Raw genomic sequence first — 54,932 nt, 5'->3', positions numbered from 1 at the left:
TCAAAGGCAAGTCCCGCATCCAGCAGCACCAAATGGTGTATGCTGCCCTGAAAGGCCGCATGGGCGGCGAGCTGCACGCCATGGCGTTGCAGACCGCGTTGCCCGCGAGCACCTAACCCATTTCCTCCTCCCCCGGAGCATCCGCCATGGACCCCGTCAAGGAACGCATCGAAGCCGATCTCAAGGCCAACGACATCGTGCTCTACATGAAGGGCACGCCGGTGTTCCCGCAATGCGGCTTCTCCGCCGCCGTGGTCCAGGTGCTGACCCATATGGGCGTGAAGTTCAAGGGCATCAACGTGCTCGAGGACCCGGAGCTGCGCCAGGGCATCAAGGAGTTCACCAACTGGCCGACGATCCCCCAGCTTTACGTGAAGGGCGAATTCGTCGGCGGTTGCGACATCGTGCGCGAGATGTATCAGACCGGCGAACTCGCCGATCTGCTGACGACCAAGGGCATCGCCACCAAGGCGGCCTGACGTCGCGCGACGCGCCGAACGCAAAAGGCCCCGCCCGAAAAGCGGGGCCTTTTCGATTCAGGCGAACGAATACGCCGCCATCGACAGGCTGCCATGGGTGAAGGAATGGTGCAGGCGTTCGCCCTGCCCGCCCGCCCCCATCGCCACATAGATCGGCAACAGATGCTCGTCGGTCGGATGCGCCATCGCGGCGTTGGGTGCCCGCGCCCGATAATCGAGCAGCGCGTCGATATCGTTGGCCGCGATCTTGTCGGCGAACCAATCGTCGAACGCCTTCGCCCAATCGGCGATGCCGTTATGCCGGTTCCACGCCAACGCGCGCAGATTATGCGTGGCCGAACCCGAGCCGACGATCGCAATACCGTCTTCGCGCAGTTTCGCCAGCGCTTGGCCGATCTTGTGATGATGGGCCGGATCGCGCTCGGGCTGAATCGAGAGCTGGAACACCGGCACGTCCGCGTCGTCGTAGATCATCGACAGCGGCACCCACGCGCCATGGTCGAGCCCGCGGCCGGGATCCGTGCCCGCCGCCGCGAATCCCGCTGCGCGCAGCGCTTCGGCCGCGCGCGCGGCGATCTCAGGGGCACCCGGGGCCGGATAGGCGAGCTTATAAAGCTCCGGCGGGAAGCCGTAGAAATCGTGGATCGTCTCGGGCTGTTTGGCGGTCGACGCCAAAGGTTCGTCGGTTTCCCAATGCGCCGACGCGATCAGAATCGCTTTGGGCTTTTCGAAACGCGAAGCGAGCCCGCGCAGAAAATCGCGCGCGGCGACGTTCTCGAACGGCAGCGTGGGCGAGCCGTGGCTCACGAAAAACGCGGGCGCTTTGGCCATGATCCGATCCTCCACGAAACCGGGGCGGACGGAAATCCGCCCGCCCCGCCTTGCGTCAGCCTTTGAACTTCTTCGTCACTTCCGCGACGCGCTGGCCCAGCGCCTCGCCCGTCGCGATATCGCCCTTGTTGGGATTGTCCGGGCCCGGCGCCTCGTTCTCCGAAATCGAGAACGCGCCGCCGTAACCCGCCAGACGGTTGAGGACGAGATCGCCCTTCTGCGTCTTCGGCATCACGCCCAAGCTCACCCAAATCATCGAGTGCTGCATGGCGAGCGTCCACATCGTTTGCAGCGTGTTCAGCTTGTCGCCCGACAGATTGCCCGAATTGGTGAAGCCGGCGGCGATCTTGTCCTTCCAGCCCTGGCCGAACCAAACTTTCGCGGTCGTGTCCGCCCAGGTTTTGAATTGGCCCGACACGTCGCCCATATAAGTGGGCGAGCCGAAGATGATCGCGTCGGCGGCGTTCAGCGTTTCGATCTTCGCGTCGGCCTCTTCGACCGTGACGAGATCGACCTTGGTGCCGGCGACCGACGCCGCACCCTTGGCGACCGCTTCGGCGAGCAGCTTCGTGTGGCCGTAGCCCGAGTGATAGACGATTGCGACCTTTGTCATTTTCGGAACTCCGCGATGCCCTTGTGGGGTGGTTACAAATAAATACCTATATGATATGATGTAAGTAGTTGGTTTGGTAAAGTAGGTACCTCCCGGTAACTGCTTTGCCTCACGAGACGGTAAAGGAGAGCGCGATGCCGCTACCCGAAAGCCCCAAAGCCTGCCCGATGGATTCGATCCTGCGCGTCCTGATGGGGCCGTGGACGACGTATATCCTGTGGGTGCTCAAATCCAACGGCCCGACGCGCTTCGGCGAGTTGAAGCGCAAAGTCGGCGGCGTATCGGCCAAAGTGCTGACCGAGCGTCTGCGCCTGCTGGAAAGCGCCGAAATCATCTCGCGCCATTACGAGCCGACGATCCCGCCGCAAGTGACCTACGCGTTCACGAAACGCGGGCACGAGCTTTCCGGCGTGTTCGAAAGCTTGAACGCGATCGCCACGCGCTGGCGCGCGGAAGACGAGCAGCGCGACAAGAGCACGCCGAAAGCCGCTTAAACGAAAAAGGCCGGACCCTTGGGTCCGGCCTTTCGATATCCCCGAGGGGACCGAGCGATCAGCGCGAGTAGAACTCGATGACCAGGTTCGGTTCCATCTTCACCGGATACGGCACGTCGGCGAGCTTAGGCACGCGCACGAACTTGCCCTTGAACGCCTTCTGGTCGACGACTTCGAGATAGTCGGGGACCTGACGTTCCTGCGACGACACGGCTTCGAGAACCTGAACGTTCTCGCGCATCTTCGACTTCAGCTCGATCACGTCGCCTTCCTTGATCTGCATCGAGGCGATGTTCGCCTTCTTGCCGTTGACCAGGACGTGGCAGTGGCTGACCAGCTGGCGCGCGGCGAACACGGTCGGCGCGAACTTCAAACGATAGACCACGGCGTCGAGGCGGCGCTCCAGGAGACCGATGAGGTTCTCCGAGTTGTCGCCCTTCTTGCGCGTCGCTTCCTCGTAGGTCTTGCGGAACTGACGCTCGGTGATGTTGCCGTAGTAGAATTTCAGCTTCTGCTTGGCGAGCAGCTGAATGCCGTAATCGGTCGGCTTCTTGCGGCGCTGGCCGTGCTGGCCGGGGCCGTATTCGCGCTTGTTGACCGGGCTCTTGGCGCGGCCCCAAAGATTCTCGCCGAGGCGGCGATTGATCTTGTATTTAGACTCGTGGCGTTTCGACATAACTCAGGTTCCCCTGGCATCGTCGCGGAGCCTGGCGAACCCCTTGACGCGACACCGGAAAGATTGGACCCGTTCTTTCCCGGTAATGGCCCGTCGAAACGGGGCAAAGCCTTGCCAGGCAGGAATGACGTGTCCGAAGGGCGCGGAATATACTAGAGTTACGCGTGCTGTCAAACACGGGTTTCCCCTTTTGAATCAATCCACTGAACGCCGCTTAATGGGCTTCGGCATCGGCCCCCTGCTGGCCGTCGCTTTGGCGGGGCTGGTGGGACTCGCCCTCGCCGTGGTCCTCGCCATCCAGGTTTTGATCGGCGGCGGCGGGGCGCGCGAGCTGTTCCGCGAAAAAGCCGACCTGATGGTGGAGCTTGTATCGCGCCAAGTGCGCGAGCATCTCGAACCCGCCTCGGCGCAGCTCGACTACATCGCGCGCGTGCTGCCCGTCGACGGGCCGCCCGACCAGGGGTCGGAGCGTATCTCCGATCTGCTGACCGGCGCGCTCGCCGGCGTGCCCGCGATCCAAGCGCTCGCCTATATCCCCGTCGGCGGCGTCGCGACGATCATTAACCGCACGGAAGCGGGTGCCGAAGTGCTGCATATCGACGTGAAGTACGATACCAGCCTGCAGCAGGGCATCGCCGACGCGCAGAACCGCGAAGGCGGCTGGTGGGGCGAGTTGTTCTTCGCGCGCCGTTACGACGGGCCGGTCGTCAATCGCCGTCATGCGGTGCGTCGCGACGGCAAGCTGGTCGGCGTCATCGGCGCCGTCGTCCTTCTGGGCGAGCTTTCGCGCGTGATCGACGAATCCACCGCCACCGAATATGGCGGCCATCCTTTCGTGCTGCGCGGGCGCGATCACGTGCTCGCCCATCGCCGCTTGGCCGATCACTTCCCCGGCCTGTCGCCCGCCAAGCCGCTGCCCGGCCTCGACGAGATCGACGATCCGGTTCTCGCGCAGATCTGGATCGCGAAGCGCTCGGCGCCGTTCCTCGGCCGCCTGACCGCCACATCGCATGCGGCCGACGTGAACGGCGTGCCCTATCTCTATCTCTATCGCGCGATGCCCGAATTCGGCGATCGACCCTGGTATGTCGGCGCCTATTTCCGCGTCGACGATATCGCGGGCGGCTTGCGCACCGCCGTGATGGCCGGTGTGGCGGGCCTGGCCGTGCTCGCGGTTTCGGTGATCGTCGCGATTTTTCTGGCGCGCAAACTCGCCGCCCCCACGCGTACCTTCGCGCGCGCGGCGGCCGAACTCGCGGAACTCGATTTCTCCAAGGCGCAGCCGCTGCCGCGCAGCCGCATCCGCGAACTCGACGAGCAAGCCCACGCCTTCAACCGCCTGCTGGGGGCTTTGCGCTGGTTCGAATCCTACGTGCCCAAGGGCCTCGTGCGCCGCCTCGCGCGCGAAGCGCCGCCGGAATCGGCGGAACGCGAATTGACGATCATGTTCACCGACATCGCCGGCTTCACGACGCTGACGCAGGATATGCCGCCCACGCGCGTCGCGGAGATGCTCAACGCCCATTTCGCGCAAGTGATCCGCGCGGTCGAGGCGACCGGCGGCACGGTCGACAAATTCCTGGGCGACGGGGCGATGGCGTTCTGGGGGGCGCCCGACAATCTGCCCGGTCATGCGCGCGCCGCGTTGGAATGCGCGGCCGATATCGCCCGGGCGATGGCGGGCACGGGCCTGCGCGTGCGCATCGGCGTGCACACGGGCCGCGTGGTCGTCGGCAATGTGGGCGCCACCGGCCGGCTCAACTACACGATCATCGGCGACGCGGTGAACGCGACCCAGCGCATCGAGCAATTGGGCAAGGAGATCATGCGGGCCGAAGAATCCTGCTGCGTGCTGGCGAGCGGCGACACGTTCGACGCCGCCGGCAAGCCCGAAGGCTGGATCGCGCAGGGCGAGTTCAGTCTTCGCGGCCGGGATTCCGGCGCTTCGATTTACCGGCTCGCGCCGGATCGTGCGGTCTGTCGATAAGCCCCGACAACATGCCGTGCGCGGTGCGGATCTCGTGCGACATCGGGCTCGCGCGCAGCAGGAACGCGCGGATATTGCGCACCATCACCGGGCGCATCTGTTCGTTGCGCAGGAAGCCACAATCGTCGAGGGCCGCCTCCAGGCGCTTCAGCAAGCCTTCGACCTCGCCCTTGTTCGCGGGCTCGGCCTTGCCCAAGCGCAGATGGCGCGCCGGCGCATCCGATTGACGGCTGATCCATTCGTAGCCGACGACCAGCACCGCTTGGGCGAGGTTCAACGAACTGAATTCCGGATTGACCGGGAACGGCACGATCGCGTCGGCCAGCGTGATCTCGTCGTTTTCCAGGCCGGTGCGCTCGGGCCCGAACAGGAAGCCCACACCCTGCCCCGCATCGATCGTTTCGGCCGCGACGCGGATCGCCTCGCGTGGTGCAAAATAGGGCTTCACCATGTCGCGATCGCGCGGACAAGTCGCGTAGACGCGCGTCAAGTCGGCGATCGCCGCACCCAGATCGTCGAACACCCGCGCTTTTTCCAGCACCGTATCGGCGCCCGAGCACGACCGGCGCGCGCGCTCGTCCGTCGGTTCGACGCGCGGGGACACGAGCCGCATATCGCCGAGCCCGCAATTCAGCATCGCGCGGGCGGCCATGCCGATATTCTCCGCCAATTGCGGGCGGACGAGAATGATGGCGGGGCCGCGCGCGGTCATCTTAAGGAGCGGCGACGCCGTCGCGATAGAGCTTCCAGGTGATCGAATCGTGCAGCGCGCCGTAGGACGCGTCGATCACGTTCTCCGACACGCCGACCGTGCCCCAGCTGCGCACGTCGCCATGCTCGTGACCGTCGGCACTTTCGATCATCACGCGCGTGACGGCGGCCGTGGCGCGTTCGGGGGCGAGGATTCGCACCTTGTAGTCGACGAGGCGCAGGTCTTTGAGCCCCGGATAGAATTCGAGCAACGCGGCGCGCAACGCGGCGTCGAGCGCGTTCACGGGGCCGTTGCCCTCGCCCACCGTCAGGCGGCGATGCGTGCCGACATCGAGCTTCACGCTGGCTTCCGACATCGTGACCAAATCGCCGCGCGCGTTGTAGCGCCGCTCGGTGATCACGCGGAAGCTGACCAGCTTGAAATAATCGGGCACGCCATGGATCAGACGCCGCGCCAGCAATTCGAACGAGCCGTCCGCACCGTCATAGGTGAAGCCGTCATGCTCGCGGGTTTTGATCTCGTCGAGCAGCTTGCCCAGCGCCGGGCTTTTCGGGTCGATCTCGACGCCGATATCGCGCAAGCGCGACACCACGTTCGACCGCCCCGCTTGATCGGACACGACGATATGCCGCTTGTTGCCGACTGTTTCGGGCGGCACGTGTTCGTAGGTGCGCGGGTCCTTCTCGACCGCCGAGACGTGCAAGCCGCCCTTATGCGCGAAGGCGCTGTCGCCGACATAGGCGGCGTTGCGTGCGGGCGAACGGTTGAGGCGCTCGTCCAACATGCGCGAAAGATGCGTCAGCTGCGTCAACTGCTCCGCCGACACGCCCGTGTCGTAGCCCATCTTGATCATCAGATTGGGGATGATCGGGATGAGATTCGCGTTGCCGCAACGCTCGCCCAAGCCGTTGATCGTGCCCTGGATCTGGCGCGCCCCCGCCCGCACCGCCGCCAGCGAATTGGCGACGGCGTTCTCGGTATCGTTGTGGCAATGGATGCCGAGCTTGTCGCCCGGCACATGCCGGGTCACTTCGCCGACGATGCGTTCGATCTCGTGCGGCAGCGTGCCGCCATTGGTGTCGCACAGCACGATCCAGCGCGCCCCCGCATCGCGCGCGGCCTTCACGCAATCCAGCGCGAAACCCGGATTGGCCTTGTAGCCGTCGAAGAAATGCTCGGCGTCGAGCATCGTCTCCTTGCCGCGCCGAATCGATTCCGCGAGGCTTTCGACGATCATGTCGATGTTCTCGGTCAGCGACACGCCCAGCGCCAGCTCGACATGGAAATCCCAGGTCTTGCCGACGAGGCAGGCGGCGGGGGCCGCCGAACCCAGCACGGCCTGAAGCCCGGGATCGTTGGCGGCCGAGCGGCCCGAGCGGCGCGTCATCCCGAAGGACGACATGCGCGCGAAACCCAGCTTCGGCAGATCGGCGAAGAACGCGTCGTCGGTCGGATTGGCGCCGGGCCAGCCGCCTTCGACGTAATCCACGCCGATCTTGTCGAGCGCCTTGGAAATCGCCGCCTTGTCCGCCGGGTTGAAATCCACGCCCTGCGTCTGCGCGCCGTCGCGCAGCGTCGAGTCATAGAGATAAACGCGATCGGCCATGGTCAGCCTCGTTTCCAGGTGGTGCCTTTGGGCCCGTCTTCCAATATCACGCCCTTGGCTTTGAGATCGTCGCGGATGCGATCCGCTTCGGCGAAGTTCTTGGCTTTGCGCGCATCGAGGCGCGCTTGGATCGCGGCGTCGATATCCGCCGCACTGGGGCCTTCCGCGTCGCTTTGAAACCAAGCGACGGGATCGCCTTGCGCCAGGCCCAGCAACGCGCCCGCATCCAGCAAAGCGGCCTTCGCGTCCGGCGAGCGCGTCGCGTTCAGCACGGAGGCGTATTCGTGCATCTCGGCGATCGCCTTGGCGGTGTTGAGATCGTCGAGCAACGCGTCGAAAACCTTGTCGGCCTTGGCGGCGGACGGCGTCACGTCGCTCGCGTTCTTCAGCGCCGTGTAGAAGCGATCGAGATCGCCCTTCGCCTGCTTCAAACCGTCGTCGGTGAAGTCGAGCGGCGCGCGATAATGCGTCTTGAGCAGCAGCAAGCGGATCGCCTCGCCGGGCGCTTTCCCACGCAGATCGCGCACGGTGTAGAAATTGCCGAGGCTCTTCGACATTTTCTCGCCGTTCACGATCACGAAACCGTTATGCATCCAGTATTTCACGAACTGGACGCCGTCATGCGCGCAGACCGATTGCGCGATCTCGTTTTCGTGATGCGGGAAAATCAGATCCTGCCCGCCGCCATGGATATCGAAGGTCGGGCCGAACAGCTTTTCGGACATCGCCGAGCATTCGATATGCCAGCCCGGCCGGCCGCGCCCCCAGGGCGACTCCCAGCCCGGCTGTTCCGGCGTCGAGGGCTTCCACAGCACGAAATCGGCGGCGTCTTTCTTGTAGGGGGCGACTTCGACGCGCGCCCCCGCGATCTGGTCGTCGCGCGAACGGCCCGACAAACGCCCGTAATCGGCGAAGGCGGGCACGTTGAACATCACATGCCCTTCGGCCGCGTAGGCATGGCCCGATGCGACGAGCTTGGCGATCATCGCCACCATTTCGGGCACGGTCTGGGTGCAGCGCGGCTCGTGATCGGGGCGGAAGGCGCCCAGCGCCCCCATATCCTCGTGATAGGCGCGCGTCGTCTCTTCGGTGATCGCCTCGATCGTGCGATTCGACTCAAGTGCGCGCGCGATGATTTTGTCGTCGATATCGGTGATGTTCCGCGCGTAGGTGACGGCCCCCGGATAAAGCCGCTTCAACACGCGATAGAGCGTGTCGAACACGACGACGGGGCGCGCGTTGCCGATATGCGCGAAGTCGTAGACCGTGGGCCCGCACACATACATGCGCACGCTCGCGGGATCGAGAGGAACGAATTCCTCCTTCCGTTTCGTGAGCGTGTTGTGAACGTGCAGTTTCACGCGGCCTTCCCTTCCAAACGGGCGAGCGCACGCGCGCGGCCCAGCATCGGCAACAAGGTCTTGAGTTCGGGGCCGTGCTCGCGCGCGGTCAACGCCAAGCGCAGCGGCATGAACAGATCCTTGCCTTTGCGGCCCGTGGCCGCACCCAGCGCCTTGGTCCATGCGCCCCAGGTCGTCGCGTCCCACGGTTCGGCCGGCAGCAGTTTCGCGGCTTCCGCCAAAAAGGCCGGATCGCCCAGCACCGGCGCCACCGGCTGATGGGTCAGCGCCCACCATTCGCGCGCGTCAAGCACCTTTGTCAGGTTCGGGCGCACGCCCACCCAGAATGCCGCGTCGGCGCCTTCGGGCAGGCGATCCTTGGCCGCGTCGAACGACAGCCCGTGAACGATCTTGGCGTTGAGGCGCAGCAAATCTTCGGGATCGAGCTTGGGCGACGCACGGCTGAATTTCTCGAACGCGAAGCCGGGGATCAGCGCGTCGAGCGACGCGACGGGCTCGACGGAATCGCTGGTGCCGAAACGCGCGAGGAGCGAGGCGATCGCTTCCGGCTCCAGCCCGTCGTCGCGCAGATTGGCGACCGACAAACCGCCTTCGCGCTTCGACAGGTTATGGCCGCCGATATCGCCGATCAGCGTGAAATGCGCGAAATGGAGCGTCGCCGGATCGCGGCCGAGCGCTTCGAAAATCTGGATCTGCACCGACGTGTTGGTGACGTGATCCTCGCCGCGCACGATATGCGTGACGTCGAGCTCGATATCGTCGACGACCGAGGCGAGCGTATAGGTCGGCGAGCCGTCCTCGCGGATCAGCACGGGGTCCGACACGCGCGAGCCGTGATAGCTGCATGCGCCCCGGATCAGATCGGTCCAGGTAACGTCCTTCGCTTCCAGCAGGAAGCGCCAATGCGGTTTGCGGCCTTCGGCCTCGTAGGCTTGCTTCTGCGCATCCGTCAGGCGCAACGCCGCGCGGTCATAGACCTGCACACCGCCTTCGGAGACCTGGCTGAAACGCTTGAGCTTCAATTCCTCGGGCGTTTCGTAGCAGGCATAGAGCCGCCCCATCGCCTTCAACTTCTCGGCCGCCGCGTCGTAGCGCGCGAGGCGATCCGATTGACGCGCGAACTCGTCCCAGTGCAGGCCGAGCCATTTCATATCCGCGACGATGCCGTCGGCATATTCCTGGCGCGACCGCTCCAGATCGGTGTCGTCCAGGCGCAGCAGGAATTTGCCGCCCGTCTTGCGCGCGTAAAGCCAGTTCAACAGCGCCGCGCGCACATTGCCGAGATGGAGCCGCCCCGTCGGGGACGGCGCGAAACGGGTCCGCACCGTCATGACTAACCTCTGAAACCGTTGACGATGGGATAGCGGCGCTCGCGCCCGAAGGCGCGGCGGGTGATTTTGACGCCGGGCGGCGCTTGGCGGCGCTTGTATTCGGCGAGGTCGAGCATGCGCCAGATGCGGCGCACCTCGTCCTCGGCGAAACCTTTGGCGACGACGGCGGCCACGCTGCCCTCGCCTTCGACCAGCGCCTGCAAAATCGCGTCGAGCCGCGAATAGGGCCCGAGCGAGGCTTCGTCCGTCTGGCCTTCGCGCAATTCGGCCGTCGGCGGCTTGACGATGACGCGCTCAGGCATCACGGCGCCTTTGGGGCCGAGCGCATCCGCCGGCTTGTGCGAATTGCGCCAGCGCGACAGATCGAACACCGTCGTCTTGTAGACGTCCTTCAGCACGGCGAAACCGCCGCACATATCACCGTAAAGCGTGGCGTAGCCCGCCGACATCTCGCTTTTGTTTCCCGTGGACACGACCATGTGGCCGAATTTGTTCGACAGCGCCATCAGCGTGAGGCCGCGCGAACGCGACTGGATGTTTTCTTCCGTCGTGTCGGGCTTCGTGCCCTCGAAGGCGGGGCCGAGCATTTCGGCGAAGGCGTTGACCGCCGGCACAATCGAGATCGTGTCGTATTTGATGCCGAGCAGCTTGGCGCAGGAAGCCGCGTCGTCGAGGCTTTCCTGGCTGGTGAAGCGCGACGGCATCATCACCGCGCGGACCTTGTCGGGGCCGAGCGCGTCGGCGGCGATGGCGGCGGTGAGGGCCGAATCGATACCGCCCGACAGGCCGAGGATCACGCCGGGAAAACGATTCTTGGTCACGTAATCGCGCAAGCCGAGCACGAGGGCCGCGTAGATCGCTTCGAGCTTTTCAGGCGGCTTGGCGCGCGGGGCTTCGACGCAGGCCCAGCCGCCGGCTTCGCGTCGCCATTTGGTGAGCGCCAAATCGCTGACGAAGGCCGGCATCTGCGCCGCCAATTGGCGGTCGGCATTGAGCACGAAGGACGCACCATCGAACACCAGCTCGTCCTGACCGCCGATCTGATTCACATAGATCAGCGGCAGACCGGTTTCGACCACGCGCTGCACGCCCAGCGCAATGCGTTCGTCTAGCTTGTCGATTTCGAATGGGCTGCCGTTCGGCACGACCAGGATTTCCGCCCCGCTTTCGACCAGGCATTCGGCCGCGTCGGGGAACCACATGTCTTCGCAGATCATGAGGCCGAGGCGCACGCCCCGGAACACGACCGGCCCCGGCAGCGGACCCGCGGCGAAAACGCGCTTCTCGTCGAACACGCCGTAATTCGGCAGTTCGTGTTTGTGACGCCACGCGGCGATCTTGCCGCCGTCGAGCAGCAGGGCCGTGTTGTGCAAGCGCCCGGCCTCGACCCAGGGTGCCCCGACGATCACGCCGGGGCCGCCGTCGGCCGTGTCGGCGGCGAGGCTTTCGACGGCCGCGCGGCAGGCTTCCTGGAACGCGGGCTTCAGCACCAGATCTTCGGGCGGATAGCCGGCGATGTTGAGTTCGGAGAACACGACCAGATCGGCGCCGAGCTTCGCCGCTTTCGCGCGCGCGTCGCGCGCCAGCGCCAGATTGCCCGCGACGTCGCCGACCTTCGGGTCGGTCTGCGCGAGCGCGATGGCGAGCTCGCCTGTCACGCCGCGTCCTTATCGGCGTGCTTATCGCCCAGTAGCTTGTCGAGATAGGCGAGCATCAGCGCCGACACGATGAAGGTCAGATGGATCACGACCAGCAGGATCAGCTTGTCGGTCGGAATCTCGTTGACGTCGAGGAACGCCTTCAACAGATGGATCGACGAGATCGCGACGATCGACGAGGCGAGCTTGATCTTGAGCGAGCCCGCATCGAGCTTGCCGAACCACGACAGGCGATCCTTGACGCCGTCGAGCTCCAAACGGCTGACGAAGTTTTCGTAGCCGGAGATCACGACCATGACGATCAAATTCGCGACCATCACCATATCGACGAGGCCGAGCACCGCGAGCACGAGACGGGACTCGTTCAGCGTCCACAGCGTCGCGGTCAGGTGGACGAGTTCCTGGAAGAACTTCGCCGCCAGCAGCGCCATGACGATGATCAGGCCGACGTAAAGCGGCGCCTGAAGCCAGCGGCTGGCGAAGATCAGCCGTTCGACGAGACGTTCGAGGGGCATGGGATCAACCCGGTTTGCGCAGAAGGAATTCGCGGCCGACCTTGACCGAGGCGACACCGTCGTACTCGACGATATCGGCCGTGGCGTAGGTCTCGGTCCAAATCTCCGGCAGGTAGGAACCGGTGCCGACCACGTCGATCGGCGCGTTGGACACCGCCATCGATTTGCATTTCGCCGGCGTGAAGCCCGACGAGGCGACGATCTTGACCTTGGGGAAGCCCGCGCGGTCGAGTTGCTCGCGCATATACCAGATCGCGGCGGCGGAAACGCCGGTCCCGGTCAGATGGCGCAATTCGGTTTCGGTGCGATAGCCGCGCAACGACAAGGGCGCGTTGCGTTCCAGCACCGCATAGGCGACCTGAAGGTCGAGCCCTTCCATATAGCGGCCGCCATGCGTGTCGAGCCGCACGGAGATGCCGCCCGCTGCGGCAAGATCGGGGAAGCGGCGGCAGACTTCCAGCGCGTCCGACACTTCCTTGCCGAAATAATCGACCAGCACGGTGATCGGATCGTCGGGATAGACCTCGCGATACATTTCGGCCGCGCGCACGGTCGAGCCCGCGTAGCCGATCAGCGCGTGCGGCATCGTGCCGTAGCCTTTGGGCTGGCCGAAATAATGCGCGGTCGCGTCGGTCGCGTTGCCGATGAAGCCCTTGGCGCCGACTTCCTTCTTCGCGGCGTTGGAACCGACGGAGGCGGCATAGGCCATCATCTCCGCCATTTCGCCGCCAGCACAGTGGCGCGCATCCATGGCGAGGAAGGCGGTGCGCGGCAGGTCGACGCACATCTGATAGGCGTTGTAGGCGGCGACGCACGCCGGCCCGAGCTTTTGCAGATAGAGCGTTTCGAGATCGACGAGGTGAAACAGCGAGCCGGAAAGATAAAGGATCGGCTCGCCCGCCCCCACCCAATCGCCTTCGGGATGGCGCAGATCGATGTCGATCGTCGTCCCCCGCGCGGCCGCGATGCCGCGGATCCATTCGATCGCCAGACGCGGCGCGCAAATGATCGGGCGGCGCATGAACACCGCGTAGGTGACGCGCTTGTCGCCGAAACGCTCGACCGTTCCCTTCGTCTTGACGAAGTAATGGTCTGTCAGCCCCTTGATCTCGCCGTTGGCGGGATGCGGGGGTGGCGGCGGTGCGGGTGCACGGCCATCGGCCATGGCGATCGGGTCCTTAGTCGTTGGCGGCGAGGGCGCGCATCGGCACCGCGCGATCGCGCAAGCGATCGGCGAGCAGGAACGCGAGCTCCAGCGCCTGCGCGCCGTTGAGGCGCGGATCGCAATGCGTGTGGTAGCGATCGCCCAGCGACGCGTCCTGAATGGCCTCGGCCCCGCCCGTGCACTCGGTCACGTTCTGGCCGGTCATTTCGAAATGCACGCCGCCGGCGTGAACGCCTTCGCCGCGCGCAACGTCGAAGAAGCCGCGCACTTCGCCCAGGATGCGGTCGAAAGGCCGCGTCTTGTAGCCCGAGGCCGACTTGATCGTGTTGCCGTGCATAGGATCGCTCGACCACACGACCTTGCGGCCTTCGCGCGCCACGCGGCGCATCAAGGGCGGCAATTTCTGCATGATCTTGTCGTCGCCCATGCGCGCGATCAGCGTCAAGCGCCCGGCTTCGTTTTCCGGGTTCAGCGCGTCGATCAGGCGGATCAGCTCGTCGGGGTCGGACGTCGGCCCGCATTTCAGGCCGATCGGGTTCTTCACGCCGCGGCAGAATTCGACATGCGCGCCGTCGAGCTGGCGCGTGCGATCGCCGATCCAGATCATATGGGCGGACGTGTCGTACCAATCGCCGGTCGTGGAATCGACGCGCGTCAGCGCTTCCTCGTAGGGCAGCAGCAGCGCTTCGTGGCTGGTGAAGAACGAGGCTTCGCGGATTTGCGGCGTGGAATCCGGCGTGATGCCGCACGCTTCCATGAAGCGCAGCGAATCGGAAATGCGATCCGCGAGTTCGCGGAAACGCTCGCCGGCCGGCGAACGGTCGACGAAGCCCAGCGTCCAGCCATGCACGCGATGAAGGTCGGCATAGCCGCCGCGCGAGAACGCGCGCAGCAGGTTGAGCGTCGCCGCCGACTGGCTGTAGACCTGCATCATGCGCTCGGGATCGGGGGCCCGGCGCGACGGCTCGAACTCGATGCCGTTGATGATGTCGCCGCGATAGACGGGCAAAGTCGTGCCGCCAATCGTTTCGTCGTCGGCCGAGCGCGGCTTGGCGAACTGGCCGGCCATCCGGCCGACCTTCACGACGGGCAGGCCGCCCGCATACATCAACACGACGGTCATCTGCAGGATGACCTTGAACGTGTCGCGAATATTGTTCGCGGAGAATTCGGCGAAGCTCTCGGCGCAATCGCCGCCCTGCAACAGAACGGCCTTGCCTTCCGCCACGGCGGCGAGCTGCTTCTTGAGGTCGCGCGCCTCGCCCGCAAAAACCAGCGGCGGATAGGACGCGAGTTTCTTCTCGACGCCCGCCAGCACGGCGGCATCGGGATAAGTCGGCATTTGGCGCGCGGGCCGCGCGCGCCAGCTATCAGGCGTCCATTTCGCAGGCATTGTTTGTCCCCAACTTGGCCGAGCACCCTACAAGGCGGCTTTCGCATCCGCAACGGCCCGCGAATTTCCGATATCGTTCAAAGGCTTGACGGATCGGACGGGTTCTGCGCACAAAGGTTTTTACGCATGCTGCAGGATATTTTGTTCGCCGCCTCGAAGGTGTTGGGCCCGCTGCTCGATCCGCGGATTGTCCTTTATTGGGTCCTGTTCGCCGGTATCGCGTTGCTGTGGACGCCCTGGAAACGCGCGGGCCGCGTGCTTGCCACGCTCGCTTTCCTCGTCAGTCTCGCGGTCAGCTCGTCGCCATTGGGATCGCTGGCGCTGAACGCGCTCGAGAACCGCATCCCCGCCCCCGCCGCCTTGCCGGACAAGATCGACGGCATCGTGGTGCTGGGCGGCGACGTCGATCCGCGCATGATGCGCTTGCGCAACGCCACACCGGGCAACGACGCGCAGCGCCAGATCGCCTTCGCCGATTTGGCGCGCCGCTATCCGGACGCCAAGCTCGTCTATTCCGGCGGATCGGGACGCTTGCTCGATCGCGACGATACGGATTCCGACGGTGCCGCGAAGTTGCTGCCGATGCTCGGCCTCGATCCGGCGCGCGTGATCTTCGAGGATCGGTCGCGCAATACGTGGGAGAACGCGACGCTGTCGCGCGAGCTTGGGCAACCGAAGCCGGGCGAGACTTGGCTGCTGGTGACGTCGGCCTTCCACATGCCGCGCGCGGTCGGCTGTTTCCGCGTGGCCGGATGGACGGGCTTCATCCCCTACCCGGTCGGCTATATGACGCCGCCGGATGTGGGGACGGATTGGTGGCCGGCCTTCACTTTCGACGGGCGCATGTTCGCGCTCTACGCCGCGATCCGCGAATTCATGGGGCTCGCCTACTACCGCCTCACCGGCCGCGTGGATGCGTGGTTTCCGGCACCCTAGCCGTCAGCGTTTCACCTTCTCGCGCATCAACACGAATTCCTCGGCCGCCGTGGGATGGATCGCCGCCGTGCGGTCGAAATCCTTCTTGGTAAGGCCCGCCTTCACGGCGATGGCCAAGCCCTGAATGATTTCGGGCGCGTCCGATCCCACCATATGAATGCCGCGCACGCGGCCCGTCCCCGCTTCGACGACCAGCTTCATCATCGTGCGCTCGTCGCGGCCCGACAGCGTGTGCTTCATCGGCCGGAATGTCGCGCGATAGATGTCGACGCCGTCCACGCCGAATTGCCGCTCGGCCGCTTCCTGGGTCATACCCACCGTGCCGCAAGGCGGCTGGCTGAACACGGCCGACGGGATCTCGCCGTGATCGGTCGGCGTCGGATTGGCGTTGAATAGCGTCTCGGCGATGCCGCGCGCTTCGGCGATGGCGACGGGCGTCAACTGCACGCGGTTGGTCACATCGCCGACGGCATAGATATCCGGCACCGTCGTGCGCTGCCATTCGTCGACCGCGATCCCGCCCGCCTTATCGACATGCACGCCGACGGTTTCGAGGCCCAGCCCGCCGGTATTCGGCGAACGGCCGGTGGCGTAGAGCACCGCGTCGACCTCGTGCGTGTCGCCCGCTTCGGTCGTCACGCGCAACACCGCGCCGTCGCGATCGATACGCGCGATCTTCTCACCTGGACGGATCGCGATGCCCTGCTTGGTCATCTCCGACGTCAGATGGTCGCGAATGTCGATATCGAAGCCGCGCAGGATTTTCTCGCCGCGAATGAAGATCGTCACGGCGGAACCCGCCGAACGGAAAATGCCGGCGAATTCCACCGCGATGAATCCGCCGCCGACGATGGCGACGCGTTTGGGCAACGCGGGCAGATCGAGCGCTTCGTTCGACGTGATCGCGTGTTCGATGCCCGGGATGGCGGGCAGTTCGGGCTTCGCCCCCGTCGCGATCATGATGTATTTCGCGGTGATCGTGCGGCCCGCGATCTCGACCGTGTTCGGCGCCACGATTTTGGCGTGGCCCAAAATCGGCTCGACCTTCGAACCCGACAGAAGGTTCTTGTAGATCCCTTCCAGGCGATCGGTCTCGCGGTTCTTGGCGGCGATCAGCTTGCCCCAATCGAGCGTACCGTCGACGGTCCAGCCATAGCCGCGCGCGTCTTCCATCTCGTGCGCGAAATGGGTGCCGTAGACCAGCAGCTTCTTGGGCACGCAGCCGCGCAGCACGCAGGTGCCGCCGATGCGCCAGGATTCGGCGATGGCCACACGCGCGCCATACGAAGCCGCGCGGCGCGATCCGGCGACACCGCCGGAGCCCGCGCCGATCGTGAACAGGTCGTAGTCGAAGCCGGTCATCAGATGCCGCCCATGCAGAGATATTTGATCTCCATGAATTCCTCGAGCCCGTATTTCGAGCCTTCGCGCCCGATGCCCGATTCCTTCATGCCGCCGAACGGCGCCTCGGCCGTGGCGATGACGCCGGCGTTGACGCCGACGAGGCCGTATTCCAGCGCGTCGGCCACACGCCACACCCGCCCGATATCGCGGCCGTAGAAATAGGCGGCGAGGCCGAACTCTGTATCGTTGGCGAGTTGGATCGCTTCCTCCTCCGTCTTGAAACGGAACAAGGGGGCGAGCGGCCCGAAGGTTTCCTCGCGCGCCACGGCCATCGCGGGCGTCACGTCGGCGACGACGGTCGGCTCGAAGAATCGCCCGCCGCGCGCATGGCGCTTGCCGCCGGTCAAAACCTTGGCACCCTTCGACAGCGCATCGGCGAGATGGCGCTCGACCTTCGCAACGGCCGAATCCTCGATCAGCGGGCCTTGCGTGGCGCCTGCCTCCGTGCCCGGGGCGGGGTTGAGCTTCGCGGCGGCGGCGGCGAGCTTCTTGGCGAATTCGTCGTAGACCTTGTCCTGCACATAGATGCGGTTGGCGCAAACGCATGTCTGTCCGGTGTTGCGGAATTTCGACGCGATGGCGCCTTCGACGGCCGCGTCGAGATCGGCGTCGTCGAACACGATGAACGGCGCGTTGCCGCCAAGCTCCAGCGAAACCTTCTTCACCGTGCCCGCACACTGCGCCATCAGCAGCTTGCCGATTTCGGTCGAGCCGGTGAAGCCGAGCTTGCGCACGATGGGGCTGGACGTCAGCTCCTTGCCGATCGCCGGCGCATCGCCCGTCACGATGTTGAGGACACCCTTGGGCAGGCCCGCGCGTTCCGCGAGTTCGGCGAGTGCAAAAGCCGAATAGGGCGTGAGCTCGGACGGCTTCAGCACCACGGTGCAACCGGCGGCGATCGCCGGGCCCGCCTTGCGCGTGATCATCGCGGCGGGGAAGTTCCACGGCGTGATGCAGGCGACGACACCGATCGGTTCCTTCGTCACGATGAAGCGGCGATCGTTCGACGTCGACGGGATCACGTCGCCATAGGCGCGCTTGGCTTCCTCGGCGAACCATTCGAGGAACGAGGCCGCGTAGCCGATCTCGCCCTTCGCTTCGGCCATGGGCTTGCCTTGCTCGGCGACCATCAGCAACGCGAGATCGTCCGCGTGCTGGTTCATCAGATCGAACCATTTGCGCATGATCGCCGAACGCGCCTTCGCGGGCGTGCGGCGCCACGAAGGATATGCGCGGTTTGCCGCGTCGATCGCGCGCTTGGTTTCGGCCCCGCCCATATCGGGCACATGGCCGATGAATTCGCCGGTCGCGGGATTGTCGACGTCGAAAGTCTTCTTCGAATCCGCGTCCACCCATTGGCCGTCGATATAGGCCTGTTGGCGGAACAGCTTGGGGTCCTTCAGCGCCACACCGGTGTAGCGGATGTTGCGGGCGGGCTCGGCCATGGATCGTTCTCCCCGGAAAGCGAATTCGAGGGGGAATATATAGGCAGCCCCCCGGGCTTATTCCACCGTCACGCTTTTGGCGAGATTGCGCGGCTTGTCGACATCCGTGCCTTTGCGAACGGCCACGTAATAAGCGAGCAATTGCACGGGGATCGAGTAGAGGATCGGCGTCACGAAAGGATGGCTTTCGGGGATTTCGATGGTCGCGGTCGCGAGCGACCCCGCCTTCGCGATCCCCTTGGCGTCGGCGATCAAAATCACCTGCCCGCCGCGGGCTTTCGTTTCCTGGATATTCGACGCCGTCTTCTCGAACCACTCGTCGCTGGGGGCCAGCACGATCACCGGCACGTCCGACGCGATCAACGCGATGGGCCCGTGCTTCATTTCGCCGGCGGGATAGCCTTCGGCGTGGATATAGGAAATCTCCTTGAGCTTCAGCGCCCCTTCCATCGCGATGGGATAGGACGTGCCGCGGCCGAGATAGAGCACGTCGCGCGCGGGCGCGACGATTTCGGCGGCCGCGCGGATCGCATCGTCCATCGCCAGCACGGCGGAGACTTTTTCCGGGATTTCGTAGATGGCACCGGCGAGTTCGTTCAGCGCGGCGGCCGACATCGTGCCGCGCGCCTTGGCGGCGGCGAAGGCGAAGGACGCGAGCACCGACAACTGCGTCGTGAACGCCTTAGTCGAGGCGACGCCGATCTCCGGCCCCGCATGGGTCGGCAGCACCACATCGGCTTCGCGCGCCATCGAGCTTTCGGGCACGTTGACGATCGCGGCGATCTTCTGGCCTTGCGCTTTGGCGTGGCGCAACGCCGACAGCGTGTCGATCGTCTCGCCCGATTGCGACACGAACATCGACAAGCCGCCCTTCTCGAGGATCGGATCGCGATAGCGGAATTCCGACGCGATATCGACATCGACCGGCAAGCGCGCGAGGCGCTCGATCCAATAACGCCCGACGAGGCCCGCGTAATACGACGTGCCGCAAGCGACGAGCTGGATGCGGTTCAGCGTTTTGAGATCGACGGGCAATTCGGGCAGAACCACCGCGCGCGTCGCCGGGTTGACGTAGACGCGCAGCGTGTCGCCGATCACGGCGGGCTGCTCGAAAATTTCCTTCTGCATGAAATGCTGGAAATTGCCCTTGCCGATCAGGGCGCCCGACAACGCCGTTTCCTTGATCGCGCGCGTCACGATCTTGTCATGGCTATCATGGATCGTGACGGTCGATCCGGTGACGACGACCCAATCGCCGTCGTCGAGATAGGAAATCTTGCGCGTGAGCGGTGCGAGCGCCAACGCGTCCGAGCCCACGAACATCTCGCCGTCGCCATAGCCGATGGCGAGCGGCGAACCGCGACGTGCGGCCAGCAGCAAATCCTCATGCCCCGCGACGATGGCGGCGACCGCGAAAGCGCCGTGCAGGCGCTTCAGCGCCGCGCCAAACGCGGCTTCGGGCGTCATGCCTTCGTCGATCATCACGGTCAGCAAATGCGCGATGACTTCGGAATCGGTTTCGCTGGCGAAGACGCGGCCCTTGGCGGCGAGTTCGGCCTTCAGCTCGGCGAAATTCTCGATAATGCCGTTATGCACGATCGCGACTTTGTCGGTCGCGTGGGGATGCGCGTTGTTCTCGACCGGGGCGCCATGCGTCGCCCAGCGCGTATGTGCGATGCCTGTGCGCCCGCCCAGCGGCTCGGCGTTGACGCGATCCTCCAACGCGGCGATGCGGCCCGATGCGCGGCGGCGTTCGATATGACCGTTCACCAGCGTGGCCACGCCGGCGGAATCGTAGCCGCGATATTCCAGGCGCTTGAGGCCATCCACCAACAGCGGCGTGGCCGCACCTTTGCCGACGATTCCGACGATGCCGCACATATCCGGATCTAGCCTTTCTTCTGCGCCGCTTTTTCGGCCGCCCGGCGGGTGCGGAACATTTTCGCCCAGCCTTCTTTGACCACCGGTGCGGGACGCACCACGACCATCGCATCGGCGGGCACGTCGCGCGTGACGACCGAGCCCGCCCCGACGATGGCGCCGTCGCCGATCGTCACTGGTGCGACGAGCGAAGCGTTCGAGCCGACGAACGCGCCCGCCCCGATATCGGTGTGCGATTTGAAGAAGCCGTCGTAATTGCAGGTGATGGCCCCCGCCCCGATATTCGCCTTCGCCCCCACGCGCGCATCGCCGATATAGGAGAGATGGTTGATCTTGGCGCCCGCTTCGACGCGTGCCGCTTTGATCTCGACGAAATTGCCGATATGCGCGCCCTCGCCGATCACCGCGCCGGGGCGCAATCGCGCATAGGGGCCCATGAGCACGCCGTCGGCGACCGTGGCGCCTTCGAGATGGCAGAAGCCTTTGATCTGCACGTCGCGACCCACTTTTACGCCGGGCCCGAAAATCGTGCCGGGATAGACGACCGTGTCGGCGCCGATCTCGGTGTCGTAGCTGAACCACACCGACGACGGATCGATCAGCGTGACGCCGCCGCGCATCGCCGCGTCGCGCTTCTTGGCCTGGAACCAGGATTCGAGATCGGCGAGTTGCACCTTGTCGTCGGCCGCCCGCCACTCGTCGCGCGAACCTTCGGCGGCGACGACTTTGCGCCCCGCCTTGCGCGCGATCTCGACTGCGTCGGTCAGATAATATTCGCCCTTGGCGTTGGCGTTGCCGATCTTGGCGATCAGATCGAACATGCCCTTGCCGTCGAAGGCCATGACGCCGGAATTGACGAAGTCGATGGCGAGTTCCGACGGTGTCGCTTCCTTCGCTTCGACGATGCGCACCAATTCCGCGTCGACATTGGTGACGATCAAGCGGCCGAAGGAATTGGGCACGGGTACCCGCACGCCCAGCACCGCCAAAGCGGGTTTGGGGTCGCTGCGCAATGCGCCCGCCAGGCGCGCGAAGGTTTCGGCCGACACGAAGGGCGCGTCGCCCAGCGCCACCAGCACGTCGCCGTCGAACCCGTCGAGGACCGCGCGCGCCTGCAAGGCGGCATGCGCCGTGCCCAAGCGATCGGCCTGCAGCACCGAAACGATATCGAGGCCGGGAGCGGCCGCGCGCGCGGCGTCGAGCACGTCGTCCATGCCGGCCCCCAGAATCAGCGCGACCTTGGCGACGCCGAGCTTGGCGAGCTCCGCCGCAATATGGCCGATCACCGGCCGCCCGCCCACTTCGAGCAGGGCTTTGGGCCGGGCCGATTTCATGCGCGTGCCCAGACCGGCGGCAAGCACGATGGCGGCGATTTTTCGGCTCATTTTGGCGAATCCAATTCGTGGCGGTCGGACCATTCCATATACCCCGGCCGCGACCCCAGTCACGAATTGTTGCGACCTGTGGCAAGGGCCGCTAAATCCAAGGGATGAAAGCCCCTTTCCGCGCGACCGCGATCCTCTTCGACCTCGACGGTACGCTCGTCGACACGGCCGGCGATATCGGCGCGGCCCTCGACGCCCTTCTGGTCGAAAACGGCCACAAGGCGCTGGGCGAGGCGACCGCGCGCGGCCTGGTCGGCGACGGGGCGCGCGCGCTGATCGAAAAGGGCTGGAAGGTTTCCGGCCTGCCCGCCCCCGACGCCGCGACGCTCGACAAGCTGACCAAGCGCTGGTTCGAAATCTACGAAGCGGATATCGCGCGCACGTCGAGACCCTATCCGGGCGTCGAGGCGACGCTGGAGGCGCTGCGCCACCGCGGCCTCAAACTCGGCATCGTCACCAACAAGGCCGACCGGCCGACGGCGAAATTGCTGAAGGCCCTCGGCTTCGGGAAGTATTTCGGCGCCGTCGTCGGCGGCGACGTGCCCTTCCGCAAACCCGATCCGCGCCATGTGCGCATCGGCTTGGCGGCACTGGGATCGACGCCGGGCGAAACCGCCTTCGTCGGGGATTCGCCCAACGACGCCCATTCGGCACGCGCGGCGGGTTTGCCGTTCATCGCCGTGCCCTATGGTTATTCGCTGGGGCCGGTCGAAAATCTGCGCGCCGATGTGCTGGTGCGGGATTTCGCCCAGATCGCGGAGCTGATCGCATGACCGGCGACATGACCATCGAAAGCATCGCGCATCTGATCCAGATGGCGATCGCGCCCGTGTTTCTGCTCAACGGCCTCGGCATTCTGCTGAGCGTGTTCACCGGGCGCTTGGCGCGCGTCGTCGATCGCACGCGCAATTTGTCGCGCGAGTTGCGCGGCCTGGCGGAGCCCGAACGGATGCGCCAATGGCACGGCGAATTGGCGATCCAGCGGACGCGGCTGCGCGTCGTCAACGCGGCGATCGCGCTGCTGACCGTATCGACGTTTCTGACCTGCTGCGCGATTTTGGCGCTGTTCGTCGTGGGCGTATCGCGCGGTATCGCCAGCACGGTGCCGATCGGCTTTTTCGCCGCCGCGGTCGTCGCCGTGATCCTGGCGCTGGGACTGTTCCTGATCGAAGTCTATGTCTCGATCCGCGCCTTGCGCCGCGAAACCGAAGACATCGAACACCGGCCTTAAGGTCAGTCGATCTCCGCGCGCGCGGGCATGCGGCGCACATCGCGCAGATGCCCGACCACCGTGCCGAACCACAGCGTGAATTCGATACGCACCGGCGCCAAAACGGCGCTATCGGCGACGGGGGCGAGATAGACGGTACCGACGCGCTGTTCGCCCGACACGCGGACCGAAGGGTTGCGCTTGCGCCCCGCGATCGGGATCCATTCGAATTCGCAGGCCCGCGCCTCGCCTTCGAAATTCGACGCGTTGTGGCGCGCCACGCGCTGCATGCCCTTGTCGGTGAACGCGACGTCGTAGCGCTGGCGGCCGTCGAACACCTTCACGCGCGCGTCGCACTTACCGGTCTCGTTCACGCTGCGCAGCGCGTAGACCAGCGCCGAGACGGGATCGACCGCCCCTTCGCGCAATTCGGGGGGAACTTCGTCGCGGTCGTCGTCGCGCGCTTCGGGCACCGTATCCATGCGCACGACGCGCCCGTGCTCGAACACCAATTCCACTTTGCGCGGGTTGCCGCGGAACATGCCATCGACGCGATAGGAGGTGGGTACGGGATCGTTGCCCCGGAAGAAACCGGTGACCTCGGTCTGCGAACGCCAGGAGACGAGCCAATCGAGCATCCCGGCCGATTCCTGGCGCGAGGCGAACTGGTAGTTCTGGCCGACCATCGCGAAGGCCAAAGTCAGGCTGGCGATCCGCCCGCCGGCGGTCACATCGAAATCGACCTCGTACCGGTCGCCGGAGGTGAAGGCACCGGCCGGCGCCGCGAACAAGGCGGCGGCCAATCCCAGGGCGGCGGGGCGGAGTCCCTTAAGCATGTCCATAAGATAGGGTATTTTCGCCCGCCGCCAAGGGCCGGTTCCTTGACAGTTTGTGACGCCCGCCCTATACCCCTGCCCCACCGCCGCTTTTGGCCGATGGCGACGGGCGCTTAGCTCAGCGGGAGAGCACTGCTTTCACACGGCAGGGGTCGCAGGTTCAATCCCTGCAGCGCCCACCATCCGGCCCCTCCGAACCCACGCGGTTCGTGGCTTATCAAGATCCCGCAAATCGTAGCGTCTGAATACCGGAAGGCGATGCAAATCGCGATTCCGCGTGACGCAATTTTTACATTCAGTCGCGCGTTAACAATTAAAGCGCGCATCGTCTAATTTCCGCGCCGCAGTTTAACGCTTGATTCATCGGCAGCCCTCAAATTGACTCGCAGATCAGCACTCTACGAGTCGAACGGATCATGCCGATGGAAAACACACCCGCGCCGCACAATCCCCAAGCCGCCGCCCCGGCAACGCCGGAGGCGCCGCGCACGCTGATCAACGATCGCATTTTCATCGGCTCGAATTCCGTCGCCCAATGGTTCGTCACGCTGGGCACGCATGAGGGCAAGCCCGTGCTGCTCGCCCATCAAGTGTTCCTCGACGCGCCCAAGCATATGGGTGCGGTCGCCCGCCAGCTCGCGGCCGGGCGCATCTTCGGATCGATGAAGCAGCTCGAAACCATGATGTCGCTGCGCCACAGCTTCGACGTCGCGGTGTCGGACGGCGAGCGTATGCGAATCGAACGCCATCTGAAGGGCCTGTAACCTTCGGGGCTTCGCGCACGAACCGACCGGCGAAAGCGAGGTTCCCCATGTATCTCTTCGCCCGCAAAAAAGCCGTCATGCCGTCGCCGGCCGAGGCGCTGCCCGGACGCGACGAAGCGATCGCCGTTCCGACCCGCCATTTCGTGCTCGGCACGCCGTTGAAGCCGCCCTTCCCGGCGGGCACGGAAACGATCGTCGTGGGCTTGGGCTGCTTTTGGGGTGCCGAACGCAAGTTCTGGCAATTGCCGGGGGCGGTTTCGACCGCCGTGGGCTATGCCGCCGGCTACACCAAGAACCCGACCTACGAAGAAGTGTGCTCCGGCGCCACCGGCCATAACGAGGTCGTACTGGTCGCCTTCGACCCCGCGCGTCTGAGCCTCGAAAACGTGCTCAAGACGTTTTGGGAAAGCCACGACCCGACGCAGGGCATGCGCCAGGGCAACGACGTGGGCACGCAATATCGCTCGGGCATCTACGTGAATTCGCCCGAACAGCGCGCGGCCGCCGAAGCGTCGAAAGCGGCGTTCGGGGCGGCGTTGGCCAAGGCCGGCTATGGCCCGATCACGACCGAGATCGTCGATGCGGGCCCGTTCTATTACGCCGAGGCCTATCACCAGCAATATCTCGCCAAGAACCCGGCGGGTTATTGCGGCCTGGGCGGCACGGGCGTGTCCTGCCCGATCGGCGTCAAAGTCTAACGCTAACGGTCGTTCGCCGGCGCGGGCCGGGCTTCGGCAAGCCATTTCGCGATCGCCGCCCGGATATCGGGCGGCAGCTTGCCGATTTCGTCCCACGCCTGGGCCGCGACGATTTCGTCGCCGGTGCGCGCCGCGCGCGCGACCAATTCCACCAGCTTGGAATGGCTGCCGAAATTCTCGGCCAAGCGCAGCGCCAGATCCGCAAGTGCCGCTTGGTCGACGCTCACGCTTGCCCCAGATCGATCGCGAAGCCGCCGCCCGGCGGATCGGCGAGCGGCGTCACGGCGAAGATTTTGCCCGCGCGCTTGGCGTCGAGCAGATAGCGGCCCACCGGCTGGAACAACGTCTCCCCACCGCCCGGTGTGGCCGGGTCGATCAGCACCGCGTAACGATGCGGGGCCGGTGCGGCATGGGTGTCGATCAGCGCTTTGAGCTTCTCGAGCGCCGCGTCGCGCTTGAAGCCGCGCAGGTCGAGTGTGGCATGCGTATCGAAACCGCCGCGCCCCAGCATGGTGCGCGGGTCAAAGGCGCCGCTCATCGCAAGCGCTCGCGCACGTCGTCGAGCATTTGGCCGAAGCCGCCGATCCAAGGGTCCATGGCGTGATTTTGGCGCACATGCGCGAATGCCGCACGCCCCAATTTCACGCGATACGCGGCGTCGCCCGCCACGCGATCCATCGCCGCTTCGAGATTGGCGGCGAAAGCGGCATCGAATTCCTTCTTCAGCGGTTCGAAAGTCTGCCGCAGGAAGCCGTGCTCGTCGTACCACGACAATTTGCGCCGCCCTTCGACGGCGAGCCCGGTTTCGCCATGGGTGACGAATTCGTCCACCGCCGGCGCGTCCGACGCGATCACCGCCGTACCGGCCGCCATGCCTTCGAGCAGCGAGACGGTGTGGAGCCCGCAGGACGGCAGCAGAAACGCGTCGGCGCGCAAGAACAGATCGACGAAATCGGGATAGTCGAGCTTGCCGTCGACGATCTCGACATTAGGCAAGGCGCGCACGAAATCGGCGAAACCTTCGCCGAAGATCGACACCGGCAATTTGGTGCGCAGGATCAAGCGGCAATTGGGACGGCGTTTGACGAGATTGCCGTAGGCCGCCAGCGTTTCCATGCCGCCGCGCAACACGAAACTCGGCTCCGCCTGGAACCAGGAATTCGTGAACAAGAAGGTGCAGCCCTTGCGGCCGGCGCGCGCTTCTTGCGCTTCGCGCACGCGCGCTTCGATCGAAGGCGAGAACGCGTGACCGAAGGGAATGAAGCGCGTCTTGGCCGCGATCGTCGGGCTGTCGAACAGTTTACCGATCCAATCGACCGTATGCCGCAAATGCGCCGACAGCGCGCGGCAGGACGGGTCTTCCAGCATCGCCTTCACGAGCTTCCACACCGGCGTGCCATATGCGGTGCGCTCGGCCGACGTGCCGTGCCAGAAGAACGGGGCGAACAGCGCCAGCAATTCCTCGAGATGCGAAATCCACGGCCGTTCCATATCGGTGAACGGCATCGAATGCGGAAACACGAGATCGGGTTCGGCGGCGGCGACCTGCGCTTGGCTTTCGAGGTCGCGGGATTTGACGAACTCCGCCAACACGTCGTCGGCGATATCGGGCACGGCCTTGCGCAGCTTGGCGGCAAGATTGGCGAGGCCCCTTTCCGCTTTCGCGCGCGCCGCGTCGTCCGCCGCCGGTAGATCGAGCTTGAAGTCGTAGCCAGCACGGGGCGCCAGCAAGCTCGTCATCATCGGATGGTCGCCGCCGAGCCATTGGAAAATCGGCGTGCGCCACATCGCGGCGACCGTGAAATCCGTCATATCGTCGCGCCCAATCGCAACTCGACCAGTTCCGGCGTGACGTTCAGCGGCTGCGAGGCCTGCATCGTGGCGAACAGATCGCACGACCCTACGCCCGGCCGGTAAACGGGCTTCGCGGCGGTCGCATAGGGCACGGGCGGCAGCTTGGGATCGGGGAACAGGTTTTCGCGATGCAAAGCCGCGTGTTCCAAATTCCACGGCGCTTCTTCCATCAGCGTTTCCGCCGGCAGACGCGGCCGATAGTCCACCGCGCGCGCCACGCACGCGAACCGCGCCACCCCCGTGCCCGCCGGAATCCAGCGCGCGTCGAGCGGCATCATTTTGAGGAAGCGCAGGAAATGATCGAGCAGCGGCACGGTCATAAACCACGTATCCGTGGGCCCGTAGACATAGCCCGTGCCCGCGAAATTCCACTGCATCAGATAGGCGTCCATCGGCATGATCGCAGTTTCCACGATCATCAAGCCGCCGGGGCGCAGCAGGCTGCGCGCCGCCGCCAGCACATGCAGCGGCGAATGCACGTGATAGAGCATGCCCGACAGCACGACGACGTCGAAATCGAGGCGCGGCTTGGGCCCGCCCGCGAAACGATGTTCGGTCATGTCGCCGGCCACGCGTTCTTCCATCGACCGCACCAGCGAGCCCGACAGCACGCCGGGCACATAGGCGAAGGACACGTTATGCGCCGCGCGCACGGCCGCGACCTTCTCGCCGAAATCGAGCCCATCGACCGCGACCACACCCGACGCGCCGCGCTTGGCGAGGATCACGGGCACCAGCGCCTCCATCGTGCCGATATCGAGGCAGCGTTGGCCCTTCACATCGACGCGCGACAGCAGATCGCGGGTGATCGCGACGTTCGGGAAACGCTTGCCCGGCGTGATCACGCCCGGCGCCATTTCGATCGCGTAGTACCAATAGCGGTCGAGCAGATTGTCCATGATCACTCCGGCGCGAAACGCGATTGGCGACGAATGGCGCCGGGATCGGTTTCATGCGTGCGCTTGTACCAGGCAAAAACACGCGCGAGGGAAACCCGCAGCGGCGTGAATTTCAGCCCCGACAGCTTCTTGAGGCGCGTGGAATCGGTCACGCGCTTGTCGATGCCGCGCGCGCGCGCCGGATCGAATTTCACGCGCTCGGCGGGAACGCCCGCGATTTCCGCCAGCAGCATCGCGACGTCGCGGATCGGCTGGCCTTCGCCGCAGCCGACGTTCAACGGCGCCGCGTCGGAATAATTGTCGAGCGCCCACAGATAGGCGCGCGCCATGTCACGCGCATCGGTGATCTCGCGCACCGGTGCGCCGTCGCCCCAGATCGAGATGTCGCCCGCATCCGGCGTCCATTCCGCGAAGCGGCGCACGAGACCCGCGATCCAGGTGCAATCCTCGGGATTGTAGTTGTCGTCCTCGCCGAAAATACCCGACGGCACCAAACCGATCGCGTCGATGCCGAACTCCGCGCGATAGGCGCGCACGGCCGGTTCGATCAGGCGCTTGGCCATCGCATAGGAATAGGCGCTGTCATGCGGACGCCCGTCATGGATCTGGTCTTCGACATTGGGCTGGGGTGCGGCCGCCGGATACATTCCCGACGACAGCGTCATCACGGTCTTCGGGATTTTCGCTTCGACCGCGGCGTCCAGCACCGAGAAGGTCATCGCGACGTTGTCGCGCAAGATCCGCGCGGGGTAACGGCGCGCGAGTTCGATGCCGCCGGAAATCGCCGCGAGATGCAGGATCGCGTCGGGCTTGGCCGCGCGCACGAGGGCGAGCGTGGCGGCCGCATCGCGCAGATCCACGTCCTTGCGCGACACGAAGCGGAATTCGCGCTCGGGATATTCGGCGGCGAGAGCACGAAACCCCGCGCCCAGCACGCCCGTGGCGCCGGTGATCAGCAGGCGGCGATGCTTGGCGCCCGCCACGGCGTTAGAAATGGCCGGCGAGATGGCGCGCCATCGCCTTGTTGCCGTAGAGATAGGCGCCCTTCTTGTTGCCGTACCACACGACTTCGCGGCACCAATCGTCGAATTCGGGCCAAGCCTCCTTCGAGCGTTCGATGCGATAGGTCACGGGCTCGACCAGCAAATCCTCGTCGCGGCCTTCGAGCAGCGCGCGATAGTAAGGATAGATATCGCTGCCGATCGACACTTCGATATCGCCAAGCGCCCCCGGCTCCTTGACCATCGCGCGGTTCAGCTTGAACGCGTCGGCGATGCGCTCGCGCGGCAGCAGCGCGCGGTCGCGCGACAGCACGTCGAAGGTCAGACGCTCGGCTTCCTCGTAGAATGCGCCGAGCTTGCCGCGCACGACCAGATCGATGAACACGAATTCGTCGGCCGGCCAGTGGATGCCCAGCCATTCCTGCGAATAGACGTATTCGACTTCGCCGTTCTGGATGCGCATCGCGTAATCGTCGAAGAAGGCGCGGATCGAGCCGAACACCGGATATTTCGCGGGATCGGCGTCGAAGAACGCTTCGAGCAATTTGCGGAACGGCACGCCGCATTGCGCGTGCGTCACCAGGATCGGCACTTGCAGCAGCTTGTCGTAATGCACGAGCGCGGCCATCCACGAGAAGGCGCGCGCCTTGCGCCACTCGGGGCGCGGCATCGATTCCGTGGCGACGACCAGATCCTGCGTTTCGTAGATGCCGTCGGGATCGATCTCCAACGCGCCGTGGATGTTCACCACGCGATTGACGACCGTCTCCATCCCGAATTTCTTCTGATATTCGGGATCGCCCATCTCGGCGTTGGGCAGGATCGACAGATTGTTGAACTGGATGCGGTTGTGCTGGCCCGTCTCCATCAGCTTGGCCACGCCCTCGACCCACGAATCATAGGTCTCGCCCGGCAGGCCCAGGATGAGGTCCGAATAGGTCTCGACCCGGTCGCGGGTGAAGCGGCGCTGGAGTTCCTCGTAGGTGCCGAGCGCGATGTTCTGGCGCTTGATGGCTTTGAGCGTGCCCGGATCGAGCGATTGCATGGACAAGGTCACGCCCTTGTTCATGCCCGCGTCCGACAGGATTTTCTGTGTGAGATACGCGCGCTCGGTCGCGTTCTTGGTGTTCTGCACCGACACGGCTTTGGGATAGCCGGTTGCGGCCTTCGAATTCGCCAGGGCTTCGGCGATTTGGATGTCGCGCGCCAGGATGCCGAAATTGGCGTCGCAGCAGAAGATGAACTCGATCTTCTTCAGCGCGAACCAATCGATTTCGGCGAAGGCGCGTTCCAGATCGAATTGATAGACCTTGGCTTGCGTGGCCGAGCCCCAATCGCAGAACGTGCATTGGAACGGGCAGCCGCGGTTCGTTTCCCACAGCACGATCCAGTTTTCCTGCGGATTGGCCGCCATCAACCGGTCGAACGTGCCGTCGAGATAGGGCGACGGCAGATCCGCGAGATCGCGAATACGGTTTCCCTTGGGATGCACGACGAGCTTGCCGTCGCGGATATAGGAAAGATTGGAAATGCCGGTCCAATCGCGCGACGGGAACCGATCGAGCAGCTTGGTGAAGGGCGCTTCGCCCTCCCCGTTCACGGCCACATCGATGAATGGATTGTCGCGCAGGAACCCTTCGGTGCGGTCGGGCACTTGCGGGCCGCCGAACACGATCATCACGCCGGGCTTGCGTTCCTTCAAACGGCGCGCGACGGCGAGCGAGAGTTTCTCGTTCCACACATAGCAGGAGAAGCCGACGACATCGGCGTCGAGCAGATGTTCGACCGCCGCTTCCACGCGCAAGCGCTTGTAGATCGGCGGCAGGAACGTATAGCGCTCCGGCCGTCCCGAATATTTGCGCGTATAGCCTTCCATCAGGCCGCACGCGTAAGGCAGGTAATTCTGACCCGAGAAGGAATTGTTGATCTGAACGAGCGCCACTTTGCACGGGCTGTCCGGCACCGGCGGGTCGGGGATCTGCGGCAGATTCGGGGGCGTGGTCATGGCGCGTTTCGATCCGTTTTCTCGGGCCGGGGTGATCCTTTGAAACGGCAGGTTCCCGTTCTCGGTTCCCAACCTGCCGAGGTTAGCCGCAAAACGTCTAAAATTCGATTAACTTTCCCGTAAGCCCCTTGTCAGAATTACGTTCTTTCCTGCGAAATTACCGCGAAATAATCTCGCCTTCAAGCTTGGGGCGGTTGCAAGGGTACCCCGCAACCTGATAGGTCTGAAACCAACAAACGATAAGTACGCCTGACAGGGAGTACGCCTTTTGGCCGATAACATTCTCGAGACCGACGGGCTGACGAAGGAATTTCGGGGCTTCGTCGCGGTCAATAACGTCACGTTGCGCGTGCGCCGCCATTCGATCCACGCGTTGATCGGGCCGAACGGTGCGGGCAAGACGACCTGCTTCAATCTGCTCACCAAGTTCCTGATCCCGTCGCGCGGGCGGATTTCCTATAACGGCCGCGACATCACCGCGACCAAGCCCGCCGATATCGCGCGTTTGGGCCTCGTGCGGTCCTTCCAGATCTCGGCCGTGTTCCCGCATCTGTCGGTGCTCGAAAACGTGCGCGTCGCCTTGCAGCGCAAGCGCGGCGACTCGTTCGACTTTTGGCGCTCGCAATCGGTGCTGGACGTCTACAACGACCGCGCGCGCGAATTGATCGAATGGGTCGGCCTGTCGGAATACGCGCAAACGGTCGCGGTCGAGCTTCCCTATGGCCGCAAACGCGCGCTGGAAATCGCGACGACGCTCGCGCTCGAACCCGAGATGATGCTGCTCGACGAACCCACCGCCGGCATGGGCCACGAGGATGTGGGCCGCATTTCCGCGCTCATCAAACGCGTCGCGCAAGGGCGCACGGTGCTGATGGTCGAGCATAATCTTTCCGTCGTCGCCGATCTTTCCGACACGATCACCGTGCTGGCGCGCGGCGAAGTTTTGGCCGAAGGCGATTACGCGACCGTGTCGAAAAATCCGGACGTGGTGCAGGCCTATATGGGGGCCGGCCATGGCTGAGGCGATGTTGAACGTTGCGGGCCTGAACGCCTGGTACGGCGAAAGCCATATTCTGCACGGCGTCGATTTCCAGGTCCGCGAGGGCGAGGTCGTCACGCTGCTGGGCCGCAACGGGGCGGGCAAAACCACGACCATGAAATCGGTCATGGGCATCGTCGGCAGCCGCAAGGGCAGCGTGAAGTTCAAGGGTGCGGAAACGATCGACCTGCCCTCCTACGCCATCGCGCGCCAAGGCATCGCCTTCTGCCCCGAGGAGCGCGGCATCTTCGCCTCGCTCGACGTGAAGGAAAATCTGCTGCTGCCGCCCGCGGTCGCCGAAGGCGGCTTGTCGGTCGATACGATTTTCGAGCTGTTCCCCAACCTGAAAGAACGCCTGACGAGCCAGGGCACGAAGCTCTCCGGCGGCGAACAGCAGATGCTGGCGATCGGCCGCATCTTGCGCACCGGCGCCAAGTTGTTGCTGCTCGACGAACCGACGGAAGGTCTCGCCCCCGTCATCGTCCAGCAGATCGGGCGCACGATCCGGCGCCTCAAGAACGAAGGCTTCACGATCCTGCTGGTCGAACAGAATTTCCGTTTCGCGGCCACGGTCGCGGATCGGCATTACGTCATGGAGCATGGCCGCGTCGTCGACGAAATCGCCAACGACGCGCTCGAAGCGAATATGGGCAAGCTCCACGAATATCTCGGCGTCTAACCACAAACAGGGAGAACGACCATGAAAAGACTGAAATCCGTGCTGCTGGGGGCCGTCGCCCTGGCGGCCGTCGCCGCGGCCCCGGCCGTTGCGCAAACCAACGTGAAGATCGGCGTGCTGTCCGACATGTCGTCGCTTTACACCGATCTCGCCGGTGCGGGCTCGGTGCTCGCCGCGCGTATGGCGGCCGACGATTTCGGCGCCGCCGCCAAGGGCCTTAGGGTCGAATTCGTTTCGGCCGACCATCAGAACAAGGCCGATGTCGGCTCCAACATCGCCCGCCAATGGTACGACCGCGACGGCGTGGACATGATCGTCGACGTGCCGAACTCCGGCGTCGCCCTCGCGGTCAACGGCGTGACGCGCGAAAAGAACAAGGTGTTCCTGGTGTCGGGTGCGGCCACCTCCGCACTCACCGGCGAACAATGCTCGCCCAACACGGTCCACTGGACCTACGACACCTGGGCGCTCGCCAACGGCACGGGCAAGGCGATCGTGCAGACCGGCGGCGACACGTGGTTCTTCCTGACGGCCGACTACGCGTTCGGCCATCAGCTGGAAGCCGATACGTCGAACGTCGTGAAGTCGCTCGGCGGCCGCGTGCTCGGCGGCGTGCGCGCGCCGTTGAACACGAACGACTTCTCGTCGTTCCTGCTGCAGGCGCAATCGAGCCGCGCGAAGATCATCGGTCTCGCCAATGCCGGCGGCGACACGGTGAACTCGATCAAGCAAGCGGCCGAATTCGGCATCGTCAAGCGCGGCCAGTCGCTGGCCGGGCTGCTGGTGTTCATCACCGACGTGCACGGCCTGGGCCTGGATACGGCGCAAGGCCTGATCATGACGGAAGCGTTCTACTGGGATCAGAACGACGCCAGCCGCGCTTTCGCCAAGCGTTTCGCCGCCGCCAACAAGGGCATCCATCCCACGATGGTGCATGCCGGCGTCTACGCGTCGACGCTTCATTATCTGAAGGCGATCGAGGCGACGAAGTCGGCCGCCGACGGCAAAGCCGTGGTCGAAAAGATGAAGGCCACGCCGACCGACGATCCGCTGTTCGGCAAGGGCGAGATCCGCAAGGACGGCCGCAAGATCCACGACATGTATCTCTACGAAGTGAAGCAACCGTCGGAATCGAAGGGCGCTTGGGACTACTACAAGACCCGCGCGACGATCCCGGCGGCGCAGGCCTTCCGTCCGCTCGCCGAGGGCAAGTGCCCGCTGGTCGGCGGCTGAAGACGTAACGACGAAGGGGGCGGGATCGCCCGCCCCCTTCCCCGTTCTTCGATCACGGCGAAAAGAAAAGCATGCCCGATATTTTCGGAATTCCGCCCCAGGCGCTGTTCGGCCAGTTGTTGCTGGGCTTGATCAACGGCGCGTTCTACGCGCTGCTGTCGCTCGGCCTTGCCGTGATTTTCGGGCTGCTCAACATCATCAATTTCACCCACGGCGCCCAATACATGATGGGCGCGTTCGTGGCCTGGATGCTGCTGAATTGGCTGGGCGTGGGTTACTGGTGGGCATTGCTGATCGTGCCCGTGACCGTCGGCCTCACCGGCATCCTGATCGAGCGCACGATGCTGCATCGGCTCTACAAGCTCGACCATCTTTACGGCCTGCTGCTGACCTTCGGGATCGCGCTGATCATCCAAGGCTTGTTCCGCAACCAATTCGGTTCCTCGGGCCTGCCCTACGGCATCCCCGCGCAATTGCGCGGCGGCACGGATCTCGGCTTCATGTTCATGCCGAATTACCGCGGCTGGGTCGTCGTCGTTTCGCTCGTCGTGTGCCTCGCCACGTGGTTCGTCATCGAGAAGACGAAGCTCGGTTCCTATCTTCGCGCCGCGACCGAGAACCCGGCGCTGGTGCAATCCTTCGGCATCAACGTGCCGCGCATGATCACGCTGACCTACGGCTTCGGCGTGGCGCTGGCCGCCTTCACCGGCGTGCTCGCCGCCCCGATCTATCAGGTCAGCCCCTTGATGGGGGCCGACCTCATCATCATCGTCTTCGCGGTCGTCGTGATCGGCGGCATGGGCTCGATCATGGGCTCGATCCTCACGGGCTTCGGCCTCGGCATCATCGAAGGCCTGACAAAAGTGTTCTATCCCGAAGCCTCTTCGACGGTGATCTTCGTCATCATGGTGATCGTGCTGCTGATCAAACCCGCCGGTCTGTTCGGGAGGGCGCGCTGATGTCCGGCGAACCCGCGCAAGCCTCCACCGAGACAGGCATGCCCCGCCACCAGCGCCTGATCCTGGGCGCGCTGGTCGCGGCGCTGATCGTGCTGCCCTATATCCTCTACCCCGTCTTCCTGATGAAGGTGCTGTGCTTCGCGCTGTTCGCGTGCGCCTTCAATCTGCTGATCGGCTATGTCGGCCTGTTGAGCTTCGGCCACGCGCTGTTCTTCGGCTGGGCGGCGTATGTGTCGGCCCATTCGGCGAAGGTCTGGGGCTGGCCGCCGGAATTCGCGATCCTGGGCGGCGCCGCGATGGCGTTGGTGCTGGGCTTGGTCGTCGGCGCGCTCGCCATCCGCCGCCAAGGTATTTACTTCGCGATGATCACGCTGGCCTTGGCGCAGATGGCGTTCTTCTTCGCCCTGCAAGCGCCCTTCACCGGCGGCGAGGACGGTTTGCAGCGCGTGCCCCGCGGCACGATGTTCGGCTTCCTCGATCTGCGCAACGATTACGTCCTTTACTACGTCGTCGCGGCGATCTTCCTGGCGTCGTTCCTGCTGATCTACCGCATCGTCCACTCGCCCTTCGGCCAAGTGCTGAAGGCGATCCGCGAGAACGAGCCGCGCGCGATCTCGCTCGGCTACCGCGTCGATCACTACAAGCTCGCGGCCTTCACGATGTCGGCGACGCTCGCCGGCCTCGCCGGGGCGACCAAGGCGATCGTGTTCCAGCTCGCCTCGCTGACCGACGTGCATTGGTCGATGTCGGGCGAAGTCGTGCTGATGACGCTGGTCGGCGGGCTTGGCACCGTCTTCGGCCCGATGATCGGTGCTGCCGTTATCGTGTCGATGCAGAACTATCTGGCCGAACTCGGCCAGTGGGTGACGGTCGTGCAGGGCGTGATCTTCGTGGTCTGCGTGCTCGCCTTCCGGCGCGGTATCGTGGGCGAGATCGCGGCCAAGATCAAAAAGCCACTTTAGAGCGACTCGGAAGCTCGTATTAGATTTCCCCTCCGGCACGCGGACAAACGCGGCCGAAGGGGGAGTCCATGCTGGATCAATATTTCGGCCTCACGCAGGCCCGCACCACCGTCCGGACCGAAATCCTGGCGGGCGTCACGACCTTCCTGACGATGGCCTACATCATCGTCGTCAATCCCTCGATCCTGGAGATCGCGGGGATGGACAAAAACTCGGTGTTCGTCGCGACCTGTCTCGCGGCAGCCCTTTCCTGCTTCATCATGGGGCTCTACGCCAACTACCCGATCGCCTTGGCGCCGGGGATGGGCCTCAACGCCTTTTTCGCCTTCGGCATGGTCAAGGGCATGGGCATGGCGTGGGAAACGGCGTTGGGCGCCATTTTCTGCTCGTCGATCCTGACCGTCGCGCTGTCGCTGAGCCCCGCGCGCGCCTGGATCTTCGACGGCATTCCCCGCGCGCTGAAATACGGTATTGCGGGCGGCATCGGCCTGTTCCTGGCCATCATCGGCCTCAAAAACGCGGGCATCGTCGTCGATCATCCGGCGACGCTGGTGACCCTCGGCGACCTTAAATCCGGCCCCGCCGTGCTGGCGGCGGTCGGCTTCGTCGTCATGGTGGCGCTGGACGCGCGCAAAGTGCCGGGCGCCATCATCATCGCCATTCTGGGCACCACCGCCGCCGGCGTGATCCTGGGCCTCACCACGTTTCAGGGCATCGTCTCCGCCCCGCCGTCGATCGCACCGACCTTCCTGAAGCTCGACATCTGGGGTGCGCTGCAGATCAGCGTGATCTCGACCATCCTGGTGCTGATGTTCGTCGATCTGTTCGACACGGCCGGCACGCTGGTCGGCGTGACCCAACGCGCCGGGCTGATGACGCCGGACGGCAAGCTGCCGCGCCTCAAAAAGGCGTTGGTCGCGGATTCGTCGGCCTCGCTGGTCGGCTCGCTGCTCGGTACGTCGAACACGACGAGCTACATCGAGAGCGCCGCTGGCGTGGAAGCCGGCGGACGCACGGGCCTCGTCGCCGTGGTCGTCGGCTTGTTGTTCATCGCCGCGTTGGTGTTCGCGCCGCTGGCGAACACGGTTCCGGCCTACGCCACCGCGCCGGCTTTGATCCTGGTCGCCTGCTACATGACCAAGGGCCTGGTCGATCTCGACTGGAACGATATCACCGAATACGCGCCGGGGATGATCGCGGCGATGGCGATGCCGTTCACCTTCTCGATCGCGCATGGGATCGCGTTCGGCTTCATTTCCTACGCCGCAATCAAGGCGCTGGCCGGGCGCGCGTCCGAAGTTTCGGGCGCGGTTTGGACCATCGCGATCCTGTTCGTCTTGAAGTTCGCGTTCTTGGGTTAACCGAGCTAGGATCGAGCGCATGGTGGGCATCGTTCATCGTGCGCTCGGTCCGGGCGACGAAGCCAAGCTCGAGTTCTTTCTGGCGCAAACGCCCGAAAGCTCGATGTTCCTGCGTTCCAATTTGCGCGCCGCCGGGATCGTCGATCGCGGCGAGCGCTTCCAAGGCAGCTATGCCGGCACGTTCGAAGACGGCGTGCTGATCGGCGCGGCGGCGCTCTATTGGAACGGCAATCTGATGATCCAATGTCCGCAAGCCCATGCGGGCGCGTTGGTCGCCGAAACGCTGGCCGCCGGCTTGCCGCGCGCGGCGATCGGCATCATGGGCCCGTCCCTACAGGTCGAAGAGGCGATCCAGATCCCGCCCTTCTCGCTGCGGCGCGCGCGCCTCGCCGCCCGCCAGGATTTGTTCGCGCTGGCGCTGGCCGATCTCAAAACGCCCGCCTTGCCGGGCGCCGATTTTACGCTGGGTGCCGCGACCGGCGACGATCGCGCGATTCTGCGCGAGTGGCGCTATGCCTATTGCCGCGAAGTTCTGTCCTGGCCGGACGGCGAGGAATCCAAGCGTCGCGCTTCCGAGGAAATCGACCGCACGATCGACGACGGTCTTGGCTTCGTATTGCGCCGGGCGGGAACGCCGGTCGCTTATGCCGGGATCAATGCGCGCCTGCCCGATATCGTGCAGATCGGCGGCGTTTACGTGCCCCCGGCGGAGCGCGACCAAGGTTACGGCCGGCTCGCGACCGGGGCGGCACTCGCTTCGGCCAAAGCGGCGGGGGCGACGAACGCGATTCTGTTCACCGGCATCGAAAATGCAGCGGCGAAGTTCTGCTACGAAGGCCTGGGCTTCCGGGTCGTCGGCGACTACGCGATCGTCCTGTACTGATATCGAGGCCGCCATGATCTCCCATTTCGTCGCCGCCAAGGATTTGCCTTGGCGCGCTTCGCGCTTTCCGGGTGTGGAAACCAAGTCGCTGTTCTTCGACGCGAAAACCGGCATGGCGACGGTGCTGACGCGCCTCGCCCCCGGCGCCAAACTGCCCGATCACGAGCATGTGCTGGTCGAGCAGACCTATGTGCTGGAAGGCGAGTTGCACGACCGCGACGGTATCGCGCGCGCCGGCGAATTCGTCTGGCGGCCGGCGGGCAGCCGCCACGAGGCGTGGACGCCCACCGGCTGCCTGACGCTGGCGATTTTCCAAATCCCCAATCGCTTCTACGCCGAAGACGGCAGCGTCGCGGATTTCGAGAACAATCCCTGGGAACAGCGCTGGGCCGAAACCCTGGCCGCGCGCTCAGGCTAAAGCGGCTTTCTCGTGCAGCCCGCGCGTGTCCTTGGCGGGCACGACGGGCACGAATTCGAACCCGATCCCGAGGCCCCGCCAATGCAGCACCCATTGCTGCAGCTTGGCCGCGTCGTCGGCGCGCATCAGCTGGAAGCAGCGCGTCATGTCGATCGAAATCCAGGAATCGATATATTCGACGCCATCGGGCAGGCCGCGCCCCTTCTCCGCCATGTGGCGATAGATCGGCACCATATCGCCGCCCGCAAATGTTTCGACGACCATGAACAACATGCGATCAGTCCTCGCGCTTGTGGCCGTCGAGACGCTGGGCTTCCAGCGCGTCCTGCGCCGCTTGCCGTTCGCGTTCGGCCTTGGTGCGGCCGAATTTCGTGCGGTTGGCGTCGGCCTGCGCCGCACGATCTTCGCGGGCTTTGGTTTTGCGCACGCGGTTGAGGTTGACGATCTCGCTCATAAGACTAGCTTAGCGCCCGCATGGTGATGCGCAATACCCCCACGCGCTACGGCGCGCCCGCCCGAACCTTCCACTGGCTGACGGTCCTGCTCGTCGCCGGGTTGTTCGGCGTCGGGCTTTATATGACGCGCCTCGAATTTTCCGATTGGAAGCTGCGCGTCTATTCCTGGCACGAGACCGTGGGCGTCTGCGTGTTTCTGCTCACGCTCGCGCGGCTCGGCTGGCGGCTTTATTCGCCGCCCCCGCCCTTACCGCCCGCCCCGTGGATCGAACATGTCGCGGCCGAAACCGCGCATCGCTTCCTGTATTTCTGTCTCATCGTGCAGCCGATCCTGGGCTGGATGGGTTCCAACGCCTTCGGCTTTCCGGTCGTGTGGTTCGGATTGGTGCCGCTGCCCAACCCGCTGCCGAAAGACGACGATCTCGGCGGCCTGCTGCTCGGCGCGCATTCGCTGCTTGCCTATACGATGGGTTTGGTGCTGCTGATCCACGCGGGCGCCGCGCTGCATCACCATTTCGTGCGCCGCGACACGATCCTCGCGCGCATGACGCCCTGGATCAAACCGCGTCCCGAGAAATTTTAAAACAGCGAGCCTTGGCGGCCGTCGACGGCTTTGGCTTTTTTCGGCGGCTCGGGTTTCGGCTCGGCGTCGGGGGCGGGCTCGAAACACCCCGCATCGTCGTGTTTGACCGAGTTCACATAGGTCGAGACACGCGTATAGGTGAGCCACTCCGACGGCGGCGCCTTGACGAGCGACGCGGGATCGACCGCCGGATCGAGCCACGCGGCCCAATCCGCCGGCGCCAAGATGATCGGCACGCGATCATGGAATTGAGACATCGGCGCATTCGCCGCCGTGTTGACGATGGTGAAGGTCTCCAGCACCTCGCCCTTGGGCGGCACCCAGCGTTCCCATAGCCCGGCGAAGGCGAAAGGCGCGCCGTCCGCCATGCGGAACAGCAGCGGCTGTTTCGTTTTGGCGCCCAGCGTCTGCCATTCGTAGAACCCGTCGGCGGGGACGAGGCAGCGGCGCTGGCGATAGGCCTGTTTGAAGGCGGGCTTCTCGGCCACCGTTTCGCCGCGCGCGTTGATCATATGGCTTTGCAGTTTCGTATCTTCGGCCCAATAGGGCACGAGGCCCCAGCTCAACATCGCCAATTCGCGCCCCCCATCGGCCGCCCGGCGGATCACCGGGGCCGTTTGGGTCGGCGCCACGTTCCAGCGCGGCTGAAGATTGGGCAATGGGCCGTCGAATCCGAAGACCCGGCGCATCGCTTCGACGGGGGTGGTGATGGAGTAGCGACCGCACATGCTCCGGTTATCCCTCTTGCGCCGGGGCTTGGCAATTGCGTCGTCCGGGATGCTATTCTCCCCGCCTAAATTGCCAGGGAGCCTCGTCCATGAAGTTCGGTGTCGGTCAGTCCCCGCGTCGCCTCGAAGATCGCCGGCTTTTGCTCGGTCACGGCCGTTACACCGACGACACGCTCCTGCCCCGGCAGAGCCACGCCTATTTCCTGCGTTCGCCCCAGGCGCACGCCAAGATCAAGCGCCTGGACGTGACGGCCGCGAAAACCGCCCCGGGCGTGCTGACGGTCGTGACGGGGGCGGACCTCGAAGCCGCAGGCGTTGGCCACCTGCCCTGCATGGCGCCGCAAAAGCATCGCGACGGGTCGACGACCTGGATCCCGCCGCGCCCGGCTTTGGCGACGGATGCGGTGCGCTTCGTCGGCGACCCGATCGTGATGGTCGTCGCCGAAACTTTGGCCGAAGCGCGCGACGCGGCCGAGCTGGTCGAAATCGAGTTCGAGGAATTGCCGGCCGTGGGCGACATCGCGCGCGCCGCCGCGAAGGGCGCGCCGCAAGTCTGGGCGAAGGCGCCGGGCAACGTGGCGCTCGACTGGGATATGGGCGACAGGGCCAAGGCGGACGAGTTGTTCGCCAAGGCCGCGCGCGTGATCGAGCTCGACCTCGTCAACAACCGCTTGGCGCCATCGTCGATGGAGCCGCGCATGGCGATCGGCGAATGGGATTCGAGCTTGCAGCGCATGACGCTGCATTGCGGCAGCCAAGGCGGTGCGGGCCTGCGCAAGGTGCTGACCAACTACGTGTTCAAGACTCCCGAGAATTCGCTACGCGTGATTTCGGGCGACGTGGGCGGCGGCTTCGGGATGAAGATCTTCCTTTATCCCGAATATATCGGCGTGTTGTTCGCCGCCAAGCAGATCGGCCGTCCGGTCAAGTGGACGGGCGATCGCAGCGAAGCCTTCTTGGCCGACACGCATGGCCGCGACCATCTGACCAACGCCAAGCTCGCGGTCGACGCGAACGGCAAGTTCCTGGCACTGAAGGTCTATACGCAGGCCAATCTGGGGGCCTATCTCTCGCATTACGGGCCGTTTATCCCGACCTTCGCGGGCACGGCGATGCTGGCGGGCGTCTACACGTTCGGCGCGGTTTACTGCCACGTCGTCGGCTATTTCACGAACACCGCCCCGGTCGATGCCTATCGCGGGGCGGGCCGCCCCGAAGCCAATTACGTGACCGAGCGCATCGTCGACGTCGCCTCGCGCGAGCTGGGTATCGCGCCCGACGAGCTGCGCCGCCGCAACTTCATTCCGCCCGAAGCGATGCCGTACAAAACGGCGCTCGACACGACATACGACAGTGGCGAGTTCGCGCAGAACCTGACCGACGCGATGAAATTCGCCGATTGGGACGGGTTCCCGGCGCGCAAGGCCGCCAGCAAGGCCAAGGGCATGCTGCGCGGGCGCGGCCTTATCACTTACGTCGAGGCGTGCGGCGGCGGGTCGGAGGAAACGGCACAGATACGTTTCGATTCCACCGGCGGCGCCACCGTTCTGATCGGTAACCAGTCGAACGGCCAGGGCCACGAAACCGCCTATGCGCAGATGGTGTCGGAACGCCTGGGCGTGCCGATGGACAGCGTGCGCGTGATCCAGGGCGATACCGACACGGTGCTCTACCCCGGCATGACCGGCGGCAGCCGCGCGCTCGCCGTGTCCGGTTCGGCCGTCGGCAAGGCGGTCGAACGCGTGATCGCCAAAGGCAAGAAGATCGCCGCCCATGTGCTGGAAGCCGCCGAAGCCGATATCGAATTCGACGGCAAGGATTTCCGCGTCGCGGGCACCGACATGGCGAAAAGCTTCGTCGATATCGTCAAGACCAGCTTCGTCACCGCGAAGTTGCCCAACGATATGAGCATTGGCATCGACGAGACCGGCAGTTTCCAACCGCCGGGGGCGACGTATCCGAACGGCTGCCACATCGCCGAGGTCGAGATCGACCCGAACACTGGCGAAGTGAAGGTGCTCGACTACACGGTCGTCGACGATTTCGGCAACGTGATGAACCCGATGATGGTCGAAGGCCAGGTGCATGGCGGCGTGGCGCAGGGTCTGGGTCAGGCGCTGCTCGAAAACTGCGTCTACGATCCCGAGACCGGGCAGTTGCTGACGGGCTCGTTCATGGATTACGCGATGCCCCGCGCCTACGACCTGCCGCCGATCCGCTTCGCCTATAACGAGGTGCCGTGCCGCAACAATCCGCTGGGCGTGAAGGGTGCGGGCGAAGCGGGTGCGATCGGCGCTCCGCCGTCGATCATCGCGGCGGTCGTCGACGCGCTGGCCGAATACGGCGTGAAGCATATCGACATGCCCGCCACGCCCGAGAAGGTCTGGCGCCTGATCCAAGCGGGTTCGGCCAAGGCCGCGGCGGAGTGAGTCTCGACTTCGTCGCCTTGCGCCCCGCCTTGATCGCATTGGCGCGCGCGGCGGCCACGGAAATCCTGCGCATCTACGCGCGAGATTTCGATGTGCGCGCCAAGGCCGACCGTACGCCGGTGACGGAAGCGGACGAGCGCGCCGAGGCGATCATCCTCGCCGGTCTCGCGAAACTCGCCCCCGGCGTTCCGGCCGTGGCGGAGGAAGCCGTGGCGCGGGGCGATGTGACATGGCCCGCCACGGCGCCGCGCGAGTTTTTCCTCGTCGACCCGCTCGACGGGACGCGCGAATTCGTCGAACGCAGCGACAATTTCGCCGTCAATATCGGCTTGGTCGTGGACGGTCGCCCCGCGCTCGGCGTCGTGCTGCATCCCGTCTCCGGTGTCGCATGGTCGGGCGGGATAGGGCTTGGCGCCTTCCGCACCGAAAAGGATGGCGGCGAAAAACCGATCCAGGCGCGCGCCAAACCCGCCGACGGGCTGGTCGTCGTCACCTCCAAAAGCCATAGCTCGGGTGCCGAAAGCGCCTATTGCGACGGCATGGTCGTGAAGGAACATCGCAAAGTCGGCTCGGCCGCGAAATTTGGGTTGGTCGCCGAAGGTACGGCGGATCTCTATCCGCGCCTGGGCCCCACGTCGGAATGGGATACGGCGGCCGGCGAAGCTTTGCTGGTCGCTTCGGGCGGCCATGTCGAGAAACTCGACGGCACGCCCTTGGTTTACGGCAAGCCCGGTTTCCGCAATCCCGATTTCGTCGCGCGCGGCGCGTGGTAAAGTTCCGCTGATAGACTGGAGGAAGACATGGCCCGTGTACGCGATTTGAAACCCGACGATCTGCCGCAAGATCTGGCCGCGATCTTCCGAAAATACGCCTCCGAATACGGGCCCTTCGCCAATCAGGCGTCGATCGTGGCGCATGTGCCCGCCGCCTTGCGTCACATCATGCCGATGCTGATGGAATTGCGCGCGGCCAAGACGCTGCCGCGCCGCTATCTCGAAATCGCGATCGTCGTCGTCTCCAAGCTCAACGCCTGCCATTACTGCGTCGGCCATCACGTGCCGATGCTGAAGGTCGAAGGCGTGCCGGAGGATGCGGTCGCGCAGATCCCCGATCAGGTAGATCACCCCGCCCTCGACGATATCGATCGCCTCGTGATCGCCTATTCGGTCGCGGTGACCAACGAACCGCACCGCATCGGCGACAAAATGCACGCCGAGCTGCGCAAGCATTTCACCGAGGCGCAGGTGGTGGAGCTCACCTTGCGCATTGCGCTGACGACGTTCTTCAACAAATTCTCGGAAGCGCTGGGCATCGAAGAAGAAGGCGCGGAAGCGCACGCGGCGCAGTAACGTCTAGCGGTTCAGCGCCGCCAGCACGTCGTCGCCCGCCGCCGCCAATTCGCGCGCGGCGGTCGAACCCGGCTCGAATTCCGTCACACCCAGCCCCGCCCCCAAGCTCGACGCATAGGCCGTGCGGTTGCCCAGCGCCACGCGGCACACGCCCGCATCGAGCGCGTTGAGCTTCTCGACCATGTCGCTCGCAAGGGTCGAGCGCGGCGGCATGCGGTTGATGACCAGCATCGACGGGCGGCGTTCTTCGCGCGCCAGCGCCAGCGTCGGGCCCGTCGCCCACAAATCCATCGGCGACGGCTGTACGGGCACCAGCACCAAATGCGCGTAGCGGATCGCTGTGCGCGAATCCGTCATCGCATGGGGCGCTGAGTCGACGATCACGATGTCGTGTTCGCGCGCCATGCGGTCGAGTTCGGTCGGCAAACGCCAGCCCGAAAGCTGCGCGAAGCCGAAGCCAAGCCCCTGACCGTCGCGCGCGTTGAAGCGCAATTCGGTCCAGCGCGTGAAGGAGCCTTGCGGATCGATATCGGCGGCGGCCGTGCGCAAACCGCGCCCCGCGAAATAGGCGGCCAAGTGCGCGGCGAGCGTGGTTTTGCCCGCCCCTCCCTTTTGCTGCGCAACGACGACGATCCGACCGGCCATAACCCGAACATAGCGCGGGGCCATCGCGCATGCTAGCAACCGCCCCTATGCGGCCCCGGAAGATCACCAAAGCGAGCCTGGCGCGCGCGGCAAGCGCTTTGCGCGCGGGCCGCCTCGTCGCCTTTGCGACCGAGACGGTCTACGGGCTGGGGGCGCGCGCCGACGATCCGCGCGCGGTCGCCAAGATCTACGCCGCCAAGCGCCGGCCGCGATTCAATCCGTTGATCGCGCATGTGCCCGATCTCGCCGCCGCCAAGCGCATCGCGACATTCGACGCGCGTGCCGAATTGATCGCACGCGCGTTCTGGCCCGGCCCGTTGACGCTGGTGCTGCCGCTTCGAAGTTCCGCAGGCGTGTGCAACGCCGCGCGCGCGGGGCTTCCCAGCATTGCGATCCGTATTCCCGCCCCGAAGGCCGCGCGCGATTTGCTGCGCTTGGCGGGTGTGCCCATCGCTGCCCCCAGCGCCAACCCGTCGGGCCGTTTGTCGCCCACGCGCGCGATCGACGTGGCGCGGGGCCTCGCGCATATCCAAGGCGACGTGCTCGACGGCGGGCCCTGCGCCGTCGGCGTGGAATCCACCATCGTCGATTTGACCGGCGCACAAGCGCGGCTGCTGCGCCCCGGCGGTGTGGCGGCGGAAGATATCGCCGCACTGATCGGCGATCTGGCCGCCCCCGGCGGCGGCACGATCAAGGCGCCGGGCATGCTGGCGAGCCACTACGCCCCGCGTGCCAAGCTGCGCTTGAACGCCGGCGGGCCGGACGAAGGCGAGCTTTATTTGGGCTTCGGCGGCTTGCCGCAAGGAACGGACGGGATCGACCTGTCCCCGCGCGGCGATCTGGCGGAGGCGGCGCGCAATCTGTTCACCGCCTTGCGCGATCTCGATGGGCGCGGTGCCGCGCGCATTGCCGTCGCCGCGATCCCGGAAAAAGGCCTGGGCCGCGCGATCAACGATCGCTTGCGCCGCGCCGCCGCACCCCGTCCTTAGAACGGCCGCGTCATATAGACGCCGCCGCCGAAGCTCGCGATCACCGCGCGATCGCACGGGGCGGGTTTGAAGCCGTAGCGCGGCCACATCGTTTCCGTGCCCATCACCGCGATCAGCGACAAGCCATCGAAGGATTTGGCGCGCGCGACTTCGGCCAAGCGATCGATCGCGAGCGGCACAAGCCCGTGCCCGCGCGCCGCTTCCGACAACGCGATGTCATGCAGATGGATAAAAACCGGCTTCGCGGGCGCGTAGCGCACCTGGTCGAGACGCGGCGGATTGCCAGCATCGGCGGGCAGCGCCAGGCAATACCCGACCCCGCGACCGCCCTTCTCGGCGACCATGCAGGATTCCGGGGAGGCGCGGAATTTCGCCGCGAAAGCCGCGAAACTTTCGACATGTTCGGGATAGATGGAATTGCCGAGCCGATCGACGAAGCCCAAATCGGCTTCGCGCATCGGACGCCAAGCGGGAATGGCGGGATTCATTTTTGCGGGTGGCCTCCAATCCGATTCGCTTTATACCACGCCGGTCATGAGCGCGACCGTCCCCCTTTCCGTCTGGCGCCTGGGCGCATCCGGCGTCGCCGCCGTTATCGGCTTTTCGCTGTTGATCCCCTACACGGCGATCCGTCTGGAAGGGCTGGGCCATTCGGCAACGGCGATCGGCGTATTTTCGGCCATCCCGTGGCTCGCCGTCCTGGCGCTGGCACCGTTCATCGCCCGGCTCGCCCAGATCATCGGCGGCAGCACGATGTATGTGCAGGCGGCGTTGATCTCCGCGCCCTTTCCGCTGGTCTTCGCGCTGACCGAGAATTACCTCGTCTGGTGCGCGATCAATTTCCTGATCGGCGTCGCCGCGGCGTTGCGCTGGATCGTGTCCGAAGCCTGGGTCGTCGACCTCGTCCCCGCCGACCGGCGCGGCCGGGCGGTCGGGCTTTACGAAACCTCGCTCGGTTTCTCGTTCATGTGCGGGCCGCTGCTGCTCACGCCCTTCGCGCCCGATAGCCCGGTCCCGGCTTTCATCGCCATCTTGCTGTGGACGCTCTCATGGCTGCTCGCCTCGGGCCTGCCCGCGACGCCGGCGCGCGAGGGCGACGAACGCCCGCGCGAAAGCAGCTTCGCGCTGGTCTTGCGCGCCGTCCCCGCCGCGATCGTCGCGGCCGTCGTCGGCGGCGCGTTCGAAACCGGCTTGACCGGCATCGGCACCTATTGGGGGCTGGCGATCGGCTTGAGTGCGGCCGAAGCCGCCTTGCTCGCCGCCGCCTTGGGGGCGGGTTCGTTCCTGGCGCAATATCCGGCGGGCTGGCTCGCCGACAAAATCTCGGTCGATCGTACGGTGCGCGGCGCGCTGGTTTGCCTGATCGTCACATCCGTTGCGGCGCCTTTCCTGGCGACCGGTGCCACGGGGGCGATGTTCACCGCATTCCTGTGGGGTGGTGCGGGCGGCATGCTCTACACGTTGGCGATGATCCGTGTGGGCCACGGCTTCTCGGGTACGGCCTTGCTGCGCGCGACCGCCTCGGTCGTGTCGGGCTACACGATCGGCTGTACGGCGGGGCCCACGCTGATCGGTTTGGCGATGGAGGCAAGTCCGCGCCTGGGCTTGCCGGTCACGCTCGCATGCCTCGCGGGCCTCGCCATCGCCGCGCATATCGCGAGCACGCGCGCGAAACGCTAGGGCGCGTTCGTATCGCCCGGCCCCAGCGCGCGCTGCATCAGCACCGAATCCACCCAGCGGCCGAATTTCCAGCCGACCGACGGCAGCAAGCCGACGCGCTGAAAGCCGAACGCTTCGTGCAAACCGATCGAGGAATGATTGGCGCTGTCGCCGATCACCGCGATCAATTGGCGGGCCCCCGTCGCTTCGCAAGCCGGGATCAGCGCGCCCAGCAAGGCGCGGCCCACCCCTTGGCGGATCGCGTCGGGCGCCACATAGACCGAATCCTCCAGCGTGAAGCGATAGGCAACGCGCGTGCGGTAGAGCCCGGCATAGCAATAGCCGCGCAACCGGCCTTCGGATTCCGCAACCAGATAGGGAAAACCCTTCGTGACGACGTCCAAGCGGCGCTTGGCAAGCTCGGCTTCGTCCGGCGGCACGTCCTCGAAACTCGCCAGGCCGTGGCGCACGTGATGGGCGTAGATCGCGGCGATCGCGGGGATGTCGCTGTCGCGCGACGGGCGGACGATGATGCTCAACGTAACCTATCCGGGAAAGGTGGGCCGCCGCACCCCCCGGAGCGGCGGCCCTTTCCGCGAGCGGACGGCCGAAGCCGTCACGGTCCCGCGAAAGCTAGAATTCATGCCGTTGCGTGGTCCCCGCCTTGAAACACGGGTTTCCCCCGAAACCGGTGCCGCCGCCTTCGCGGCCGCGGCAGGGACTATAAGCCCCGGCTCGCGCCAAGACCAAGGCGAAATCGTATGCGTTGCCGGCCCTGCGCTTGGCGCTATGATCGCGCCGCTATGAGCGAAATTCTGACCCGCCTGCGCGATCTCGTCGGCCCCGCCGGCTGGCTCGATACGCCCGCCGACCTTGCCCCATACGAGAAGGAGGAGCGCGGCCTGTTCCACGGCAAGGCCCGTGCGGTCGTGCGCCCGGCCGATACGCGCGAAGTCGCGGCGGTGCTGAAGTTTTGTAACGAGAACCGCCTGCCGGTCGTTCCCCAGGGCGGCAATACCGGCTTGGTCGGCGGCGGCGTACCCGACACGAGCGGCACGCAGATCGTCCTGTCCCTGGCAAGGCTCGACAAAATCCGCGCGCTCGATCCGGTCAACGATACGATGACGGTCGAAGCGGGCGTCGTCCTCGCCGATATCCAGAAGCGCGCGGCGGACGCGGACCGTTTGTTCCCGCTGTCGCTGGCGGCCGAAGGCTCGTGCCGGATCGGCGGCAATCTGTCGACCAACGCGGGCGGCATCAACGTGCTGCGCTATGGCATGGCGCGCGATCTCGTCCTCGGCCTCGAAGTCGTGCTCGCCGACGGGCGCGTGCTCGACACGATGACCGGCTTGCGCAAGGACAACACCGGCTACGATCTCAAACAGATCTTCCTCGGCGCGGAAGGCACGCTCGGTATCATCACCGCCGCCGTGCTGAAACTGTTCCCCGCGATGCGCGAGGTCGAAACCTGCTTCGTCGCGTTGCCCGATCCCAAAGCCGGGATCGAATTGCTCGGCCGCGCGAAGGCGGAAAGCGGCGGCAACGTCCAGGCGTTCGAATTGACCGAACGCCGTCTGCTCGATTTCGTGTTCGCGCATATTCCGGGCACGGCCGATCCGCTGGCGGAAAAACATCCCTGGTACGCGCTGATCGAATTCGCCGCCGGCGATCTGGGCGGCGCGCTCAAGACCATGGTCGAACGCCTGCTCGAACGCGCGATGGAGGACGGGCTCGTCCTAGACGCCGCGATCGCGTCGTCCGAGCAGCAGCGCAAGGCGCTGTGGAAATTGCGCGAGAGCATGACCGAAGCGCAAAAGCCCGAGGGTGCTTCGATCAAGCACGATATTTCGGTGCCGGTCTCGTCGGTGCCGGATTTCCTGGCGCGCGGGGCCGCGGCGGTCGAAGCTTTCGTGCCGGGCGCGCGGGTTTGCGCCTTCGGCCATGCGGGCGACGGCAATATCCATTTCAATATCAGCCGCCCGCTCGACTGGGCCGACGACAAATTCCAAGCGCTGCGCCACGAAATGAACGCGCGCGTGCATGCGATCGTCGCCGAATATCGCGGCTCGATCTCGGCCGAACACGGCATCGGCATTCTCAAGCGCGACGAGCTGCCGCTTCACAAGGACGCGACCGCGCTCCAATTGATGCGCACGCTGAAGGCCGCGTTCGACCCCAACAACATCCTCAATCCCGGCAAGCTGCTGCCCTGACACCCGCAAGAGGTGCGCGATGGACTACACGGCCCCGATCGACGAAATGCTGTTCGTGCTCGAAACGCTGGGCGCATCCCAGGCGCTCGTCGGCATACCGGGCGGCGAGCATCTCGAGGGCGAAACCGCGCATGCCGTGCTCGACGCCGCCGGGGCCTTCGCGTCGGGCGAATTGGCGCCGCTGAACCATTCTGGCGACAAGGCGGGCGCCAAGCTCGAAAACGGCGTGGTGCGCACCGCGCCGGGCTTCGCCGAGGCCTATCAGCGCTTCGTCGACGGCGGCTGGAACGCGGTGCCCTTCGCCGAAGCGCATGGCGGCCAAGGCTTGCCCTGGGCCTTGGCGGTCGCGGTCACCGAAATGTGGCAATCGGCCAATCTGGCGTTCGGCCTGTGCCCGCTGTTGTCGCATGGCGCGGTCGAATTGCTGGCGACGCACGGCACGGCCGAACAGCGCCGGATCTACGTGCCCAAGCTCGTTTCGGGGGCGTGGAGCGGCACGATGAATTTGACCGAGCCGCAGGCCGGATCGGATGTCGGCGCCATCAAAACGCGCGCGGTGGCCGATCCCGCCAACGATAGCGCGCTCGGCAAAGCCTATCGCATCACCGGCAACAAGATCTTCATCACCTATGGCGAGCACGACATGGCGGACAACATCGTCCACATGGTGCTCGCGCGCACGCCGGGTGCCCCCGCCGGATCGAAGGGGATTTCGCTGTTCCTGGTGCCGAAATTCCTGCCCGCCGGCGCCGACGGCACCAGCCTCGGCGCCAAGAACGATCTGCGCTGCGTCTCGCTCGAACATAAGCTCGGCATTTCGGCCGCCCCCACCTGCGTGATGGCGTTCGGCGACGATGGCGGGGCGCTGGGCTGGCTGATCGGCGCGGAAAATCGCGGCCTCGAATGCATGTTCATCATGATGAACAACGCGCGGCTATCGGTCGGCTTGCAAGGTGTCGCGATCGCCGAGCGCGCCTACCAACAAGCCGCCGCCTACGCCAAAACGCGCGTGCAGAGCCGTGCGCTGTCGGGCAAGACGCCGGAGCCCGTCGCGATCATCGAACATCCCGATGTGCGGCGCATGCTGCTGGATATGAAAGCGCGGCTCGACGCGGCGCGCGCCCTCACCTACACAGCGCATCTGTCGCTCGATCTGGCGGCCAAGTCGCCCGACGCCGCGACCCGCGCCTATCACCAAGCGCGCGTCGATCTGCTGACACCCGTCGTCAAAGCCTGGTCGACCGATATCGGCGTCACCGTCGCCTCGCTCGGCGTCCAGATCCACGGCGGCATGGGCTATATCGAGGAGACGGGGGCCGCCCAGTATTATCGCGACGCGCGCATCACGCCGATCTACGAGGGGACGAACGGCATCCAGGCCAACGATCTCGTCTTCCGCAAGATCGCGCGCGACGGCGGGGCGGCGCTCGAAACTTTCCTCGACGAGATCGCCGCGATCGAAGCCGATCTTGCGAGCGATACGCAACCCGATCTCGTCCGTGTGCGCGAGACTTTGACGCAAGCGCGCGACGCGGTCGCCGCTGCCGGGAACTTCATCGTCGAGACGGCGAAGACGGAACCCGACAAAGTCGCCGCCGGGGCCGTGCCGTTCCTCGACATGCTGGGCACGCTGGCGGGCGGCGCTTTGCTCGCCAAAGGCGCGTTTTTGGCCGCGAAGCGCCCCGGCGACCCGCATACGCGTCGCCGCTTACTTGTGGCCCGGCATTTCGCCGACCATCTTCTGTCCAAGGTGCCGGGCGCGCTACATGGCGTGCGCGACGGTGCCGAGTCGGTCTTGGCGGCCCAAGCGGCCGATTTTTAGCCACAGCGTGCGAGGAATCTTGGGGACAGGTTCAAAATTTTCTTGAACCCCGGGAAATTAGCGTTCAAAAACCGAGTCATAAGCACGGGGTGCCCGGCGTTGGAGTCGGTCACCCCGTTTTTTCAATCGTGTCCCCGTCCGATGGGGATGGTTTGGAGGTGTGGGCAAGGAATGGCAAAAAACTCCGTACTGCGCAATTTGAAGGTCGTCACCGGTGATGCCCGTGACGCCTCCCCCAAATCCCTCAAGGCGCAGTCGGCCGATCAGCCGGTCCTGTCCACACACGCTCCCGTCGAAACGGTCGCCAAAGATCACTTCATCGAACGCAACGGCGTAAAATACGCCGGCACCCATCTGCTGATCGAGCTGTGGGGGGCGAAGAATCTTGGCGATTCGGCGCTGACCGAAGCCGCGTTGCGCGAAGGGGCCGTCACCGCCGGCGCGACGATTCTGCATTGCCACCTGCACCATTTCGGGCCGAATGCCGGCCTGTCGGGCGTGCTGGTGCTGGCGGAAAGCCACATCTCGATCCACACTTGGCCGGAACGCGAATACGCCGCGATCGACGTGTTCATGTGCGGCGTGTGCGATCCCTATCAGGCGATCCCGGCGATCAAGCGTGCCTTCGAACCGACCTCGATCCAGGTCGTCGAAAGCCGCCGCGGCATCATGGCCTGATCGCCTTTTCGCCCAATCACGTGGAAAGGGCGGTCCATCGCGACCGCCCTTTTCTTTTTCGGAGTTACGCGATGACCGACAAGAAGCCCTGGTTCAAGGAAACGCTGTACCCGGCGATCGCGCAAACCTACGCGATGGACAAGGTTCTGTTCCGCGAGCGTTCGGCGCACCAGGATCTCGTGATTTTCGAGAATTCGGTCTACGGCCGCGTGCTGGCGCTGGACGGCGCCATCCAGGTCACGACGCGCGACGAATTCGTCTATCACGAGATGATGACCCATGTGCCGATCCTGGCGCATGGCAAGGCCAAGCGCGTGCTGATCATCGGCGGCGGCGACGGCGGCATCCTGCGCGAGACGCTGCGTCATAAAACGGTCAAGCACGTGACGATGGTCGAGATCGACCGCGCCGTGGTCGATATGTGCCTGAAATGGATGCCGTCGATCGCGGGCAAATCCTTCGCCGACAGCCGCGTGAATCTGGTCATCACCGATGGCGCGAAGTTCGTCGAGGAAACGGCGGCGAAATTCGACGTGGTGATCGTCGATTCGACCGACCCCATCGGCCCCGGCGAAGTGCTGTTCACGGAGCGCTTCTACAAGGCTTGCGCCAAGCTGCTGACGCCGGGCGGCATTCTGGTGAACCAGAATGGCGTGCCCTTCCTGCAGGGCGACGAAATCACGATGACGTATCGGCGCCGGCGCAAGGCGTTCAAGGTCGCGTCGTTCTATGTCGCGGCGATCCCGTCCTATTACGGCGGGTTCATGGCGTTGGGCTGGGCGACGAACGACGCGAAAGCGTCGAAGCTGCCCGTGGCGACGATCGCCAAGCGCTTCGCCAAGGCCGGCATCAAGACCAAATACTACACGCCCGAAATCCACGCGGGTTGCTTCGCCCTGCCCGCTTTCGCCGCGTCGTATATCCGTTAGTCAGCGGCGCATAATCGCGCCGGCGATGTCCGCACCGTCGCTCTTGGCGAGCGACAGATCGACATCGAGCAGGATCGCGTCGCGCAGGATCGAGCGCGTGAAATTCGCGTCCAGCACGTTGGCGCGGTGAAGATTGGCGCCGGCGAAATCGGCGTCCTGAAAATTCGCGTCGGCCAAATTCGCGGGCCACAACCGGCCCGAAGGCTGGCCGTTGGGCAGCGGCATATTGACCGGTGCAAGCGAGGCTTTGGTGAACGTGGCGCCTTGCGCGTCGCAATGGCTGAGATTGGCGCCGTTGAAATTCGCTTCCGCGCAATTGGCGCCTTTGAGATCCGCACCCGACAGATCGCTCATGATCATCTGGCAGCGCACCAGCTTGGTGCCGGAAAGGCGCGCGCCCGTCAGCGTGGCGCCCGAAAGATTGGCGTTGGAGAAATCGAGGCCGGACAGATCGGCCTTGGTGAAATCGGCGCGGCGGCCCAAGCGGCCTTCCGACTTGATCCACAAAGCGTGATCGCGCAGCTGCGATTGGACGGCGTCGGAAAGCTGTTCGGCCTCGACCGCCATATTGGCGCCCTGCGTATTGGCGCGCGACAAATCCACGCCCGCCAGGATCGCGCCGATCAGATTGGCGTCGCGCAGATCGGCGCCGTCCATGATGGCGCCCGACAAATCCACGCCTTTGAGGTTCGCGCCCGCAAGATTGGCGCCCATGACATTGGCGCCCTTCAAAATTGCGCCTTCCATATTGGCGCGCGGCATCGACGCGAGTTCGAGATTGCAGCCGGTCAGCTTGGCGCCGGTGCAATCCGCCTCGGTCAAATTCGCTTTGGAAAGATCGGCACCTTGCGCGTTGGCTTTCGCCAGAATCGCCTGCTCGAGATCGGAGCCTTGCAGATCGGCCGAAACCAGCGCGATACCGTCGCCGCGGCGCGACTGCATCAACGTGCCGCCGCGCAGATCGGCGCCGCGCAGATTGGCGCCGCGCAGGCGGCAGCCGCGCAGATAAGCGCCGCGCAGATCGGCTTTGGCGAGGTTGGAGAGGCTCAAATCCGCGCGATCGAAATTGGCGGCGAACAGATCGGCTTCGGACAAATCCGCGCCCGCAAGTACCGCGCGCGACAGATTGGCGCCGGGCAGCTTCGCCTGGCGCAGATTGGCGCGCGTCAACGACACGCCATGCAAATCGGCGAGCGTCAGGTTGGCGCGTACGCCCCCCGGCTTTCGATTCAGGAATTTCTCGTGGTCCGAAAGGATCTTGACGATTTCTTGCGGACTAAGCGGACCCGGCATGTATTGGTCTTAAGGGTAAACCTGGACGATTCAAAGACCCTAATTCACCCCCGGCGGGGCGGCAAGCGTCCCCGGCCCAAGCCACGCCCCTTTCGGATGGCCGCCAGCCCGAATTTATCGCGAACGGCGTCGATCGCCTTCTCGACCTTGGCCGAGCGGGGATCGTCCGGACCCGATACGGGTTCCGTTCCGAAAAGGTCGCTCTGGCGCACTGGTTCCACCCCCGGCTCGGCCAATTCGCTGGCGCCCACCCCGATCAGGCGGAATCGGCGCTGGCGGTCGCGGGCGACTTCCTTGCGCAGCATCTCGTCCGCGGCGCGGAACAGGGTATCGGCCAGTTGCGTGCCTGCGGGCAGGGTCGTGCGGCGGGTCAGAATCTGGAAATTCGACAGTCGCAGCTTCAGCTGAACCGTCCGCCCGGCCAAATGATGCTTCTTGAGCCGATAGGCGACCTTTTCGGCCAGCGGCCAAAGCTCGCTCGACAATT

At 65.1% G+C, this 54,932-nt stretch carries 57 protein-coding genes and 1 tRNA gene (2 of these 58 running past the window's edge); 28 read left to right on the top strand and 30 right to left on the bottom strand.

Annotation, left to right across the window (positions count from 1 at the left end; translation table 11 throughout):
* Together J0H39_07850 and grxD are read left to right on the top strand one after the other, a co-directional pair.
* Positions 1–116: the 3' portion of a BolA family transcriptional regulator gene (locus tag J0H39_07850; protein MBN9496652.1), read on the top strand. Its footprint begins 124 nt before the window's first position; only the last 116 of its 240 coding nucleotides appear in the window; the start codon falls outside the window, past its left edge; the stop codon is at positions 114–116.
* Positions 117–146: 30 nt separating this feature from the next.
* The gene (gene grxD / locus J0H39_07845) at positions 147–479 is read left to right on the top strand and encodes a Grx4 family monothiol glutaredoxin (protein ID MBN9496651.1); all 333 of its coding nucleotides are present in this window, start codon (positions 147–149) and stop codon (positions 477–479) included.
* Between the two features lie 57 nt (positions 480–536).
* On the opposite strand, the gene J0H39_07840 is transcribed toward grxD, so the two are convergent.
* Together J0H39_07840 and J0H39_07835 are read right to left on the bottom strand one after the other, a co-directional pair.
* On the bottom strand, positions 537–1,310 hold the full coding sequence (locus J0H39_07840) for a dioxygenase (protein ID MBN9496650.1): 774 nt from the start codon (positions 1,308–1,310) through the stop codon (positions 537–539).
* A gap of 55 nt (positions 1,311–1,365) precedes the next feature.
* On the bottom strand, positions 1,366–1,923 hold the full coding sequence (locus J0H39_07835; GenBank protein MBN9496649.1) for a flavodoxin family protein: 558 nt from the start codon (positions 1,921–1,923) through the stop codon (positions 1,366–1,368).
* Positions 1,924–2,090: 167 nt separating this feature from the next.
* On the opposite strand from J0H39_07835, the gene J0H39_07830 reads away from it, so the two are divergent.
* Positions 2,091–2,417 carry a helix-turn-helix transcriptional regulator gene (locus J0H39_07830; GenBank protein ID MBN9496648.1) on the top strand — a complete coding sequence of 109 codons (327 nt, stop codon included), beginning with the start codon at positions 2,091–2,093 and terminating at the stop codon, positions 2,415–2,417.
* A gap of 58 nt (positions 2,418–2,475) precedes the next feature.
* Here J0H39_07830 and rpsD read toward each other — a convergent pair whose 3' ends face one another.
* On the bottom strand, positions 2,476–3,093 hold the full coding sequence (gene rpsD / locus J0H39_07825; GenBank protein MBN9496647.1) for a 30S ribosomal protein S4: 618 nt from the start codon (positions 3,091–3,093) through the stop codon (positions 2,476–2,478).
* Positions 3,094–3,310: 217 nt separating this feature from the next.
* Between rpsD and J0H39_07820 the strand changes: the two genes are divergently transcribed.
* A complete protein-coding gene (locus J0H39_07820) occupies positions 3,311–5,080 on the top strand; it encodes a hypothetical protein (protein ID MBN9496646.1) in 1,770 nt (589 codons plus the stop codon).
* Here the strand turns inward: J0H39_07820 and J0H39_07815 are convergent.
* From J0H39_07815 to J0H39_07780, 8 genes are read right to left on the bottom strand one after another with little or no spacing between them, the layout of a single operon-like run.
* On the bottom strand, positions 5,010–5,792 hold the full coding sequence (locus tag J0H39_07815; GenBank protein ID MBN9496645.1) for an RNA methyltransferase: 783 nt from the start codon (positions 5,790–5,792) through the stop codon (positions 5,010–5,012). The genes J0H39_07820 and J0H39_07815 overlap by 71 nt on opposite strands.
* A gap of 1 nt (position 5,793) precedes the next feature.
* Positions 5,794–7,398: a citramalate synthase gene (locus tag J0H39_07810; protein MBN9496644.1), complete on the bottom strand. Its 1,605-nt coding sequence runs from the start codon at positions 7,396–7,398 to the stop codon at positions 5,794–5,796.
* 2 nt (positions 7,399–7,400) lie between these two features.
* A complete protein-coding gene (locus J0H39_07805) occupies positions 7,401–8,759 on the bottom strand; it encodes a cysteine--tRNA ligase (protein ID MBN9496643.1) in 1,359 nt (452 codons plus the stop codon).
* Positions 8,756–10,090 carry a glutamate--tRNA ligase gene (locus tag J0H39_07800; protein MBN9496642.1) on the bottom strand — a complete coding sequence of 445 codons (1,335 nt, stop codon included), beginning with the start codon at positions 10,088–10,090 and terminating at the stop codon, positions 8,756–8,758. Before J0H39_07800 ends, J0H39_07805 begins: the two co-directional genes overlap by 4 nt.
* 2 nt (positions 10,091–10,092) lie before the next feature.
* Complete coding sequence (locus tag J0H39_07795; protein ID MBN9496641.1) at positions 10,093–11,748, bottom strand: NAD+ synthase; 1,656 nt, start codon at positions 11,746–11,748, stop codon at positions 10,093–10,095.
* Positions 11,745–12,263, bottom strand: a complete 519-nt coding sequence (locus tag J0H39_07790) for a TIGR00645 family protein (protein ID MBN9496640.1) — start codon at positions 12,261–12,263, stop codon at positions 11,745–11,747. The genes J0H39_07795 and J0H39_07790 overlap by 4 nt, the downstream gene beginning before the upstream one ends.
* A gap of 4 nt (positions 12,264–12,267) precedes the next feature.
* Positions 12,268–13,428: a nicotinate phosphoribosyltransferase gene (locus J0H39_07785; protein ID MBN9496639.1), complete on the bottom strand. Its 1,161-nt coding sequence runs from the start codon at positions 13,426–13,428 to the stop codon at positions 12,268–12,270.
* Positions 13,429–13,441: 13 nt separating this feature from the next.
* A complete protein-coding gene (locus J0H39_07780) occupies positions 13,442–14,821 on the bottom strand; it encodes a 3-deoxy-7-phosphoheptulonate synthase class II (GenBank protein MBN9496638.1) in 1,380 nt (459 codons plus the stop codon).
* Positions 14,822–14,947: 126 nt separating this feature from the next.
* On the opposite strand from J0H39_07780, the gene J0H39_07775 reads away from it, so the two are divergent.
* A complete protein-coding gene (locus tag J0H39_07775) occupies positions 14,948–15,757 on the top strand; it encodes a YdcF family protein (GenBank protein MBN9496637.1) in 810 nt (269 codons plus the stop codon).
* A gap of 3 nt (positions 15,758–15,760) precedes the next feature.
* On the opposite strand, the gene gor is transcribed toward J0H39_07775, so the two are convergent.
* Genes gor through glmU form a run of 4 tightly spaced genes read right to left on the bottom strand, consistent with a single transcriptional unit; the run spans position 15,761 to position 21,872 of the window.
* Complete coding sequence (gene gor, locus J0H39_07770; protein MBN9496636.1) at positions 15,761–17,119, bottom strand: glutathione-disulfide reductase; 1,359 nt, start codon at positions 17,117–17,119, stop codon at positions 15,761–15,763.
* Complete coding sequence (locus J0H39_07765; protein MBN9496635.1) at positions 17,119–18,606, bottom strand: NAD-dependent succinate-semialdehyde dehydrogenase; 1,488 nt, start codon at positions 18,604–18,606, stop codon at positions 17,119–17,121. Before J0H39_07765 ends, gor begins: the two co-directional genes overlap by 1 nt.
* 57 nt (positions 18,607–18,663) lie before the next feature.
* Positions 18,664–20,487, bottom strand: a complete 1,824-nt coding sequence (glmS, locus tag J0H39_07760) for a glutamine--fructose-6-phosphate transaminase (isomerizing) (protein MBN9496634.1) — start codon at positions 20,485–20,487, stop codon at positions 18,664–18,666.
* An 8-nt stretch (positions 20,488–20,495) separates the two neighbouring features.
* Complete coding sequence (glmU, locus tag J0H39_07755; protein MBN9496633.1) at positions 20,496–21,872, bottom strand: bifunctional UDP-N-acetylglucosamine diphosphorylase/glucosamine-1-phosphate N-acetyltransferase GlmU; 1,377 nt, start codon at positions 21,870–21,872, stop codon at positions 20,496–20,498.
* A gap of 104 nt (positions 21,873–21,976) precedes the next feature.
* Between glmU and gph the strand changes: the two genes are divergently transcribed.
* Entirely contained in the window at positions 21,977–22,645 is a 669-nt protein-coding gene (gph, locus tag J0H39_07750) for a phosphoglycolate phosphatase (protein ID MBN9496632.1), read from the top strand.
* A complete protein-coding gene (locus J0H39_07745) occupies positions 22,642–23,103 on the top strand; it encodes a DUF2721 domain-containing protein (protein ID MBN9496631.1) in 462 nt (153 codons plus the stop codon). Before gph ends, J0H39_07745 begins: the two co-directional genes overlap by 4 nt.
* A gap of 2 nt (positions 23,104–23,105) precedes the next feature.
* Here J0H39_07745 and J0H39_07740 read toward each other — a convergent pair whose 3' ends face one another.
* On the bottom strand, positions 23,106–23,918 hold the full coding sequence (locus J0H39_07740; GenBank protein MBN9496630.1) for a DUF3108 domain-containing protein: 813 nt from the start codon (positions 23,916–23,918) through the stop codon (positions 23,106–23,108).
* A 107-nt stretch (positions 23,919–24,025) separates the two neighbouring features.
* On the opposite strand from J0H39_07740, the gene J0H39_07735 reads away from it, so the two are divergent.
* The 3 genes from J0H39_07735 to msrA all read left to right on the top strand — a co-directional run bounded on the left by J0H39_07735 (position 24,026) and on the right by msrA (position 25,380).
* Positions 24,026–24,100 (top strand) — tRNA-Val (locus J0H39_07735).
* Positions 24,101–24,340: 240 nt separating this feature from the next.
* Positions 24,341–24,682, top strand: a complete 342-nt coding sequence (locus tag J0H39_07730) for a hypothetical protein (protein MBN9496629.1) — start codon at positions 24,341–24,343, stop codon at positions 24,680–24,682.
* 47 nt (positions 24,683–24,729) lie between these two features.
* Complete coding sequence (gene msrA / locus J0H39_07725) at positions 24,730–25,380, top strand: peptide-methionine (S)-S-oxide reductase MsrA (protein ID MBN9496628.1); 651 nt, start codon at positions 24,730–24,732, stop codon at positions 25,378–25,380.
* 2 nt (positions 25,381–25,382) lie between these two features.
* Here the strand turns inward: msrA and J0H39_07720 are convergent, their stop codons facing one another.
* Genes J0H39_07720 through J0H39_07695 form a run of 6 tightly spaced genes read right to left on the bottom strand, consistent with a single transcriptional unit; the run spans position 25,383 to position 31,139 of the window.
* Complete coding sequence (locus J0H39_07720) at positions 25,383–25,607, bottom strand: hypothetical protein (protein ID MBN9496627.1); 225 nt, start codon at positions 25,605–25,607, stop codon at positions 25,383–25,385.
* Positions 25,604–25,918 carry a hypothetical protein gene (locus tag J0H39_07715; GenBank protein ID MBN9496626.1) on the bottom strand — a complete coding sequence of 105 codons (315 nt, stop codon included), beginning with the start codon at positions 25,916–25,918 and terminating at the stop codon, positions 25,604–25,606. The genes J0H39_07720 and J0H39_07715 overlap by 4 nt, the downstream gene beginning before the upstream one ends.
* Positions 25,915–27,192, bottom strand: coding sequence for a glycosyltransferase family 4 protein (locus tag J0H39_07710; GenBank protein ID MBN9496625.1), 1,278 nt, complete (start codon positions 27,190–27,192; stop codon positions 25,915–25,917). Before J0H39_07710 ends, J0H39_07715 begins: the two co-directional genes overlap by 4 nt.
* On the bottom strand, positions 27,189–28,133 hold the full coding sequence (locus J0H39_07705) for a methyltransferase domain-containing protein (protein MBN9496624.1): 945 nt from the start codon (positions 28,131–28,133) through the stop codon (positions 27,189–27,191). The genes J0H39_07710 and J0H39_07705 overlap by 4 nt, the downstream gene beginning before the upstream one ends.
* A 2-nt stretch (positions 28,134–28,135) precedes the next feature.
* Positions 28,136–29,116: an NAD-dependent epimerase/dehydratase family protein gene (locus tag J0H39_07700; GenBank protein MBN9496623.1), complete on the bottom strand. Its 981-nt coding sequence runs from the start codon at positions 29,114–29,116 to the stop codon at positions 28,136–28,138.
* 4 nt (positions 29,117–29,120) lie between these two features.
* Positions 29,121–31,139 carry a cobalamin-dependent protein gene (locus J0H39_07695; protein ID MBN9496622.1) on the bottom strand — a complete coding sequence of 673 codons (2,019 nt, stop codon included), beginning with the start codon at positions 31,137–31,139 and terminating at the stop codon, positions 29,121–29,123.
* Between the two features lie 268 nt (positions 31,140–31,407).
* On the opposite strand from J0H39_07695, the gene J0H39_07690 reads away from it, so the two are divergent.
* The 8 genes from J0H39_07690 to J0H39_07655 all read left to right on the top strand — a co-directional run bounded on the left by J0H39_07690 (position 31,408) and on the right by J0H39_07655 (position 38,673).
* Positions 31,408–32,160 (top strand): ABC transporter ATP-binding protein, encoded by a 753-nt coding sequence (locus tag J0H39_07690; GenBank protein MBN9496621.1) that lies wholly within the window; start codon positions 31,408–31,410, stop codon positions 32,158–32,160.
* Complete coding sequence (locus tag J0H39_07685) at positions 32,153–32,857, top strand: ABC transporter ATP-binding protein (protein MBN9496620.1); 705 nt, start codon at positions 32,153–32,155, stop codon at positions 32,855–32,857. Before J0H39_07690 ends, J0H39_07685 begins: the two co-directional genes overlap by 8 nt.
* Before the next feature lie 21 nt (positions 32,858–32,878).
* A complete protein-coding gene (locus tag J0H39_07680; protein ID MBN9496619.1) occupies positions 32,879–34,090 on the top strand; it encodes an ABC transporter substrate-binding protein in 1,212 nt (403 codons plus the stop codon).
* 71 nt (positions 34,091–34,161) lie between these two features.
* On the top strand, positions 34,162–35,049 hold the full coding sequence (locus J0H39_07675) for a branched-chain amino acid ABC transporter permease (GenBank protein ID MBN9496618.1): 888 nt from the start codon (positions 34,162–34,164) through the stop codon (positions 35,047–35,049).
* Complete coding sequence (locus tag J0H39_07670; protein MBN9496617.1) at positions 35,049–36,011, top strand: branched-chain amino acid ABC transporter permease; 963 nt, start codon at positions 35,049–35,051, stop codon at positions 36,009–36,011. The genes J0H39_07675 and J0H39_07670 overlap by 1 nt, the downstream gene beginning before the upstream one ends.
* 68 nt (positions 36,012–36,079) lie before the next feature.
* Positions 36,080–37,372, top strand: a complete 1,293-nt coding sequence (locus J0H39_07665; GenBank protein ID MBN9496616.1) for an NCS2 family permease — start codon at positions 36,080–36,082, stop codon at positions 37,370–37,372.
* A gap of 19 nt (positions 37,373–37,391) precedes the next feature.
* On the top strand, positions 37,392–38,255 hold the full coding sequence (locus J0H39_07660; protein ID MBN9496615.1) for a GNAT family N-acetyltransferase: 864 nt from the start codon (positions 37,392–37,394) through the stop codon (positions 38,253–38,255).
* 13 nt (positions 38,256–38,268) lie between these two features.
* Entirely contained in the window at positions 38,269–38,673 is a 405-nt protein-coding gene (locus J0H39_07655) for a cupin domain-containing protein (GenBank protein MBN9496614.1), read from the top strand.
* On the opposite strand, the gene J0H39_07650 is transcribed toward J0H39_07655, so the two are convergent.
* Entirely contained in the window at positions 38,665–38,946 is a 282-nt protein-coding gene (locus tag J0H39_07650; GenBank protein ID MBN9496613.1) for a DUF3303 family protein, read from the bottom strand. The genes J0H39_07655 and J0H39_07650 overlap by 9 nt on opposite strands.
* Positions 38,947–38,950: 4 nt before the next feature.
* The gene (locus tag J0H39_07645) at positions 38,951–39,127 is read right to left on the bottom strand and encodes a DUF4169 family protein (GenBank protein MBN9496612.1); all 177 of its coding nucleotides are present in this window, start codon (positions 39,125–39,127) and stop codon (positions 38,951–38,953) included.
* A 26-nt stretch (positions 39,128–39,153) separates the two neighbouring features.
* Here J0H39_07645 and J0H39_07640 point away from each other — a divergent pair, with 26 nt between their 5' ends.
* Entirely contained in the window at positions 39,154–39,711 is a 558-nt protein-coding gene (locus J0H39_07640; protein ID MBN9496611.1) for a cytochrome b, read from the top strand.
* Here J0H39_07640 and J0H39_07635 read toward each other — a convergent pair.
* Positions 39,708–40,439, bottom strand: a complete 732-nt coding sequence (locus J0H39_07635; protein ID MBN9496610.1) for an SOS response-associated peptidase — start codon at positions 40,437–40,439, stop codon at positions 39,708–39,710. The genes J0H39_07640 and J0H39_07635 overlap by 4 nt on opposite strands.
* Before the next feature lie 89 nt (positions 40,440–40,528).
* On the opposite strand from J0H39_07635, the gene J0H39_07630 reads away from it, so the two are divergent.
* The 3 genes from J0H39_07630 to J0H39_07620 are packed head-to-tail and all read left to right on the top strand — an operon-like array spanning position 40,529 to position 44,217.
* Positions 40,529–42,868: a xanthine dehydrogenase family protein molybdopterin-binding subunit gene (locus tag J0H39_07630; protein ID MBN9496609.1), complete on the top strand. Its 2,340-nt coding sequence runs from the start codon at positions 40,529–40,531 to the stop codon at positions 42,866–42,868.
* Positions 42,865–43,641 carry a 3'(2'),5'-bisphosphate nucleotidase CysQ gene (gene cysQ, locus J0H39_07625; GenBank protein MBN9496608.1) on the top strand — a complete coding sequence of 259 codons (777 nt, stop codon included), beginning with the start codon at positions 42,865–42,867 and terminating at the stop codon, positions 43,639–43,641. Before J0H39_07630 ends, cysQ begins: the two co-directional genes overlap by 4 nt.
* Positions 43,642–43,668: 27 nt before the next feature.
* Positions 43,669–44,217, top strand: a complete 549-nt coding sequence (locus J0H39_07620; GenBank protein ID MBN9496607.1) for a carboxymuconolactone decarboxylase family protein — start codon at positions 43,669–43,671, stop codon at positions 44,215–44,217.
* A gap of 3 nt (positions 44,218–44,220) precedes the next feature.
* Here J0H39_07620 and J0H39_07615 read toward each other — a convergent pair whose 3' ends face one another.
* On the bottom strand, positions 44,221–44,862 hold the full coding sequence (locus tag J0H39_07615) for a ParA family protein (GenBank protein MBN9496606.1): 642 nt from the start codon (positions 44,860–44,862) through the stop codon (positions 44,221–44,223).
* A 47-nt stretch (positions 44,863–44,909) separates the two neighbouring features.
* Between J0H39_07615 and J0H39_07610 the strand changes: the two genes are divergently transcribed.
* Positions 44,910–45,851, top strand: a complete 942-nt coding sequence (locus J0H39_07610) for a threonylcarbamoyl-AMP synthase (protein ID MBN9496605.1) — start codon at positions 44,910–44,912, stop codon at positions 45,849–45,851.
* On the opposite strand, the gene J0H39_07605 is transcribed toward J0H39_07610, so the two are convergent.
* Positions 45,848–46,339: a GNAT family N-acetyltransferase gene (locus tag J0H39_07605; GenBank protein MBN9496604.1), complete on the bottom strand. Its 492-nt coding sequence runs from the start codon at positions 46,337–46,339 to the stop codon at positions 45,848–45,850. The genes J0H39_07610 and J0H39_07605 overlap by 4 nt on opposite strands.
* Before the next feature lie 46 nt (positions 46,340–46,385).
* Between J0H39_07605 and J0H39_07600 the strand changes: the two genes are divergently transcribed.
* A complete protein-coding gene (locus J0H39_07600; GenBank protein ID MBN9496603.1) occupies positions 46,386–47,531 on the top strand; it encodes an MFS transporter in 1,146 nt (381 codons plus the stop codon).
* On the opposite strand, the gene J0H39_07595 is transcribed toward J0H39_07600, so the two are convergent.
* On the bottom strand, positions 47,528–48,049 hold the full coding sequence (locus tag J0H39_07595; GenBank protein MBN9496602.1) for an N-acetyltransferase: 522 nt from the start codon (positions 48,047–48,049) through the stop codon (positions 47,528–47,530). The two genes, J0H39_07600 and J0H39_07595, sit on opposite strands and share 4 nt — an antisense overlap.
* A 264-nt stretch (positions 48,050–48,313) precedes the next feature.
* Between J0H39_07595 and J0H39_07590 the strand changes: the two genes are divergently transcribed.
* The 4 genes from J0H39_07590 (at position 48,314) to speE (ending at position 53,152) form a co-directional block, all read left to right on the top strand.
* Positions 48,314–49,723, top strand: coding sequence for an FAD-binding oxidoreductase (locus J0H39_07590; GenBank protein ID MBN9496601.1), 1,410 nt, complete (start codon positions 48,314–48,316; stop codon positions 49,721–49,723).
* A gap of 19 nt (positions 49,724–49,742) precedes the next feature.
* Positions 49,743–51,545, top strand: a complete 1,803-nt coding sequence (locus tag J0H39_07585; GenBank protein ID MBN9496600.1) for an acyl-CoA dehydrogenase — start codon at positions 49,743–49,745, stop codon at positions 51,543–51,545.
* A gap of 171 nt (positions 51,546–51,716) precedes the next feature.
* Positions 51,717–52,223: an adenosylmethionine decarboxylase gene (gene speD / locus J0H39_07580; protein ID MBN9496599.1), complete on the top strand. Its 507-nt coding sequence runs from the start codon at positions 51,717–51,719 to the stop codon at positions 52,221–52,223.
* A 71-nt stretch (positions 52,224–52,294) separates the two neighbouring features.
* Positions 52,295–53,152: a polyamine aminopropyltransferase gene (speE, locus tag J0H39_07575; protein MBN9496598.1), complete on the top strand. Its 858-nt coding sequence runs from the start codon at positions 52,295–52,297 to the stop codon at positions 53,150–53,152.
* On the opposite strand, the gene J0H39_07570 is transcribed toward speE, so the two are convergent.
* Together J0H39_07570 and J0H39_07565 are read right to left on the bottom strand one after the other, a co-directional pair.
* On the bottom strand, positions 53,153–54,445 hold the full coding sequence (locus J0H39_07570) for a pentapeptide repeat-containing protein (protein MBN9496597.1): 1,293 nt from the start codon (positions 54,443–54,445) through the stop codon (positions 53,153–53,155).
* A gap of 44 nt (positions 54,446–54,489) precedes the next feature.
* Positions 54,490–54,932 carry the final stretch of a DNA polymerase IV gene (locus J0H39_07565; GenBank protein ID MBN9496596.1) on the bottom strand. It continues 877 nt past the right edge of the window, so only the last 443 of its 1,320 coding nucleotides appear in the window; its start codon lies beyond the right edge, outside the window — the gene reads right to left on this strand; the stop codon is at positions 54,490–54,492.

This window comes from Alphaproteobacteria bacterium (genome assembly GCA_017308135.1).
GTDB lineage: Bacteria > Pseudomonadota > Alphaproteobacteria > CACIAM-22H2 > CACIAM-22H2 > Tagaea.
This window is presented reverse-complemented; position numbering and strand designations above follow the sequence as displayed.

What these genes read in the sequence shown, in the direction of transcription:
- J0H39_07640 (MBN9496611.1), top strand. Translation starts at nt 39,154, where the DNA reads ATGCGCAATACCCCCACGCGCTACGGCGCGCCCGCCCGAACCTTCCAC.
- J0H39_07695 (MBN9496622.1), bottom strand. Translation starts at nt 31,139, where the DNA reads ATGACCACGCCCCCGAATCTGCCGCAGATCCCCGACCCGCCGGTGCCG.
- gph (MBN9496632.1), top strand. Translation starts at nt 21,977, where the DNA reads ATGAAAGCCCCTTTCCGCGCGACCGCGATCCTCTTCGACCTCGACGGT.
- J0H39_07840 (MBN9496650.1), bottom strand. Translation starts at nt 1,310, where the DNA reads ATGGCCAAAGCGCCCGCGTTTTTCGTGAGCCACGGCTCGCCCACGCTG.
- J0H39_07590 (MBN9496601.1), top strand. Translation starts at nt 48,314, where the DNA reads ATGAGCGAAATTCTGACCCGCCTGCGCGATCTCGTCGGCCCCGCCGGC.
- J0H39_07820 (MBN9496646.1), top strand. Translation starts at nt 3,311, where the DNA reads ATGGGCTTCGGCATCGGCCCCCTGCTGGCCGTCGCTTTGGCGGGGCTG.
- J0H39_07745 (MBN9496631.1), top strand. Translation starts at nt 22,642, where the DNA reads ATGACCGGCGACATGACCATCGAAAGCATCGCGCATCTGATCCAGATG.
- J0H39_07610 (MBN9496605.1), top strand. Translation starts at nt 44,910, where the DNA reads ATGCGGCCCCGGAAGATCACCAAAGCGAGCCTGGCGCGCGCGGCAAGC.
- gor (MBN9496636.1), bottom strand. Translation starts at nt 17,119, where the DNA reads ATGACCGGCTTCGACTACGACCTGTTCACGATCGGCGCGGGCTCCGGC.
- J0H39_07665 (MBN9496616.1), top strand. Translation starts at nt 36,080, where the DNA reads ATGCTGGATCAATATTTCGGCCTCACGCAGGCCCGCACCACCGTCCGG.
- rpsD (MBN9496647.1), bottom strand. Translation starts at nt 3,093, where the DNA reads ATGTCGAAACGCCACGAGTCTAAATACAAGATCAATCGCCGCCTCGGC.
- J0H39_07775 (MBN9496637.1), top strand. Translation starts at nt 14,948, where the DNA reads ATGCTGCAGGATATTTTGTTCGCCGCCTCGAAGGTGTTGGGCCCGCTG.
- J0H39_07645 (MBN9496612.1), bottom strand. Translation starts at nt 39,127, where the DNA reads ATGAGCGAGATCGTCAACCTCAACCGCGTGCGCAAAACCAAAGCCCGC.
- msrA (MBN9496628.1), top strand. Translation starts at nt 24,730, where the DNA reads ATGTATCTCTTCGCCCGCAAAAAAGCCGTCATGCCGTCGCCGGCCGAG.
- J0H39_07790 (MBN9496640.1), bottom strand. Translation starts at nt 12,263, where the DNA reads ATGCCCCTCGAACGTCTCGTCGAACGGCTGATCTTCGCCAGCCGCTGG.
- J0H39_07685 (MBN9496620.1), top strand. Translation starts at nt 32,153, where the DNA reads ATGGCTGAGGCGATGTTGAACGTTGCGGGCCTGAACGCCTGGTACGGC.
- J0H39_07765 (MBN9496635.1), bottom strand. Translation starts at nt 18,606, where the DNA reads ATGGCCGAGCCCGCCCGCAACATCCGCTACACCGGTGTGGCGCTGAAG.
- J0H39_07600 (MBN9496603.1), top strand. Translation starts at nt 46,386, where the DNA reads ATGAGCGCGACCGTCCCCCTTTCCGTCTGGCGCCTGGGCGCATCCGGC.
- J0H39_07810 (MBN9496644.1), bottom strand. Translation starts at nt 7,398, where the DNA reads ATGGCCGATCGCGTTTATCTCTATGACTCGACGCTGCGCGACGGCGCG.
- J0H39_07675 (MBN9496618.1), top strand. Translation starts at nt 34,162, where the DNA reads ATGCCCGATATTTTCGGAATTCCGCCCCAGGCGCTGTTCGGCCAGTTG.
- J0H39_07715 (MBN9496626.1), bottom strand. Translation starts at nt 25,918, where the DNA reads ATGAGCGGCGCCTTTGACCCGCGCACCATGCTGGGGCGCGGCGGTTTC.
- glmS (MBN9496634.1), bottom strand. Translation starts at nt 20,487, where the DNA reads ATGTGCGGCATCGTCGGAATCGTCGGCAAAGGTGCGGCCACGCCGCTG.
- J0H39_07630 (MBN9496609.1), top strand. Translation starts at nt 40,529, where the DNA reads ATGAAGTTCGGTGTCGGTCAGTCCCCGCGTCGCCTCGAAGATCGCCGG.
- J0H39_07830 (MBN9496648.1), top strand. Translation starts at nt 2,091, where the DNA reads ATGGATTCGATCCTGCGCGTCCTGATGGGGCCGTGGACGACGTATATC.
- J0H39_07730 (MBN9496629.1), top strand. Translation starts at nt 24,341, where the DNA reads ATGGAAAACACACCCGCGCCGCACAATCCCCAAGCCGCCGCCCCGGCA.
- J0H39_07605 (MBN9496604.1), bottom strand. Translation starts at nt 46,339, where the DNA reads ATGAATCCCGCCATTCCCGCTTGGCGTCCGATGCGCGAAGCCGATTTG.
- speE (MBN9496598.1), top strand. Translation starts at nt 52,295, where the DNA reads ATGACCGACAAGAAGCCCTGGTTCAAGGAAACGCTGTACCCGGCGATC.
- J0H39_07705 (MBN9496624.1), bottom strand. Translation starts at nt 28,133, where the DNA reads ATGGACAATCTGCTCGACCGCTATTGGTACTACGCGATCGAAATGGCG.
- J0H39_07815 (MBN9496645.1), bottom strand. Translation starts at nt 5,792, where the DNA reads ATGACCGCGCGCGGCCCCGCCATCATTCTCGTCCGCCCGCAATTGGCG.
- J0H39_07785 (MBN9496639.1), bottom strand. Translation starts at nt 13,428, where the DNA reads ATGGCCGATGGCCGTGCACCCGCACCGCCGCCACCCCCGCATCCCGCC.
- J0H39_07620 (MBN9496607.1), top strand. Translation starts at nt 43,669, where the DNA reads ATGGCCCGTGTACGCGATTTGAAACCCGACGATCTGCCGCAAGATCTG.
- speD (MBN9496599.1), top strand. Translation starts at nt 51,717, where the DNA reads ATGGCAAAAAACTCCGTACTGCGCAATTTGAAGGTCGTCACCGGTGAT.
- J0H39_07615 (MBN9496606.1), bottom strand. Translation starts at nt 44,862, where the DNA reads ATGGCCGGTCGGATCGTCGTCGTTGCGCAGCAAAAGGGAGGGGCGGGC.
- J0H39_07650 (MBN9496613.1), bottom strand. Translation starts at nt 38,946, where the DNA reads ATGTTGTTCATGGTCGTCGAAACATTTGCGGGCGGCGATATGGTGCCG.
- J0H39_07740 (MBN9496630.1), bottom strand. Translation starts at nt 23,918, where the DNA reads ATGCTTAAGGGACTCCGCCCCGCCGCCCTGGGATTGGCCGCCGCCTTG.
- J0H39_07585 (MBN9496600.1), top strand. Translation starts at nt 49,743, where the DNA reads ATGGACTACACGGCCCCGATCGACGAAATGCTGTTCGTGCTCGAAACG.
- J0H39_07710 (MBN9496625.1), bottom strand. Translation starts at nt 27,192, where the DNA reads ATGACGGATTTCACGGTCGCCGCGATGTGGCGCACGCCGATTTTCCAA.
- glmU (MBN9496633.1), bottom strand. Translation starts at nt 21,872, where the DNA reads ATGAGCCGAAAAATCGCCGCCATCGTGCTTGCCGCCGGTCTGGGCACG.
- J0H39_07780 (MBN9496638.1), bottom strand. Translation starts at nt 14,821, where the DNA reads ATGCCTGCGAAATGGACGCCTGATAGCTGGCGCGCGCGGCCCGCGCGC.
- J0H39_07635 (MBN9496610.1), bottom strand. Translation starts at nt 40,439, where the DNA reads ATGTGCGGTCGCTACTCCATCACCACCCCCGTCGAAGCGATGCGCCGG.
- J0H39_07570 (MBN9496597.1), bottom strand. Translation starts at nt 54,445, where the DNA reads ATGCCGGGTCCGCTTAGTCCGCAAGAAATCGTCAAGATCCTTTCGGAC.
- J0H39_07800 (MBN9496642.1), bottom strand. Translation starts at nt 10,090, where the DNA reads ATGACGGTGCGGACCCGTTTCGCGCCGTCCCCGACGGGGCGGCTCCAT.
- J0H39_07670 (MBN9496617.1), top strand. Translation starts at nt 35,049, where the DNA reads ATGTCCGGCGAACCCGCGCAAGCCTCCACCGAGACAGGCATGCCCCGC.
- J0H39_07680 (MBN9496619.1), top strand. Translation starts at nt 32,879, where the DNA reads ATGAAAAGACTGAAATCCGTGCTGCTGGGGGCCGTCGCCCTGGCGGCC.
- J0H39_07655 (MBN9496614.1), top strand. Translation starts at nt 38,269, where the DNA reads ATGATCTCCCATTTCGTCGCCGCCAAGGATTTGCCTTGGCGCGCTTCG.
- grxD (MBN9496651.1), top strand. Translation starts at nt 147, where the DNA reads ATGGACCCCGTCAAGGAACGCATCGAAGCCGATCTCAAGGCCAACGAC.
- J0H39_07660 (MBN9496615.1), top strand. Translation starts at nt 37,392, where the DNA reads ATGGTGGGCATCGTTCATCGTGCGCTCGGTCCGGGCGACGAAGCCAAG.
- J0H39_07835 (MBN9496649.1), bottom strand. Translation starts at nt 1,923, where the DNA reads ATGACAAAGGTCGCAATCGTCTATCACTCGGGCTACGGCCACACGAAG.